Below are 53,389 nucleotides of genomic sequence, written 5' to 3'. Positions count from 1 at the left end.
GCGGGGGACGCGTCCCGCGCGGGAGGCTTCGGCGGCGCGGGCGCCATGGGTGCGGCCGGCTTCGGCGGCTTCGGTTCCGGCGGCGGACTCACCGCCGCCCAGCGCGAGTTGCTCGCCTACACCCGCGCACACCAGGGCCCGGCGTCGTACGTCTTCGCCACCACCGACTGGAGCGCCGCCTCCCCCTACATCCTCGCCACCGGCGCCCACGTCCTCCCGCTGGGCGGCTTCAGCGGCCGGGTCCCCTTCCCGACGGAGCCCGGATTCCGCCGGCTCGTCAGCTCGGGCAGCCTCCGCTACGTCCTGGTCGGCGCCGGCCGTGGCGCGGGCGGGGCGATGTTCGGCGGGGGAGAGACCGGAACGACGGACTCCGCGCGGATCACCGCCTGGGTGCGATCCTCCTGCGCCCCGGTCCCGCCCTCGGCCTACGGAGCGACGGGCACCGCCGAGACGCTGTACGACTGCGCGCCCATCCGCTGAGCCGCCGGTCCGAAGATCGGACAGGTGACAATGAACCTCCGTGCCGTCCAGTGAACGAGGTTCCTCTTGCTGAAGTCCCTGTCGCTGAAGTCCCTGTGGAAACGCAATGGCCTGTTATTCGGCACCGGAGCGGTCTGTGTCCTGGTCAACAGGCAAGGGCTGAGCCCGCTCTGGTACACCGGCGTCGCTCTGCTGCTGGTCGGCGCGGCGCTGCGGTGGAGCCTGTGGCGCAGCCAGCGGCCGTCCGGCGAGCGGGCTCCCGTCCCCGTCGGCCTGCCCGTCGCCGGGCGCTGGCGAGCGCTCAACGGGCCCGGCACGAAGGTGCCCAGCCACACCCACAGTTACGCGCAGACCTACGCCATCGACCTCGTCCACCACCCGCTGGAGAAGGACCCGCCCCCCGCCCGGCGGGTGTGGCCGGTCGGCCGCCGTCCGCAGCACTACCCGGCGTTCGGCAGCCCCGTCCTGGCTCCGGGGGCCGGGGTCGTCGTCGAGGCCGTCGACCGTCAGCGCGACCACCTCTCACGGACCTCCCTGCCCGGACTCGCCTACTTCTTCGCCGAGGGAGCCGTCCGCACCCTGGGGTGGCCTCGCCACCTCATGGGCAACCACGTGATCCTCGAACTGGAGGACGGCGTGTACGCGGTCTTCGCGCACCTGCGGAAGGGGTCCCTGAAGGTCGCGGCCGGCGACCGGGTCGTCAAGGGGCAGCAGCTCGCCGAGTGCGGCAACTCCGGCAACTCCTCCGAACCGCACGTGCACTTCCAGCTCATGGACGGCCCCGACCCCGAGACCGCCCGCGGCCTGCCCTTCACCTGGCACTACCGCGACGACGGGGGAGCCGGACACACCGGAGTGCCTGAGGACGGCACCTTCTTCACTGCCGCTTAAAGTCGGCGGCGAGCGCCGAACGCGGTCCGTTCAGTGGAACTCCGTGTGACGGACGGCCGTCGGTGGCGGGACCTTGGGGGCCGGAGCGGTTCGGTGCTCGTGCAGGTGCATCGGACCGGCTGCCGAGCATCCGGCTATCGAGAGGCACCCCGCGCGATGAGCAGATCGACGAACAGATCCATGAGCAGATCGGTGGGTACGAAGCTGGTGGGCGCCGCGACCGCCCTGACGACCGCCGCGGTCGTCGCACTCGCCGGTGCGGCGCCCGCGCGTGCGGACACGGTCTCGGACTTCACCGGCTATCTGGGCTATGTGAAACAGGCGTACGACGCCTACCAGAAGTTCTTCGGGCACCAGCTCACGCTCGACGAGGCGACGACGCGGATCGAGAACGCGATCAGCGCGGCGAAGACCGAGATACTCAACGAGGTCGACGCCGTGGCGACGGCGGACGTGCAGGCGTGCGCCAGGAGCGCCGTCATCGAGGTCGCGGACATCCGCCGGCTCTCCCCGGACAACCTCCAGGCGTTCGCCATGTCCGCCACGTCCTGCGCGACCCTGGCGCAGTCCGACATCAGCAACGTCTCGCAGCTCCCCGCCGTCAACCAGCTCGGGTTCGCCCTCAACACCGTCGGCCCGATCGCCCTGTTCGCCCGGACGTACGCGGGCCTGAGCACCGACCTGCTGAGGCAGACCCTCGTCTCCGCCAACCAGACGGTCGTCACGCGGCTGACCCCGCACTGTTTCGCGACCCCGCTGTGGGGAGACGCCGAACCCGGCGCCAGGTCCGTCGAGGCGCAGCTCCAGTGCACGGCGTTCAACGGCAACACCGGCCTCGACTGGGTCACCGTGACGGGGCTCAGGTACCGGCAGCCGCTGCCGCCGCTGCCCGCGTCCACCTACGCCTACGCCTCCACCCAGGCCGTACGGGCCACCAGCTACCTGTCCTCCGCCGCGGCCCTCCCGGAGCTGGCCGCCTGACGCGGCGCCCTCCCGTCCAGTCCCTCGCATCTCACCCAAGGAGTGAAACAGCGTGAGAAAAACCCTGACGACCCTTGCCCTCGCCCTCGCCGTGGGCGCCGCCCTGAGCACCGTCCCCGCCGCCACGGCGACCGCGGCGCAGACCTCGTCCACCGACCGCAACGTCCGCCGGATCCCCGCGCACCTCTCGCTGAAGGACGTCAAGTACAGCCCCGGCTGCTCGGGCACCACCCTGCCGATCGACTGCACCATCTACGAGCCGGTCGTGACCGAACCGTCGACGACCTACGCCTTCTCCTTCCTCCCCGGCGACCACGTCACGGTCGACGGGGGAGGCTGCGTGCAGACCGGCGGCCGGGGGCTCACCTGGAAGCGGTACGTCGACCCCGCCTCGGACAACGACCTGTACCACGGCCTCATCACCATCCCCGGCGCCACCGGCAGCCTGGAGCGCCTGCTGAACGTCGTCGGACGCCAGTACGTCGTCGGTGGCCGGGGCGGCAGCCTCGTCCTCGGCTACCAGGACGACGGCTACTCCGACAACGGCTACTACGCCCACGACAACGGCACCGGGAATCAGTGCCTGAACTCCGTGAACGCCTTCGTGCACATCGTCATCCGCTGACGCCTCGCTCTCAGCTCGGCCTTTGTCCTCCGGGTCGGATTCGTCGTTTCGTGGTCTTGTCCACGTCGTAGTGGGCGGCAGGACGGGAGTTGAGGGTTTTGGCGCGCGGGCCATGGGCGGGCGGAGGTTCCTGAACCCCTGGCGGACCTGGGCCGGGTGAGCCGGTCGGGGTCGGCCGGCTTCTCCCACGGTCGCCGCAGGTCGACGGCCGTCCGGCGGAGGAGGCGGAGCTGGGTGTGGGCGGCGATGACGGTCCAGATCCAGCGTTCGCCGGCTTCGGGGGGCGGAGTTTCGGGCGGGTCCGGCCCAGGGTCTGCTTCATGAGCCGGAAGGTGTGTTCCAGGTCGATGGCCGCAGGAAGGCCTGCCGGCGGCCATCGACGTCCTCGCCGCTGAGGCCGGTGGCCGACGACCACAGCCACAGCGGCAGCGGGTCGCCTCCGCCGGGCAGGCGGTCGAACTGGAGACGGATCGACGTCCCTTCGACGGCGGGGAGTTCGCCGGTGTGGCCGATCCATGCGGAGGGGTGGTCAGACGGGGGTGGAGGCGCACCGGTCGGTAACCTGCGTGGTCGCGGCATCGGGCTCACCCCAGGTCCCGGACTTGGCGGTTCGACGAGCGTCGCCTTCCAGGCGGGTGCCACCGTCGGCGCGTCCGTGACCGGTACGGGGAAGAGCGAGATCAACGGGCTGATCGCCAAAGCTGAGGCCAGTCTGTCCGTCACGCTCCACGGCTTCGACGACCCCGACCGGAACATTCCAGGTCAGCCCACACAGGATCGGACGGATACTCGATACCCTGGAAGAAGACCGAGATCGTCGCTCCCCGCAATGTCAAAACCATTGCTTCAGGTACCTTGATCGCCCCTCCTTCTCCATCCGTATCAAGTACTGGGAGAGCAGTTCATGAAGCGTACGCCTGCCGCGTGGGCCGCTCTGGTCGCCGCTGTGGCATTGGCGGGATGCAGCGGTCACCCGGCAGATAAAGCTCCCCCTGCCGCTCGCCCTTCCACGACGACCGACCCGGCCCACCAGGAAGTGGCTCTGCCCGTGACCGCCTCCGGGACGGGACTGCGCCTTGTCGCCGGGACCCCCGTCCACTTCGGTGCCGACAACACGCCGGGAGTGGCCGGGAACCTCACATTGACATGCCGGGGTGAAGGGCCGGTGCGTATCCAGCCCACCAAGGGGCAGGCCACAGAGATACTGTGCGACGGCTCTGTCGAATTGCAGACCGATCCCGGCACCACCATGTTCACGGCCTCCACTACGAGCAAGTCGGCAATGACGCTGGACTGGAAGCTCGATTCGATCAAGCGTTGATCGCTCGACGGCGAGGCCCCCGGGGGCGTTGCGTGATGGGGGTTCGTCCGGATCGCCGGGCCGGTCGGGAGTCGCGTCGGACGTCTCGGTTCGGGCAGGCGCGGCGCCAGTGATCATGTGAGTGTCGAAGTCCCACGAACACCTGGTGAGTCCGCTCCCGCATCTTCTCCCACGCGTCCCGCCCGCGGACGCGGTCGCTCTGTCAGGCCGGGCCTGGTACCCGATTCGAAAGGTGTCCACGGGCGCCGCTACCAACTGTCCGCCCCGGTCACCGCAGCCGCGGCAAGTGTGCCGGCCGGCGCCCGACTACTCACCGCGATCACCGACGCCCCTGTCCAGGCTTGCTGGGCCCCGGCTTCCCACTGGGCCCACCGACCGGCGCGGTGTCTGTCCCGCATCCCCATACCCTGCGCCGTCTCCTCGCTCAGTCGGACGGCGTCGCTCTCGACCAGGCAATTGGAGCCTTCCTCGCCTGCCCGCACCGCCCCAACTGGCTCCTGACCGCGAGCGATCGCCGTCGACGGCAAGGCGCTTCTGATGGGTGCGCTGCCCGGGAACATCCCCGCAGGCGCGGGGACCACGACGATCCGGTCGGCCTCGCGGTCGTAGGCGAGGGAACACCCCCGCAGGCGCGGGGACCACGGGGTGTCGACCGTGTTCAGCCCGCGCGGCGCGGGAACACCCCCGCAGGCGCGGGGACCACAACGCGGCGAACCCCACGGTCACGGTGAAGGTGGGAACACCCCCGCAGGCGCGGGGACCACACCCGCGTCCTCGGGGAGCGCCCGCACGCCCAGGGAACACCCCCGCAGGCGCGGGGACCACCCCGTTCTCAGCGCGACGTACGCGCTGATCGCGGGAACACCCCCGCAGGCGCGGGGACCACCGACCACCTGTTGATGTTCCGCTTCATGCCGCGGGAACACCCCCGCAGGCGCGGGGACCACGGAGTCGATGGGGACGACGTGCTGGAGGAGGGGGGAACACCCCCGCAGGCGCGGGGACCACACGAGGTCTACCACAATGCTGCGGGCACCGTGGGGAACACCCCCGCAGGCGCGGGGACCACAGGGCGGTGGCGCGGGCTGACGGGCGGTGGAGGGGAACACCCCCGCAGGCGCGGGGACCACCTCAGCCTGTTCGCCTGGGACTTCTCCCGCTGGGGAACACCCCCGCAGGCGCGGGGACCACATCCCCGCAGGCGAGACCCAGGTGTTCGGGCCGGGAACACCCCCGCAGGCGCGGGGACCACTCGGTCTGCGCGGCAATCGTCGGCGTCGCCGGGGGAACACCCCCGCAGGCGCGGGGACCACTCGTCGGGGACCGTGGGGAACGGCTCCTGCCAGGGAACACCCCCGCAGGCGCGGGGACCACAAAGCGTTCTTCCCCGCCACCAGGAAGGAGGCGGGAACACCCCCGCAGGCGCGGGGACCACAGCGAACCGATGCGCAGGGGGCCGCTCGTCGTGGGAACACCCCCGCAGGCGCGGGGACCACGATCTGGACGCTTCCTCGATTGCCTTTTCTTTGGGAACACCCCCGCAGGCGCGGGGACCACTCGCGCGGTTTCAAGTCCCCCTGGTGGAAGACGGAACACCCCCGCAGGCGCGGGGACCACCGCCTCGGGCGAGGCGGTGGACTCGAACCGCAGGGAACACCCCCGCAGGCGCGGGGACCACCACGGCGGCTCGATGGAGATCCCCGCCAGCGCGGGAACACCCCCGCAGGCGCGGGGACCACCGCCTCGACGATCTGCCGTTCGTCGCCGACTGGGGAACACCCCCGCAGGCGCGGGGACCACTTCGGTCACGTCCACGGGATTCCTTCCAGGGTGGGAACACCCCCGCAGGCGCGGGGACCACCGCCGCAACAACGAGATCGGCGCCCAGGTGCCGGGAACACCCCCGCAGGCGCGGGGACCACCCGCCGCTGAGCTTCTCCGCCCAGTAGTCCGGGGGAACACCCCCGCAGGCGCGGGGACCACTCCTCGCCCCGCACGTGCTCGACCACCTCGACGGGAACACCCCCGCAGGCGCGGGGACCACACGTGGGCGCCGGACCGGATGCCTGCCGACCCGGGAACACCCCCGCAGGCGCGGGGACCACAGCACGTGACCTGGGGGTTTATCCGCGAGGGAAATGGATTTTGCTTACTTCTTGAGAAACGGACATATTGCCTCTCGGGGTGGTGGCGTGCGGGCTTGTGGTTAGCGGTTTCCGAAGTTTCGTCTTTTGGCTGCCTTGCTCCAGCCCCGGAGGGGTGGATCGGGGGATGTGGGCCCGGTGGCGGGGGGTTGTTGGGTGGGGCGGTGGAGGAGGGTGAGGCCCTCGTGGTCGGTGGGGTGCCAGGTGTGTTCGTGGGTGGCGAAGGTGAAGCCTTGTTCGTTGTTGGTCTGGTAGGCGAGGAGGGCTCGGCCTTTGCCGCGGTATTGGCGGACCTCTTCCCAGAGGATGTCGCGGACGCGGGCCGTGGGGGCGCCCAGGAAGACGCCGGGGGAGATTTCCAGGAGCCAGCGGGTGAGGAAGCCGCGGAGGCCGGCGGGGCAGTTGGCGAGGACGATGACGGTCACCAGATGGGGTCCTCGCAGGTGGGGGCCTGTGGGGTGGTGTGCTCCCCCGGAGAGGCGTGGTTGTGGCCCGCCGGGAGGTGAACGTCGCCGTCCGACTGGAGAGTTACGCGGTCGGTGGTGTCGTCCGGTGGTGGGGCGGTGTGGTGGGGCAGGAGGAAGTTTTTGATGTCCTTCACGCAGCGGTCGAGGAGGCCGGTGGTGTTGATGCGGTCGCGGAGGGCGCGTCGGGTGCGGGTGGCGATGTCCTGGTCGCCCTGGGCGGCGGCGTCGAAGGCGGCGGGGATGCCGATGTCGGTCTTGTAGAGGTCGGCGATGTCCAGGACGAATGAACGCTCGTGCCCGGAGTGGACGAAGCCCAGGCCGGGAGAGCAGCCGAGTGCGGCGACGACGGAGTGCGCGATGCCGTACATGCACTGGGCGGCGGCGGTGATGGCCTGGTTGGGGGCGTCGCCGGCGGTGAAGTCGCCGTGGTGGTACTCGCGTCGGACCCATACGACCCCCGTACGCGCCGCCTCACGGTGGTAGCAGTCCCTGACCCGGTGGCCCTCCATGCTGAGGAGCTGCTGGCGGGTCTTGGTCGAGGGGTCTTCGTCGGGGAACCGCAGCCGGTACATGGCGCGGGCGACGTCGAGGCGGGTTCGGCGGTTGGCCCAGGCGGTGGCCTGCGCTTCGACGAGGTGGCTGGAGCGGGTGAGGGCGCGTCCGCCGGCGTAGTAGCGGACTCCTCGTTCACCGACCCAGGCGACGCCCGCGCCGCATTCGCCGAGGACGGACATGGCCTGGTGGGTGATGCGGGTGCCGGGGCCCAGCAGGAGGGTGCCGATGGTCGCGGAGGGGATGTGGGTGACGCCGTCCGCGTCGGTGGCGGTGATCGCGTTGTCGTCGCGGTGGACGGTGCAGCGTTCCAGGTAGATGAAGGAGACGCGGTCGCCGACTCGGGTGAGTTCGCGGGGAGTTGAGGTGGGGCGTCGTCCGACCGTGCTCATGAGGCGGGCGCGAGGGTCATGAGGCCGCAGCCGTACGCCTTGGCCTTGCCCAGCCCGTTGGTGAGGGTGCGGCGGAAGACGTCGGCGTCGGTGACGCGCAGGCGGCCGTCGAAGGTGACCCGGGTGAAACGGACCTCCGGGCGCCCGGTCGCCGTACCGGCCTTGTTGAACTGGAGGGGCATCCGGTCGTGGACGATCACCTCATGATGCCGGCCGTCCCCCGAGGGCGCCTCGACCACCTCGAAGCCCGCGTTCCGCTGCCGCTGGAGCAGCCAGCCGATCTGATGGCGCGGGGTGACGTGCGCGGCGCGCTTCGTCGGGGAGTCCCGGGAGTCGACGGCGCGGCGGATGCTGTGCACGGGGTTGGCGGTGAGCCGGAAGCTCCAGGTGGTGCCCGGGGTGAGGCGGTCGAGGAACTCGTCGTAGGCGAACGTCGTCCAGCCGGGTTCCGGCAGTCCGGGCCAGCCCGCTTCCTCGACGAGGTGGGTCAGGTCGGGGCGGTTCGGGCTGACGATGAACAGGTCGGCGCGGCCCGCCGGGGCCGGGTCGACCCGCCACAGGACGCGCGGCCCCGTACCGTCCCTCGGCGGCGGGTCGGGGAAGGCCATGTTCACGGCGCCGTGCATGAAGTTCGGTGAGCCGAGGAGGCGCCGGGCGCCGGAGCGTGCGGTGTTGATGCGGAAGCGGGTCAGGTACATCAGCTGGTCCTCGGGGCGGGCAGGGGGCGCAGGTTGGTGGTCGGGTCGTGGTCGGTCTGGGGGTCGGCGTGGCCGGTGACGACGCCGCGCAGCGCGTACTGCCGGTGCCGGGGGTCGAAGCTCACCGGGGTGTCCCGCAGGGACAGGTGCGGGACGTCGGCGGGCGGGCAGTCGAGCAGGAGGTCCAGCGGTCCCGGTTCGCGTCCGGCGCGTTTCCTGTGCCAGGGGGACGCCTGCCAGGGCGCGGCGCGCAGAGCCTCCTCCAGGTCCGTGTCCGGGAGCGGCGGGCCCAGGTCGAGAGGGAGGGAAGGGGGACAGGAGCGCCGTCCGAGGAAAGGGAGGAAGCGGGGTGCGCGTACGGCGTCGTAGAGGCGGCGCAGTAATTCCGGGTCGCCCTCGACTCCCGCCACGAACACGGCGTCCGCCAGGTAGAACCGCTCGGACAGCGGCATGGACTTCCCGGTGTCGGCGTGGTGCGCGGTGTGGAAGTCCCTTAGCCGGGCGCCGGGTTGGTCGATCCGGACGCCGAACCGCAGCGCGGTGAGGTCGGAGAGGTCCGCGCCTCGGGGGCGGCCCTCGGCGGAGGCGAGCAGGCCGAGTACCCCGCTCTTGGTGGGGGCGTTCTCGGTGCTGCGGCGGGCGAAACGGGCCGACGAACCCCAGGACTGCAAGGGACCGGCGAGCCGCAGCAGCAGCACCGCCGTACCGGCCGGGCGACTCGTCATGCTCCGGACCCCAGCCGCTGCGCCACCGCAGCGCGCACTTCCTCCAGCAGGGTCTTCAAGGAGACGGGCCTGCCGAGCGGGGCCAGTGCCTCGGTCTCGTTGCCGACGCGGAAGACCCAACTGTGGTCCGTGGCCGTCTCGATGCCGTACTGCTTCTCGAAGTTCGGTACGTACTCGGCGAGTTGCTGGCAGCTCTCCCGGAGATATCCACCCTTCGCCCCCTGCGGCACGGGCTCCTCGAAGGCGCTGACGAAGCTCACCGGACGCCGGTCGCGCAGCTTCACGACCACTGCGGAGGGGAGGGTGTGGTTGCCGAAGGAGTTGATCTTCCCGGTCGGCAGGGAGGTGATGAACGCCTCCAGGAATGCGGTGACTGCCTTCTCCGCAGGGGTACTTGGAGTTTCGCCCTCCTGGAGGCCGAGACCGAGGTTGCGGTGCAGCTCGTCGACGTCCACGGCCGCGTAGCGGTAGAGGGTCGCGGAGTTGAAGTCGACGGTCCCGATCATTCCTGCGCCGGGCTCGCTGTCAGCGCTGAGGTCGTCCACCGCCGTGTAGTAGTCCGACTCGATGTCCGACTTGTGCACGCTGATGGCGTGCGCCACCTGCGTCGCCGCCTCCACGTTCAGGTCGGAGGAGTCGGCGACCATCCGTCCGAAGAGCGCGATGTCCACCGAATGTCGGGCGTCCACGGCGCTCTTCGCCACGGCTTTGTTCTTCTTCAGCCAGTCCGTGAGGAGTTGGACGTCCCCCTCTGGACCGCTGTGCTCGATCGCGAGGTCGGCGAGAGCGTCCAGCTGACGGCTGCTCAGGAACATCAGGTACGACGAGACAGGCATTTTGCTCGCCTCTTCGTCGTCCTTCTTCCGCTTCGGGGGCTCGATCTTGGTGGATCCGGTCGCCGTCTTCAGTGTCTCGACGGCCAGGGAGAGGGCGACGGACTCGGCGAACTCGCTCTTGGCAACGATCCGTTCCGCCAGCGCTCCGGCCAACTTCTTGGAACGGACGCCGAGTTCGCCAGGAGGCAGCAGTTCGTTGAACGTCTCGCGGGTCGCGCGTTTCCACGCCTGGCTGGACACCCGCGCTCGCCGGACCCCGCCGTAGTAAGCGGACTTGGGCGTGCCCGTGTCGTCGCGGTTGAGGTTGCTGGGCGGGACCACCTGGAGGATGTGGACGTCGAGGATGGTGCGGGTCACCGTGATTCCGTTCTGCTCGGTCGGCTGGGGGTCATTCGCCCGCGTCGTCAGTCACGAAGTCGACGTCAGGGGTGGGCAGTTGTGGGGCCTCCTCGTCGTCCTCGGAGGCGGCCGTCCGATACACGCGGTGGAACTCGCGGCCCCAGGCGCGGCGGACGTCGGCCTGCCGTGCGTCGTCCTGCCAGCGGTCCAGTTCGTCGGCCAGCCGTCCGTAGTCCACGGGGATGCGGGCTTCGCGCAGCAGCAGCACGATCTCCCGCAGGCGGCGGCTCAGGACGTCGAAGTCGGAGGAGGTGCCCATGCGTACGAAGCGTTTGCGCAGGGTGGAATTGGCGTTCTCGACGGCTTCCTGCGCGTCGTCCCCCGCACCCTTCTCCTGGGCGAGCTGCCGCACAGCGCGGCCCAGCGACCAGCCTCGGACGTGCATCGCCTCGTCGCGCACCGACTGCTGGTGAAGTGCCCACAGGGTCACGGCCAAGTGCACCGCCCGGTCCTCGCGCTCCTCCTGCGCCTCACGCTCGCGGCGCTTGCGGGAGACGAACCAGTGCGCGGTGTCGTCGCTCTCCTCCCGCTGTTTCGCGCGGAGTTCGGTGAGGGCTTCGAGGTCGTCGAGTCCCCAGCTGGTGGGGGAGGCGTGGGGTTCGCGGCCCGCTTCACGGCGTAGCCGGGCGACGGCGGCCACGGCTGCCGCTTCGTCTCTGCGGTAGCCGCCCTGCAACCGCTCCACAGTGCTGCGGGCGGCTGCCTCGGCGAGGGACCGGGGCTCGTCCTTGGTCCTTGCCTTGGCCTTGGCTTCGGCCGCCTGGGTCGTCGTACTCATGAATCGCTCTCCGGACGTTTGGCTTCGACGGAAAGAGGGCCCAGGACCTTGAGGAGGCGCAGGCGGAAGAACTGGTCGGCGCGCGCGGCGTCCATCAGACGGACGCCGAGGCCAGGGACGTCGGTGAGGCGGCCCTCGTCGGCGGCGGGGCCGGCGGAGTCGAGGAGTTGCCGGCCGAGGCGCAGCATGTGGCGATGGACGGTGGTCTTCCACTCGCGGCGTGCCGTCTCCAGGTCGGGGAAGGCGAGCAGGTCCTTCAGCCAGGCCCGGTAGGGCCCGTCCAGGGTGCCGAAGCCCAGGTCACGGGCGCTCGCCTGGGGAGTCACCGGATCGGTGCCAGCGGCGCGCGCCAGGTTCGCCGCCAGATGCCCCAGGGCGACCACGGCCAGCTCCGCGTCGCTCACCGCGTCGACCGCCGCCGCGCCGTAGTACTGGTTCGTCTCGTGCAGGGTGACGACCGGCAGAACCACGGAGTCGTCCGTGATCTCGTCCACCACCGACTGCTGCGTCCCGTACACCGCACCCACCAGCCGCAGCCGCACCAGCGTGCCCGCCGGGATCTCGCTCGCGGTGATCACCCTCGTGAACCAGCGCGCCACCCCCGCCCGCACGACCCGCTCGGCCTCACCGCGCCGACCGTCGTCGCCGGCCTGACGGCGAGCCGGGAGCAGCGCCTCCAGACCCCGCCAGGCCGCCCGGCTCGGATCGTGCCGCAACGGCGTGTAGAACGGCGAACGGCCCTGCTTCTTCTCCTGCACCTCACTGCGCCGCCAGCTCGACATGGGCTCGCTCTTCCACGGCGCGGCGAGCACGAGGGGGTCGCCGTAGCCGAGGATCACCCCGGTCACGGCGCCGGCCTCGGCGTGCAGGCGGATGCGGCGGGACTGCCATGTGTAGAGGTCACGGAGACCGGTGGGAGCGGCTCGCTCGCGCTCGCCGGGGCCCGGCGGCTCCGGACGGCGCCAGACCGGCAGGTCCTTCACCGTCCGGTCGTCGAAACCGGCCTCCGGCTCCTCCAGGGCGATCAGGTTGAGCAGGAGCGTCTCGCGGAAGGTGGCTCCCTCGGCGAACACCCCGCCGAGATGGCCCAGCGAACCGACCCCGAGGGGGTAGACCTTGCCCGCCTTCCCCCTGTCGTCGCCGACCATCGCGGACTTGATGCCCGACGTGTCGAAGGCGTGCGTGTGCACCAGCCAGCGGGCGGCTTCCGCGTACGACAGCGCCTCGACACTCGGCCGGCGCATGGTGAAGAACTGCTCGCCGACCGGGACGTCCGCGACGATCCGGCTGAGCGGAGCGACTTCGTGCTTCGCGGTGTGCAGACCGGCGACCTGGTAGAAGGGGCGCTTGGGGTTGAACAGGTCGAAGAGGTCCTGGTGTTGGGTGAGATAGTCCGTGACGGTGGCGAACGGGTTCGCCGACAGCCAGAGGTCTTCCCAGTCCTCGATCTCCGCCGGGCCGTCCAACGCGTCATGCAGGACGGCGAGCAGGAGCCGCAGGAGGGCGATCTCCTGCGTCGGGACATCGCCCACCAACCGGCGTACGGAATCCGCCTGTTGGAAGAGTTTCAGGAGGGAGAGCTGCGCGGTTGTGCCGTCTGTGCGCTGGACCGGCAGCCACGGCTCGACGGCCAGGTTGAAGGAGGGCGGCCCCGGCGGATTCTCGCTCACCATTTTGCTCACCGTGACCCTCTCGGGTTTCTGGCTAAGCCGTCGGTCGTTCGGCAACTGCCCGTCGTCCCCACCTTCTTCCTCCCTTGTCCCCGCCTGTCCGTCCGCAGTGATCGCGTCGGCGGACGTCACCCGCAGGCCGTCCGCGCGGCTGTAGGTGAGAACGAAGCCTGCCAGAGAGGTCTGACAATCCGGGTCCAGAACGAGAATCAACTCCCCTGCCAGCCAAGGGCATTCCTTGACCTGCCAGGCAGGGACCAGGAAACGTTCAAGTTCCGCGATGGTTCGGTCAGCCATGTACGGCTTGCTGAAGCGGCCCGGCAGCGTGAGCGCGCTGGCCGCAACCGCCTTGCACGCGCGCGGACTTGGCATGAAGTCGACGGGCAGCTCCAGACCGCCCCGCTTTCCGTCCTCGTCGTCGGACAGCCACGGGACGGTCGTCAGCCGGCCGTCGGCCTGTCGCTGGACGACCAGGACCTCCAACGTCTCGTCGCTGTCCCGGACTTGGGCCCGGCCCTTGGGGCTGTCGTCCACGTCGCCGGCCGAGGCCGCCAGCCACCCGTACACCGGGCGGCCCGGCCGCCGCGCCGAGTCCAGCAGGAAGGCGCCTGCCTTCTCCCGCTTCTCGTCCAGCAGTTGCCGGTGAGCGCGGTAGGCGTCCGCCAGACGCTGCTGCTCTTCAGGAGAGGGCTCACGGTAGGCGGACTGCACCAACGGGCTGATTTCGGTGGGGAGGTCGAGTTTTTCGCCGTCGAGGAACGGGGCGAGTACCTCCAGTGAGCGCAACAGGATGTACTCGCTCTGGTAGACGGCGATCGTTCCCGCGTCCGGCTTCGCGGCTTTCCAGTCCACGCCGGTGATCAGACAGCGTGCCTGCGCCAGGCGGGGTGGCCGGTCGCGGGTGTGCCGGTGCAGGCGGCCCATCCGTTGCAACACCAGGTCCACCGGGGCCAGGTCGGTGACCAGCAGATCGAAGTCCACGTCGAGGGACTGCTCGGCCACCTGACTGGCCACTACCACATGCCGGTCGGGCCGTTGACTGTCGTCCGGGCCGAAGAGGCGCAGCAAGTCGGCGTCGTTGGCCGCGCGGTCCGCCGCGAGGAAACGGGAGTGGGCGACGGTGACCGCCTTGTCGCCCAGACGGGCGCGCAGGATGTCGGCGGTCTCCAGGACTCGGTCCACCGTGTTCCGTACGACCAACACACAGCCGCCGTAGGTGAGTTCGAGTTCCAGGCGGTCCGCCAGCCCCGAGGGGTCGTCGTCCGTGCGCTCCACGACGATGGTGGTTTTCCGTCCCGAGGCGGCGGCAGGGCGCGCGGTCAGTACCGGGTGGCCTGGGGACGCGGCCGTGATCAACGGGTAGGCGTCAGGGGCCGTCTCCACACCGTTGTCGTCGGGGGAACCCGTGTACGCGGCCACGAGTGCACGCCTGCGGTCCGACGGCAGCGTCGCCGACAGTACGACGACCGGCACCCGGTAGGCCGCCAGCCACTCCAGGACGCGGTCCAGATAACGGCTCATGTAGGCGTCGTACGCGTGCGCCTCGTCGATCACGACGACCTTGCCCGCCACCGCCAGGTGCCGGAGCACCAGGTGACGGCTCTTCAGGCCGGCGAACAGGACCTGGTCGATGGTTCCCACGACGAACGAGGCCAGCAGTTGCTTCTTGCGGCCTCGTAGCCACTGGTGGGCGTGGAATCCGGCCGGTTTGGTATGCCGGTCCTGGGGGGCGAGTTCCTCTTTCTCCTGGTAGTCCGGGTCGACTGCGACGATCGTTCGTCGGCCCTTGCGTAGGAGGCCCGCCCACACGTCGTTGAGCGCGGCCTTGGCGTGGGCGAGCGCGACCGAGTGCCCCGTCCTGTCGAGATCCGGGAGGTTCCCCAGCCATGCCAGCAGACGGGGGAACATCGCGTCCCCCGTCGCCCGCGTCGGCAGCGCCACGAGGACGCCGCCCGCACCCGATCGCGCGGCCAGGATCTCCGCCGCCGCGAGCGCCGCCTCCGTCTTCCCTTCCCCCATCGGCGCCTCGATCACCAGCATCCCCGGCGCGGGCATCTCCCTGGCCATCCGGACGGCCTCGGTCTGGACGGGCCGGACGGTCTTCCCCTTCAGCCGGGTGAACCGCTGTCCGAACAACTCGTCGGCCGGTTGGGCGGGGTCTTCCGGTGTCCACGCTGGAAGGAGGTCCAACCCTGCCCAGGCGGCGGCCAGTCGACGCTGCTCACCTGCCGGTCCCACCGGCGCCCATGTCTCAGGGTCGTAGGGGAACAACTCGGGCGAACTTGCGATCCAGTCCGCGAGGATCACCACCGCCGTAAGTACCACCTGCGCGGGCTGTGACAGCCGTACCTCTCCCCACGCCGGGAACCTGTCAGTCACACTTGCCGCAGCCGCACACGCGTCCATCAGTTCGAACTGGGCTCGCCGCCACACCTCTTCACTCTGTCCGGGGTGTCGGATCAGGTGGGGGCGGAGTTGGAGGTCGTGGATCTGCTCATGGTCGGGGAACGTGCCGTGGTGGCCGCCGATCACCACCGCGAACTGGCCGGACGTCCGTCCTCTCAGGCCGAAGCGCTCGGCCATCCACTCCTGGAGCAGCAGCTGCCCGGCTAGGCCGTGAGGCGCGATCCGGCGATCCAGCCCGAGATCCTTGGTCAGCGGCATCTCAAGCCGGGCGTCGCGCATCGCGTTGGCCAGCGCATCGACCTGGCAGGCGAAGGCGGGGGTGGATTTCCCCACGTCGTGAACACTGGCCAGGAACCGGACGAGCCGAGCCGCATCGTCCTCACCGCCGGGGAGTTCCTCTGCCACCAGTTCCTTGATCGAACGGGGTAGCCATTCCGTCCACAGACGGCTTGCGACTGCTCCGCTGTCGGCCATGTGTCGCCAAAGAGGCAGCCAGCCACCCGACTTGACCTCGGACTTCGCCCACGCCGACCGGGTGGCCGCAGACAAGTCCCCCCAGGGGAACAGGGCATCCGGAGAGTTTGGGTCCGCAGTTGCTTCAGGCATGGCTCCCATTTCCTGCACGCCGGAGTGGAGGTCCCCTCGGATGAAAGGGGACCTCCGAGGGGGTGGAGAGGCCGGTCCCATCGCGACTGAAAGGCCACCCCAAGGGGGTCTGGAATCAGCCGAGGTGCCGCTTCAACGACTTCGACCGGAGGGACAGGACCACGATGACCACGACGGTCACCCAGGTCCACGGGGCGTGCGTGGAGGGGGTTGTCGGGCAGGCGGCGATCACGGCTGCACCGAGACCGGCCACGACGGATAACGGGGCCTGGCCGGACGGTTCGATGGGTGTGTCGTTCGAGCTCATCGGTAGACTTCCCTTGTCTCGATTGCGATCAATTGAGGTGGGCCGGACCTGTGTTGAGCCTCTGGCGGGGTGCGCACAGGCCGGCCCTGCTTTTGTTGCGCCCCGACGCACCTGGGTGGTGTGGGGGCACGCTACATGCCTTAGAGCAGCGATGGTTCCTGTTCTCGGAAAGCAGTTCCGCAGGCTAAGTTCCCCAGTTCCCCTGATGCAGTGAAGCCTGGAGGGAAGTGACTTTCTCCAACCCCGCAGACGCGGGGACCACGTTCGCAGGGAAGTTCCCCAGGGGGCACCCCCGCGTGCGTGGGGACCACCGGCGTCCCCAACCTGCGGGCGGGGAAGTGCCGGGAACACCCCCGCATGCGCGGGGACCACAGTTCCGCAAGGGTGTCGCGGACGACATCCTCGGGAACACCCCCGCATGCGCGGAGACCACTCTTCCGTGGATCGTAGTCAGGACAAGGGACGGGGAACACCCCCGCATGCGCGGGGACCACAGGCTCCTCGGTCTCGTCGGGCTCGGGTTCGTGGGAACACCCCCGCATGCGCGGAGACCACACGAGGGGCGCCACGAAGGGCCTGCCGAGACGGGGAACACGCCCGCATGCGCGGGGACCACCCGACCGGGCGCGGCCCCGGCGACGTGGCCCGCGGAACACCCCCGCATGCGCGGGGACCACGCGTCGAAGAATGGCTCCACGAGGTCAGTCGCGGGAACACCCCGCATGCGCGGGGACCGCAAGGGCGCCTGCGGCGTCGCTTCGCGATGGGCTTCGCCCACCCTGGACAGGGAACACCCCCACATGCGCGGGGACCACGACGCCGCAACCCCGGAGGCGCACGCCCCCGGGAGAACACCCCCGCATGCGCGGGGACCACACGGCGACCGTCGCCGACTTGATCTGGTCCCAGGGAACACCCCCGCATGCGCGGGGACCACGCGGAAGTGGAGGCCCCGGTGTGGTGGGCCCGGGGAACACCCCCGCATGCGCGGGGACCACTGGACTCCGAATCGGCCCGCTACCCGGGCACCGGGAACACCCCTGCATGCGCGGGGACCACACGACCAGCGGGGCGAACGTCACGCGCAGCCAGGGAACACCTCCGCATGCGCGGGGACCACAGCTGCCCCGTGGTCACGACCTGCCTGCGAAGGGGAACACCCCCGCATGCGCGGGGACCACGCGAGGCCGCCGCGTACGGCGTTCGCGCCCTTCGGAACACCCCCGCATGCGCGGGGACCACCCCCCTACGGGAGTCCCCGTAGTACCGGCGTCGTGAAACACCCCCGCATGCGCGGGGACCACACCGTCCCGCCCGTACCGCGGCTGAGCGTGCAGGGAACACCCCCGCATGCGCGGGGACCACCGAAGATGCCGGGGCCGTCCCGCCGGACGGCCGGGAACACCCCCGCATGCGCGGGGACCACCCGAACGCCCCGCCCGAGCGCGCCTTCCCGTGGGGGAACACCCCCGCATGCGCGGGGACCACTGGTTCAACCAGATCGTCGCGGCGGAGGACGCGGGAACACCCCCGCATGCGCGGGGACCACCCCGTCGTCCGCTGTGGGAGGCCCAAGTACACGGGAACACCCCCGCATGCGCGGGGACCACGGTGCGTGAGCTGGGGCTTTATCTGGCCGCTGGGCCGGTTTTCGTTACTTCTAGAGAAATGGACGTTTCGGCCATTAGGGTGAAATCTGGCGAAATGGTGATTAAGGGGTGCTTGTGTCGGTGGTGCGGCGTCATGCACCGCGTTTCGGTGCGCCTATTGGGCAAGGGGATCGGGTGTATCGGTTTCGCGGCGTCAAGGTGTCCATCGTATCGATTGCCGTTGAGCCCCAAGGCCTGTCTCATGTGTGGCGGAGCGTCGGCGTAGAGGCTTGTCGGCGGGGCTCTTTGGACTGCCTGTCGGGCTTGTGGGGACGGGAGTCCTGCCCATCTGTCGGTCAGGGCCGGCGATTTGCTCGGCGAAGCTCAGGGTGCCCTTGATGCTCGTGACGTCCATCGGTGGGGAGCTTGCGAGACCCTCAGTTGCTACTGACAAGCTACGGTCCGGGGGCGGGCGTTGTCTGGCTTGCGGTCTGCGTCATGCGTTATTAGCGAGTGTGAACGTTATGTGGGGTGTGCCCGCTGATGGGCATGCCTTCAAGGTCGAGCTGGATCGAGTGGGTCGTAAGCGGGACGGAAACGGATACTTGCCCTAAGTCATTGGTGAAGTTGCAGATCAGCGCCCCGTCGGTCTCGGGGTTCAGGATCTCCGCCCCAGCTCGCCCTGCCGGGCCCGTGAGCCGAAACCGTCGCGGCTTGGCGCCGTCAGGCCGCTCGGCTCACAAGGAACCGACAGCCGTCCGCTACGACGTGGGCAGAACCGTCCGACGTCCGAAGATCCTGGTCGACCGCGATCACCCCGGACTGCAAGGCGGCAACCCCCGTGCCATCGGCCACGCCGGACAGAATGCGGTCCGTGAGTCTCCACTTCGAAGTCGTCTTCACGTGCTTCCTCCGGGACGACACCCCCGACACGGTGCTGGATGCCCTGCGCCGGCACCTCGGCCTGAGCGCCGAGCGCCGAGCGCCCGGCCGGGCTCGACCCTGCCGAGCACGCGTACCCGGTTCTGGCACCAGACCCGGACGGCTACCTGCCCGGACGGGACGTCGCGTCTCTGCGGCGTCAGTCCCGTGGTTTCGCGGTGGGGCGTGAGCTCTGGGCATGGGGCCTGTTCAGCCGTAATTACTGGCTCGACGACGAGCTGGGCGAGCTGGTCACCATCCTCGACCTGATCGCACCCCACGTCGAGGAACCCGGCCACGGCGGGTACTTCCGCGAGGAGTACGACGCCGAGCCGACCGTCTTCACCTTCCGGAACGGCACCTACGGGCCGAAGCTCTGACGCGGGTCGACCGCGGAGCGTCAGTCGCGGGCGGGCAGTGCGCCGGCGGCCGGGTCCTTGCCCAGGTGGTGCCGGAGCCGGTCGCGCAGGGCGGCGGCGTCCGGGTGGCCGAGTTCCTCGAAGAGGGCCAGGGAACGGGTCCAGGCGTTCTTCGTCGAGCCGGTGTCCCGGGCGGCGTGGAGGGTGTCGCCGAGGTGCGCGAGGATGTCCGCCTCGAAGTAGCGGTCGCCCAGCTCGTGGAAGAGCCGGGCGGCCCGCTCGTAACAGGCCGCCGCCTGCGCGTACTCGCCGAGATGGTGGTGGGCGTAGCCGAGGGTGTCCCAGGTGTGGGCCTCGCCGGAGGCATGGCCGGCTCCCTCCAGCAGGGCCAGCGCCTGCCGGCCGAGGTCGACGGCCTGCCGGTGCCGGCCGAGCATCGTGTGGTCCCAGCCGACGTTGTTGAGCGCCATGCCCTGCCACCCCCGTTCCCCCGCCACCCCGAACAGCTCCACCGCCCGCCGCGAGTGGACGAGCGCCTCGGTGCGGCGCTCCTGACGGGTCGACACCCTGCCGAGCGCCAGGTGCGTGTGGGCCTCGCCCGCCGGGTCGTCCAGCTCCCGGTACAGCCGCATCGCGCGGTCGAGGCGCGCTCGGGCGTCCACCTGATGCCCGAGCGACGACTCCGCGTTCGCGATGTTGCGCAGCGCGCACGCCTGCGCCGCCCGGTCGCCCAGCCGCTCGGCGGCGGCCAGCGCTGCGGTGTGGGCGGCGGCCCACTCGGCCCACATGACCGCGCGCTGGTGGTACGTGCTCAGCGCGGCGGCCAACTGCCAGACGTGGCCGTCGAATCCGTCCCGTGCGGCCTGCTGGAGAGCGGCGGACAGCACGGAGTGATCGGCGGTGAACCAGGCCATGGCGGCGTCCCGGCCGGCCGGCTCCTCGGGCCGGACACCGGGCCGGACGGGCGCGGGTTCGACGCGGTCGGCGGGCGGGCCCAGCAGGCGCTGCGCCCGCAGCGCGGTGTGCAGGTAGTGGTCCAGCACTCGGTGCGTCGCCTCCCGGCGGACGTCCTCGCCGTCCTCGGCACGGGCCAGCTCACCGGCGTAGGCGCGGAGCAGGTCGTGGAACGAGTAGCGGCCCGGGGCGGGCTCCGCCAGCAGATGGGCGGTCGTCAGTTCGGCTAGCAGCAGGCGGGTGGGCGCGGGGGGCTCACCCGCCAGGCTCGTCGCCGCCGCGGCGGAGATGTCCGGCCCGGGATGCAGGCCGAGCAGCCGGAACAGCCGGGCGGCGGCGGGGCTCAGGGCCCGGTAGGACCAGGAGAAGACGGCACGCACCCGAGTGGCGTGATCACCCGCGTCGAGCGCGTCGAGGCGGCTGTTCCCGTCGCGCAGTTCGCCCGCGAGGTCGGCCAGCGGCAGGTTCGGCCGGTCGGCGGCCCGAGCCGACACCACGGCCAGCGCCAGGGGCAGCCCGGCACACCGGGCCGTGATCTCGGCGACGGCCGCGGGATCGGTCGCCGTCCTCGGCCCGCCGAGCCGGTCGGCCAGCATGGACCGCGCCTCGGCGGGGGACAGCACGTCGATCGCGAACATGTGGGCGCCCTCCACCGCCGCCAGGCTGGTGAGCCGGTTGCGGCTGGTGACGAGGACGACGCAGCCGGGCGCCCCGGGCAGCAGCGGTCTGACCTGGTCGGCGTCCCGGGCGTTGTCCAGCACGACGAGCATCCGCCGGTCGGCGAGCAGACTCCGGTACAGGGCCGCCTGCGCGTCCACACCGGCCGGGATCCTGGCGGGGGGCACCTCCAGGGCGTCCAGGAAACCGCGCAGCGCCTCCGCCGGGTCCCGCGACGAGCCGGCCGGGTCGAACCCGCGCAGGTTCACGTACAACTGCCCGTCGGGGAACGACTTCCGCACCCGGTGCCCCCAGTGCACGGCCAGCGACGTCTTGCCCACCCCGGCCGTGCCGGACACCGCCGAGATCACCACGGGCGCGGACGACGCCGTCGTCAAGAACGCGTCCAGCCGCGCGAGTTCCTCCACCCGGCCGGTGAACCCCCGTACCGCGACCGGCAGTTGTGCGGGCACCAGGCGCTGAGGTGCCGGGGAACCGCTCGGCACGGGCAACCCGCCCCGCAGTACCGCCTGATGGGCCGCCCGCAGCGCCGGACCCGGCTCCGTGCCCAACTCCTCGGCCAGCCGACGCCGTACGGCGGCGTAGCACTCCAGGGCCTCGGCACCCCGCCCGGCCGCATACAGCGTCCGCATCAGCGTCTCCGCCAGCGGCTCCGTCAACGGATGCTCGTCCAGCAGCGCGGACAGCGGGCCGATCGCCGCGGCCGGGTCGTCCGGCAGTTGGAGCCGCGCCCACGCGACGGTCGCCTCCACGCGCTCCCGCCGCCACGCCTCGCGCGTCTGCACCGCCCACGGACCGTCCAGCCCGCTGAGCGGCTCACCCCGCCACAGCCCGAGCGCCTCGCCCAGCAGTCGCGCCCGCACGCCGTCCGGCAGCCCGGGATCCCGCGCCTCGCCCACCAGTCGGCGGAACCTGTGGACGTCGATCCGGTCCTTGTCCGCCTCCAGGACGTACCCCCCGGACCGGCGCGTCACCCTGATCCGGCCCGCGGTCCCCTCGCACAGCCTGCGCAGCCGGGCGACGTGCGCGTACACCGAACGCCGGGCCCCCTCGGGGGAGTTCGGGCCCCACACCCGCCGGATCACCATGTCGGGCGCCACCGGCCGTCCGACGTCCACCGCCAACACCGCGAGCACGGCACGCCGTTGCGGCGGTCCGACCTCGTCCGTCCCCTCCGGCGTGGCCAGTTCCACCGGTCCGAGCAAACGTAACTGAGGCATCGGCCCCCTCGATCTCTCCCCCGTGCACCGACCGGGACGGCCGCTGTGCCGGGGGCACGACAACCTATCGACAACATCTCGACCCACCCTCGTCCCCCAGCATGGCGGTGCCCCGGAGGTCCGACCACCGCCGGGCGCGCGGGAATCGGGGAGCAGGGGGAGCGATGAGCGGGAGCAGCGTATCCCTACGCGCCGGAATCGAACACGGTGCGAGAACACCGGCGGACGGCGCCGGGCGGGGCGTCCTGGAGGGCGCCTTCGCTCTGCTGGCGGCGGTGGAACGCGCACCGGGAGCCGGGCTGACCCGGCTGTCGGCCGAGAGCGGCCTGCCCAAGGCCACGGCCCACCGGCTGCTGGAACAACTGACGGCCCTGGGCGCCGTCGAACGTCACTCCGGGGGATACCGCCTCGGCTGGCGGATGTTCCAGCTCGGCCAGGACTGGCAGCCGCACCCCGGGCTGCGTGCGGCGGCGGCCGAACCCGCTTGCAGGCTGGCCGAGTTGACGGGCACCGTCGTGGGGACGGCGGTGCTGCGGCGGCACCAGACGCTGCTGATCGAGTGGTTCCCGGGGAACGGGAGGACGCCGACGGACCGCTCTCCTCGGCCCTGGTACACCGCCGCCGGGAAGGTGTGCGCCGCACACCCCGGCCACCCTTTCCCGCCCGGCCCGGTACCGGCCTCCTGGCCGCAGGAGGCGCGCGAGATCCGCGCACGCGGCTTCGCGCTCGACCGAGGCGTCCTCGCACCCGGCGCACACGGCGTCGCAGCACCCCTGTACTGCACGGGCGACACCCCCGTCGCGGCCCTCTTCGCCGTCGCCGGTCCCGCACATCGGCTGGAGCGGGTCGCCGACGCCGTCCGGCGGACGGGCGCGCACATCAGCGCACGCCTCAGGCGGGAGAGCGACTGACGAGGCTCACCCACGCCCCCGACGCGGCGGAGCGGCTCATCGCGTCGAGAGCGGTCGCGCTGTGCACGGCGTCCTCCAGCGTCGCCCCGTACGGCGTGCCCTCCTCGATGGAACGCAGGAACGCGTGCGCCTCGATCACCTTCAGGTCGTCGTACCCCATGCCGCCCGCCGCGCCCGGTTGGAACGCCGCGTAGTCGCCGTGCCCCGGGCCGACGTACACCGTGCTGACCGGCTGGTCCTGGTACGACGTGCCGACGCCGACGCCGAGTTCGTTCATCCGGCGGAAGTCCCAGAAGACGGCGCCCTGCGTGCCGTGCACCTCGAAGCCGTAGGTGTTCTGCTCGCCGACGGAGACCCGGCACGCCTCCAGGACGCCGCGCGCGCCGGAGGTGAACCGGAGCAGACAGCTGACGTAGTCCTCGTTCTCGACCGGCCCCGGCTCGCCGCCGGAGGCGAGGGTGTGGCCCGCCGTCGCGCCGGCGGGGCGGGCCCGCTCGGGGACGAAGACGGCCGTGTCGGCGGTCAGGGAGGCGATGTCGCCCAGCAGGAAGCGGGCCAGGTCGACGCCGTGCGAGGCGAGGTCCCCGAGGACCCCGCTGCCGCCCCGCTCCCGCTCGAACCGCCAGGTCAGAGCACCGTCCGGGTGGGCGGCGTAGTCGCTGAAGAGCCGCACGCGCGCGTGGGTGACGTGTCCGACGGCACCGGAGGCGATCAGCTCGCGGGCGTGGACGACGGCCGGCGCGTTGCGGTAGTTGAACCCGACCGTGCCCCGCACACCGGCCTCGGCGACGGCGCCGGCGACCGCACGGGCGTCCTCGGCACTCAGCCCCACCGGCTTCTCGATCCAGATGTGCTTGCCCGCCTTTGCCATCGCCACCCCGATCTCCCGGTGCAGGAAGTTCGGCGCGGTGATGCTGACGGCCGCCACGCGCGGGTCGGCCGCGATGTCCCGCCAGTCCCGGGTGGCGACCGCGAACCCGTACCGCTCCGCCGCCTCCTCGGCCCGCCCCGGCACCTCCTCGGCGACGGCGACGAGCTCGGGACGCAGGCCCAACTGGGGGAAGTGGTGGGGGAGTCGGGTGTACGCCTGGGTGTGCACCCGGCCCATCCAGCCGAACCCGACGACGGCGACACCGAGCGTACTCACCATGGGCCTGCCCCTCTTTGGACCGTTCCAGAACGTGCACGCTCACCCTGAGGAGCGGCACCCCTGATGTCAAGGGCCTTTACAACGAGAACCCGGCTGTGGAACGGTCCACGACATGAGGACTCCGACCATCCGTGACGTCGCCGCACGCGCGGGCGTGTCCAAGTCGCTCGTCTCGCTGGTCCTGCGCGGATCCGACGGGGTCCGCCCCGACAAACGGGACGCCGTCCTCGCCGCCGTCGACGAACTCGGCTACCGCCCCAACGCCGCCGCCCGCAGCCTCAGCGAACGCCGCACCCGCACCGTCGGCGTCCTCCTCGACGACCTGCGCAACCCCTGGTTCGTGGACCTCCTCGACGGCCTGAACTCCCGCCTCCACGACCACGGCCTGCGCATGCTCCTGGCGGACGCCCACCTCAACCGCCGCCTCGGCGAGGACCTCACCCGGACGTTCACCGAACTCCGCGTCGACGGCCTGATCGCGGTCGGCACCCTGCCCGACCCCGGCGTCCTGCGAGCCGCCGCGAGCACGGTCCCCACCGTCCTCGCCGGCACCCGCGAACCCGCCCTCCCCACCGTCGACGTCATCGCCGGCGACGACGAACACGGCGCCCGCCTCGCCACCGAACACCTCATCTCCCTCGGCCACCGCCACCTCGCGCACATCGCCGGGCGTGGCGTCATCGGCGAACTGCGCCGACGCGGCTTCGAGACGGCCGTCCGCAAGCACGGCCTCGACGCCACCGCCGTCGTCGAACAGGGCGACTTCACCGAGGAGGGCGGCTACCGGGCCACCGTCCGCCTCCTCCACCACCCCCTCCGCCCCACCGCCGTCTTCGCCGTCAACGACGTGACCTGCGTCGGCGCCCTCTCAGCCGCCGAGGAGAGCGGCCTGTCCGTCCCCGGGGACCTGTCCCTCGTCGGCTACGACAACACCTCCCTCTCCCAGCTCCGGCACCTGTGGCTCACGACCGTGGACAACTCCAGCCGGGAGGTGGGGCGCCGGGCCGCCCGGCATCTGCTGGAGCGGATCGAGGAACCGGGGCTGGCGGGGCGGGTGGAGCTGACGGTGCCGGTGTTGGAGGTGCGGGGGACGAGTGGGGTGCCTCGGGCGGGGTGAGGGGAAGGGGGTGGTGTATGACACCTCACACATCACATGGGAGAGGCCACGTATACGACACCTCACACCGCGTACATCACGCATCACACCCCCCACCCCGTCACCCCCACCACCTCCCCCGCGATCTCCGCCACCGACCGCCCGTCCGTCGCCACCCGGACCGTGTCCGCCGGGACCCCCTCCTCCAGCAGGCGGGCCTTGCGGCGGCTGTTGGTCCACTCGGATTCCAGTTCGGAGCCCTGTTCGCGGTGTTCGAGGCGGGAGCGGGTGGTGGGGTCGGTGGCGGTGAGGAGGACGCGGATGAGGCGGACGTCGGGGGCGAGGGCCTGTTCGAAGATGCCGGTGCTGGCCGGCATGACGCTCATCGTGTTGACGTAGATGAGGCGACGGTGGCCGAGGCGGCTGTAGTTGGTCCAGACGGCCTTGAGGTTGGCGGTCGTGATGTCCACGAGGTGGGGGTCGTCCGGTGGGGCGGGGTGCACCTGGCTCATGAAGTCGCCGTCGATGAGGGCGTGGGGGACCTCGGCGGAGCGCAGGAGGGCCGAGATCTCCCAGGAGACCGTCGTCTTGCCCACTCCCGCGCGTCCTCCGATGAGGAGTGCCTCTGCTTGATCCATTCCGTCACCGTAGCGTCCGGGCCTCCGTGAGGAAGGTGTCCAGGACTCCGTCCGCGACGCGCACCGGGCCCTGGGGGCGGGTCTCGCCAGGGATCGTCTGGATGGCGCCGGCGCGGGTGCTGAGGGAGGACGTCTCCGTGAACAGGCGTTGGGCGCCGGGCTCGTCGCCCGAGAGGCGGGCGGTGAGGGCGTCGAGGGTGCGTTCGAGGGCGGCGCTCCAGAGGGTGAGGGCGTCCAGCCAGGGGGTGCAGTCGGCGACGAAGGCCGGGTCGGTCACGCCGGTTCGGATACGGGCCGGGGTTGCGGACAGCAACTGGGCGTAGGGGCGCAGGGAGTTGAGGGCGGCGGCCTTCGACCCGGTGTTCCACGCCGTGCGGAACTCCGCGAAGCGCGCTGCGAGTTCGGGTGCCTGGGGCTGCCAGGGGGACGAACCGAACGTCGGCGCCAGGTGCTCGACGTCGAAGAACGCCAGCAGCGCCTCCACCGTCGAGGCGTCGCCGTCGGACAGATACCCGGCGGCTGCCCGCCACGCCCGCCGCGCGTCGTAACTCCCGTCGTTCCAGGCGAAGTCGGCGCCGCCGAAGAGGGCGACCTTGCTGGCGGCGGCCTGGTTCATGGGGTTGAGGACGAGGCCGGAGAGCTGGGCGTGCAGGCCGGACTCGCGGGCGGTGTAGGGGGCGAGGAGGAGCCGGCCCTCGGCCTGGCCGTAGTCGTTGACGGGGTAGTTGTCCCAGAGGAACACCTTGCGCCCCCAGACGGCCGCCGCGCGGGACGCGTCCTGGACGGTGATGCGGGGCGGCACGGTGTCGGTGCCGGTCCACATCACCTCGACACGGGAGTCGAGTTGCTCGCGGATCGTCCGTTTGTAGGGGGTCTCCGTGACGTCGCCGTACTCCGTCGGCACCATCTGGAGCGGATACGTCCCCGCGCGTGCCGCGAGGAACGTCCGCTGGAGCCGGTTCAGCAACTCCACCTGCGCCCGCGCCGCCGACGCCTGTGAGGGTGCCCCGTACGCGGTCCGGTCGGCCGTGCAGTTCCACCGCGTGTAACTGATGTCGTCCAGCGGGACCGAGAAGCTCCGCACCCCGAGGTCGTACACCGCCTGGAGTTTGGCCTCCAGGGCCGCGCGGTCGGCGGCGGAGCTGTAGCAGATGGAGACACCGGGGGAGAGCGCGAAGGTGAAACGGACGTGATGGTCGGCCGCCTGCCGGACCAACTCGCCGAGCTGGGCCAGGAGTTGAGCGGGGTAGGGATCCCGCCAGCGCTCACGGTGATAGGGGTCGTCCTTCGGCGCGTACAGATACGTGTTCATCTTCAGCGCGCCGTAGAAGGCGAGTTGGTCCATGCGTTCCGCGTGCGTCCACGGGCTGCCGTAGAACCCCTCGATCGCCCCGCGCAACGGCATCAGCGGATGGTCGACGACGCTGACGGCCGCCAGCGTCGTACCGGTGACGAGTTGGCGCAGCGTCTGGGCGGCGTAGTACGTGCCGCTCGCGTCGGCGCCCGCGAGGACCACCGAACCGCCGGCGCCGGGCGCGGCACGGGAGGCGAGCGCGTACCCCTCGGCGGGCAGCGGGGTGGAGGGCAGCCGACCGCCCGCCGCCCGCAACGCGTCGGTGACCCGCGAGTCCGTGACCCCGCCGATCACCACACTCAGGTCCCCGGCCTCGACTCCCGTCGCCGGAAGGGGACTTTCCTCGATCTCGGTCGCTCCCGCCGAACGCAGGACGGACACGACGAGGTCGCGGGTGGGCCGGTCCGGCTGCCCGGCGGTGAGGACACGGACCCGGGACGGGACGGTCAGCGGGTCACCGTTGGCCGCCAACTGCTGCGGACGAGGCGTGACTTCGGGCAGGGAGACCGCCGCCGAGGCCGGTGGGGGAGCGGTGAGCAGAAAGGGCAGGACGAGCGCGGCGAGAGCCAGCCGTGCGCTGTGTCTCCACTGCATGCCGTCCCCCTCACCAGGCCAGCTCGGTCGTCGCGGCCGGGCTGCGGCGCCCCGTCACGGACACCGCCTCCAGCTCCAGCCGCGTCGTCGCCCCGTCGCCCTCCCGGGCCAGCGGCGACACGCAGTACGCCCCGTCGTACGTCCGCCCCAGCCACCGCCGCCCCGACGCGGTGCGCCGGAAAATGTCGTACCGGGCCACCTCGTCCGGCGCGAAATCCCAGGTCAGATAGACACTCGCGGTGTCCCCGGCCCGCACCGCCCGCTCGACGGCGAACCCGCCGGGCCGCCCCGGCACCGGATCCGCACCGGCGTCCGCGATCCGCAGCTCCCCGAGATGGACGGCGATCCCGGCGGCCCCACCGCTCCCGGCCAGCAGGGAGACGTGGACGGCGACGACGGTCCGCCCCGCCCACGCGGCGAGGTCGGCCGTCCAGCGGGACCAACTCGCGCCCACGGGACCGGCGTCGAGCCACACCGTGTCGGCGGGCGCGTCCTGGAGGACGAGCCCGAGCCGAAGCGCCGCCGTCCCGGTCGAACCCCGGTGCACCAGCGAGGCGGTCGACGCCGGGGTGAGGGGCAGGCGGGTCTTGTAGAGGCGCACGACAGCCGACGCGGACGCGCCCAGAGTGCCGGACAGGCGCAGGGAGTTGCCGGCGTCGTACGCGGTGGTGTGGTCGTAGTCCGCGCGGATCGCGGTGCTCGGGGCGTTCGCCGCGTCGCGGATCCACCACTGCCAGGTCGGCAGGAGATCCTGGCTGCCGATGTCGAACCAGGGGCGGTCGCCGGTCTGGACGCCGTCGGTGAAGAACCGTTCGCCGGTGCCCGTGCAGAAGCGTGTGACGAAGGGCAGGCGGCCGATGGCGGACTTCTCGACGATGTGGTGGGCGGTGCCGTCCCAGCCCGCCGGGTCGAGGGGACGGCCGCTGTCGGGCTGGCGGGTGCGGCCGGTGCGGGAGGGGTCCTCGGCGGGCCCGGACCAGAGCTGACGCTCGCGGGCGTACACGGGGGCCTGGTTCGCGAGGGTCGTCTTGTCGCCGTCGACCGTGTACCAGACCATCTCCGAGCCGAGGAACGCCCAACTGGTGCGCGGTTCACCGCCCTCGGGGAAGATCGCGCGCGGGTCGTAGGGCTGGGCGAAGCGGTACATGCCGATCTCGCTGCCCGCGTACACGACCTCGAACGGGTCCAGGCCGAGCGAGAGGGCGTGGCTGCGGGACGCCTGGATCCGGGCCGAACTCCACCAGTAGTTGAGGAACACGCTGCTGTTGACGCGCTGTCCGCCGTTCACGATCCAGGGCGAGTTCACCGAGTTGAACTCGTTCTGGTAGGAGATCCGGCCGTCGACCGTGAGGGAGTCGTACCACTGGACGTGGAAGCCGGGCGGCGCCTTGCGCGCGAGATAGCCGAGCATCTCCATCAGCAGCCGCGCCTGGGCGGCCGTGATGGTGGCCTCCTGGTTGACGAAGTAGCCGTCGAAGCCGAAGTAGCGGGCCATCGCGATGAGTTGGTCCGCGAGGGGGAAGGTGCCCTGCGGGGTCTTCTCGACGATGTCGGCGAAGTTCTCGGGGCGCGGCCAGAACCAACAGCCCAGGCTGAGCACGCCGTTGCGGTGCGCGGCGTCCGTGTAGCCGGGGTTCGGGAGGTTCAACAGGCCGTAGGGCGGGTTCGGTTCGGTGTGGCGGCCGTCCAGCGGCAGGCCGTGCCAGGACGCGTACAGGTCGGGGTACTGCCAAAAACGCAGGGCGTACGCCTCGGCGACCGGGCCGTACGGATAGCCCTCGGTCTCCCAGCTCGGCTGGACGTAGTCGTTGGCGAGGACCGCGAGCCGGGGCCGGGGGTCGAGGCCCCGGCGGGACTGGGTCGGCTCGAAGGCGCCGATCCGGGGTGCGAGCGGGACGCGGGAGCGCAGATACCGGGCGTGCCGGTCGGTGTCCGGGTTCCACGCCTTGATCTGCGGCCCGGAGTAGCCGTGCATCAGTGGAGGTTCGGGTCCGAAGCCCGCCGCCGCGAGGGACTGCGCCTGCGCGGCTGTCGCGGGGAGGGCGGCGGCGCTTGCCAGCAGTCCGGCGCCGGCGGCTTGGAGGAAGCTGCGGCGCCGCAGGGGTCTTTCGAGCGGGCCTGACGCGTCGACGGGCATGTGGGGGTCCCCTCTCCTCGGTGAGGCGAGAGCCGACACTAAAGCGCTAAAGTTGGCCCCGCAAGAGGGAGTTGACGCCGCATCAGGATCCGATCACCGGGGTTCCCATGAGTGCCGAGGGCCGCCGTCCCACCCTCCGTGACATCGCCGAGCGGTGCGGGATCTCCGAGGCCGCCGCCTCCTTCGCGCTGAACGGCAGGCCCGGTGTCTCGGAGGCCACGCGCAGGCGGGTCCTGGAGGTCGTCGAGGAGCTGGACTGGTCCCCGCACCCGGCCGCCCGCGCGCTGAGCGGGGCAGGCTCGTCCACCGTCGGGTTCGTCGTCGCGCGCGACCCTCGCGACGTCGGCACCGAACTCTTCTTCCACCGCCTGATGACCGGCATGCAGACCGTGCTGAGCGCCCGCCACCACGGCCTGCTGTTCCAGGTCGTGGCCTCGGTCGAGGAGGAGATCGCGACCTGTCGCCGCTGGCGCGACGAGAGGAGAGTCGACGGCGTCGTCCTCGTCGACCTCCGGCGAGACGACCCGCGCCCGGCCGCCGTCGCCGCGCTCGGCCTGCCCGGCATCGTCGCGGGCGGCCCCGACCCCGGCGGCCACCTGCCCTCCGTGCCCGTCGACGACGCCGCCGCGATGCGCACCGTCATGGACCACCTGCGCGCACGCGGCCACGACCGCGTCGCCTACCTGTCCGGCACGCCCGGCATGCTGCACGTGCACCGGCGCATCGAATCCTTCGAACGTACCGGCCGTGACCTGGGCTTCCAGCACTGCCGCACCCTCTCCACCGACTTCTCGGCGGCGGCCGGCGAACGGGCCACCGAGACCGCGCTCACCACCGCACCCCGCCCCACGGTGCTGATCTACGACAACGAGGTCCTCGCCGTCGCCGGACTCGACGCCGTCCGCCGCCACGCCCTGCGCATCCCCGAAGACATCGCGGTCGTCGTCTGGGAGGACACCCCGGTCTGCACGGCCCTGCGCCCCCAGCTCACCGCACTGCGCCGCGACGCCGTCGGCTTCGGCGCGGACGTCGCCCGGCGTCTGCTGTGCCTCCTGGACGGGCGGCCGATGCAGGCCCCCGCCGACCTGGTGCCCGTCCTCGTCGCCCGCGCCAGCACGCTCGGCGTCAACTCCCGCCAAGATCAAGCAGACTGACGCAGCATCAGCAACGCCCGCCCCACCCGTTGACACCCTCAACTTAAGCGCCTTAGTGTCGGCTCTCGCCATCCCCCGCCTGACGCTGCGAACAGCCCCGCCCGGGACGGCGATCGCACACGAACTCGCCGAACCGACCGACCGACGCGAGGGAGTTCACGATGAGACGTCTGTGGGCAGCAGGGGCGATCCTGATGCTGGCCGGGTGCGGAGTGGGAGGCGGTGACGACTCCGGGGGCGGCACCGACGGCCCCGTGAACGGCAAGGCCACCGGTTCGATCACCTTCCAGACCTGGAACCTCAAGGGCAACTACGCCGCCTACTTCACCGGCCTCGTCGCCGCCTTCGAGAAGGAACACCCCGGCGCGAAGGTGAAGTGGATCGACCAGCCCGCCGACGGCTACTCCCAGAAACTCTCCGCCGACGCCGCCGCGGGCACCCTCCCCGACGTCATGGACCTCGGCCCCGAGGCCGGCTACACCCTGGCCGGCGCCGGCATGCTCCTCGACATCGCCAAGGCCGACCCCGCGGCGAAGGCCGACTTCCTGCCCGCCGCCTGGAACGCCATGACCTGGCCCGGCATCGACGGCGGCACCTACGGCTACCCCTTCTACCTCAACACCGGCCCCTCCTTCTTCAACACGAAGCTGATGGCGAAGGCGGGCCTCGACCCGAAGAACCTCCCGAAGACCTACGACCAGCTCTTCACCCAGGCCGGCAAGATGGCGGCGTCCGCGAAGGGCGCCTACTCGATGCTCGGCCGCACCCCGGTGATCGAGACCTTCGGCACCTACGGCGTCCAGTTGATGAACAAGGACGCCACCGCGTTCACCTTCAACAGCGCCAAAGGCGTCGAACTCCTCACCCGCTACAAGGAGATGTACGACTCCGGCGCCCTCACCGAGGACATCCTCAACGAGAAGCAGGTCGGCGAGGTCGACAAGTTCAAGGCGGGACAGCTCGGCTGGCTCCCCGGCAGCGCCTACAACCTCGCCGACTTCAAGAAGAACGCCCCCGACATCTACCGGAGCGTCGCCGTCGGACCCATCGTCGCGAACGCCGCCCCGAACATGTACATCGAGTCCCTCGCGGTGAGTTCGAAGACCCGCGACGCCGCCACCGCCGTCGCCTTCGCCAAGTTCGCGACGGACAGGGCCAACCAACTCGCCTTCGCCCACCAGGCGGCCGTCTTCCCCGCGACCGTGCACACCCTGGACGACCCGTACTTCACGAAGGACGACGGCACCGACGAGGGCCGCGTCCGCGTCGAGGCCGCCGCGCAGGTCGGCAGGGCCGTCGTGCACTGGCCGCCCGCCTTCTCCCAGGCGATGGTCGACGAACTCCGCGAACAGGTCGCCCTCGCCCTCAAGGGCGACAAGTCACCGAAGAAGGCCCTCGACGACACGGTCGCGTTCTGCGACGAGAAGCTGCGACGGGCGTGACGGCACCCGTCATGACGGAGGCCGCAACCCCGGTCAGCGGCAAGCCGGTTGGCGCGACCGGGGTGGCCGGCCGCACTCACCGTCGCCGGTCCGCCCCCTGGGCCTTCCTCGCCCTCGGCCTCACCGTCACCGCCGTCTTCGTCCTCTTTCCCTTCCTCAACACCGTCGTCCTGTCCTTCACCGACGCGACGATGGTGCGCGGCGGACGGTTCACCGGCCTCGACAACTACCGCCGCCTGAGCGACGATCCACGCTTCTGGACGGCGCTGCTCAACTCGACCCTGTACGTCGTCTGCGTCGTCCCGTTCATGGTCGTGCTCCCGCTGCTCCTCGCGGCCCTCGTGAGCCGTCCGGGCCGGCTGATCGGCGTGTTCCGCAGCGCCTTCTACACCCCGGTCGTCATGTCGGCCGTCGCCGTAGGACTGATCTGGACGAACCTGCTCGACAGCCGGGGACTCGTCAACGAGGCGCTGTCCTGGGCCCGGTTGGTCTCCGAGCCGGTGCCGTTCGTCGCGGACCGCTGGCTGCTGCTGGTGAGCGCGATGTTCGTGACCGTGTGGACGGGGGTGGGGTACTACATGGTGATCTACCTGGCCGCCCTCGCCCACATCCCGCCGGCCCTGTACGACGCCGCGTCCGTCGACGGGGCCGGCGCCGCGCGGAGGTTCCTGTCGGTGACGGTCCCCGGGGTGCGGTCCACGATGGCGCTGGTCGGGGTGCTGTCGTCGGTGGCCGCGTTCCGCGTGTTCAGCGAGGTGTACGTGCTGTCCGGGAACACCGGCGGGACGGGCGGCAAGGACATCACGATGACCATGCTGATCCAGCGGGAGGGGACGGGGCTCTCGGCGGACACCGGGTACGCGACGGCGATCAGCGTCGTCATGTTCGTCATCACGCTCACGCTGCTGCTCGTGCAGTTGCGTATGCAGCGCCGGGACGGGGACGCGGAGTGAGGCGGGGCGCCCGGTACGCCGTCCTCGTACTGGTCCTCGTGATCCTCGTCGGCCCGTTCCTGTGGCAGCTCTCGCTGTCCTTCAAAGGCGCGGGCGACGACCTGTACGCGCGTCCGCCCAGGCTCCTGCCCAGCGATCCGACGTTCGGGAACTACCGGGAGGTCGTGCGCCGGGTCCCGGTACCGGACTACCTGCTCAACTCCGTGACCGTGGCGCTGATCTCCGTCGCCGCGAACGTCGTCGGGGCGACCTGCGCCGGGTTCGCGCTGGCGAGGCTGCGGTTCCGGGGGCGGGGCGCCGCGCTGTCGGTGTTCGTCGCCGCGCTGCTCGTCCCCGGGGAGACGGTCATCGTCGCGCAGTTCCTGCTGATGCGCTCCCTGGGGCTGAACAACACACTGCTGGGGGTGGCCCTGCCGACGGCGGTCGCGGCACTGAACGTGCTGCTCATGCGCAACGCGTTCCTCGCGCTGCCGCTCGCGCTGGAGGAGGCGGCCGTCATCGACGGGGCCAACGTGTGGAAACGGTTCCTGCTGATCTGCGTGCCCCAGGTGAAGGGCGCCATGGCCGTCGTCGCGATCTTCGCGTTCGTCGGGTCGTGGAACGACTTCCTGTGGCCGCTGATCGTCCTGTCCGACCAGGACAAGTACACGCTGACCGTCGGCCTGAACGCGCTGCGGGGCACCTTCTTCGACAACCCCCGGGTGGTGGCCGCCGGGACGATCGTCGCGGTGGCGCCGGTCCTGGTGTTCTTCTTCGGGCTCCAGCGGTTCTTCTTCCGGGGAGTCGAGGAAGGGGGAGTCAAGGGGTGAGCACCTGCACGTGCACGCTCGCCGCCACCGGTCAGAGATAGTCCTCCAGCCGGGCCACCGTGTACCCCTGCTCCTCGATGTGCCGGAGCATGTTCACGGTCATCTGCGTGATCGTCCGCCCCTTCAGCTCGGACGGACCCCGGAAGTGGGCGAGGATGATCTCGCCGGGCCGCAGCTTCTTGCCCGGCAGCTGGTACTGCATGTTCTGGATCTGCATCGACTCGCGCCACAGGACGATCGCCTGGAGCCCGCAGGACGCGGCGGCCGTGCGGGTGGCCTCGTTCCAGTTGCCGTAGGGCGGGCGGAACAGGCGCGGCGCGGTGCCGTAGTGCTCCTTGAGCTTCGTCTGCTGGCCGCAGATCTCCTGCTGCTGGGCGACGCCGCTCAGCGTGGGCAGGTTCGGGTGGGTCAGCGTGTGGTTCTCGACGGGGTTGCCGAGCGCCTGGAGCTTCTGGAAGTACCCGTAGTCGTTCCGGATCGCCGCGTTCGTCAGGAACATCGTGATCGGGAGCTTCAACTCCTGGACCATCTTGACGAATTGGGGGTCCTGCTCGGTGCCGTCGTCGAACGTCAGGAAGACGATCTTCTCCTTGGTGGGTATCTCGCTGAGCACCGGTATCCGCCCGCCGGCCTTCAGCTCGACCGGCTTCGTCGCGGGCGGCGCGGGCGCCTCGGCGAGCGGCTTGAGCCCCCACTTCCGGTAGGCGGCCTCCACGGCCGCCCGGGGGTTCGCGGCGCGGGCCGCACCCGACGCGGAACCGGAACCGGACGGCGACGCCGTGGGCCGGGAGGTCGCCGAGGACTCCGACGTGCACCCCGTCGCCAGCCCCGCGACGAGAAGCGCACACGCCGCCGCCACTCCCTTGATCCGCCAGTGCATCGCGCCGCTCCCGTGTTCCGTACACCGTCCCCGTTCACCTGTAGTGATGTCGAACAGGGGTGCGGGGTTCCGTGAGGACACGATGACACAGCCGGGGGACAGGTGCTGACCAGGGGTGTTCGCCGACGGGGGAGAGCGGGACAAGAGGGCGTCCGGCCGCCTCACCCGGCCTCGCGCCCTCGTCACCCCAGTCCCCTCACCCGATCCGCCGCACCCCTGCGGCCGTGGGCGCCGACGGCCCCGTCAGCCCCTTGTCCGACGACGACGCGGGCGCGTCGACGCCCACCGGAGTCGTCGTCATCGGCCGAGCCGCCATGCACCGCTGCTTCTCGGCGCCGGTCATCGGCCCCGTCCGCTGGAGGAGGCGGTCCGGGACGGCGCGGGAGGGGCCGTCGACGACGGCGTGGAGGCGGTAGTCGTCCTTCCGGCTGACGAACCACCCCTCCACCCGCTCCCGCGTCGGCTGCAACTCCACCCAACTGACCTCGCCGGGCTGGATCTGCTCGACGACCGTGCGCTGATCGCTGCTGAACCACTGCCACGGCCGCTGCCACGCCTTCTCGTAGGCGAGCGCGAACTGGGCTGCCATCGGACGGGACTTGAGACGTTTCTCGTCCTCCGTCCGGTCCCCGGAGGTGGGCAGCCGGGCGACCTCCTCCAGCGACTGCCCGGCGTCCGCGTACGTCTGCGCGACGCTGTCGTGGCTGCGCTCGGCGAAGCTCAACACCCGGGTGTGCTGAAGGGTGTTGCGGGTGCAGTTGACGAACGCCTCCCCGATCACCCGGGCCTGGCCGTAGTACCGGAACGACGTGCGCCGGTCGGGCCGGAACTCGCACGCGTTCTCCCCGTTGCACGCGGCGAGCGCGTTGTGCAGCCACTTCTCCTTGTCGTTGCCCTTGAACGCCTCCGAGGTGCCGAGGGATGTGCGGTCGACGGTCTGGTCCACGGCCGGCGGCACCTCGACGGCCCGCACGCGGGCGACCATCGGCGAACACGTGATGTGCGCCTTGGAGTTGGTGACCTTGGACGTGAAGGTGAGCAGCGGCTCGTTCTCGGACGCCGTGAAGCTGTACGACCGCTGGGTCCAACGCCCGCCCCCGGGCGTCCCCTTGACGCGGCCGGGGTCCTTCGCCGTCGTGACGTCCGTGACGGCACCGCCAGTCGCCTCGACGGTGTACGGCTGCCCGTCCGCGACGTCCGCCGGGAGGCACTCCTTGGACACGGCGGGACTGTCCTCGTACGACACGGTGACCCGCGCCCCCGCCCGCACGCCGCGCAGCCGCTGCTGGAGCGTGTTGCCGTCCTTCTGGAGGGCGACGCCGTGGGAGTTGTCGGTGCGGCCGGACGCGGTGGGGGAGTAACGCTGGTTCGCGCCGGTCCAGTTGTCGATGCCGACGGTCGTCGGACCGTCCCCCTTCATCGCGGGTTCGGCGAAGTCGCCGTTGAGGACGGGGACGGGCTGTTCGGCGGGGGCCGCGAACGCGGGGGCCGCCAGGACGAGGGACGCGAGTGCGGGGGCGATGAGGAAACGCATGGCAGAACTCCTCGCTCAGGGTTGGACGTTGTTGCCGCCGGGCGCCGAGTTCCCGGTGGGCCGGGTGCCCTGGCACACGTTCGCCGGTGCGGCGTAGGTCTGCGCGACGAAGGAACTCGTGTTGACCATCGAGGGGCTGTCGACGGAGATGCCGAGGATCTTGCTGCCGAGGTCGGTGATCAGGTTCCCGGTCACCCGGCGCATCGCGGCGCTCGCGCCGAACACCAGGACGTCGTGCGGCTTCACGGTCGTCCTGTACGTCGTCTGCTCGGTGGCGTCCACCGTCCACGACTTGGAGTAGGTCGCCTTGAACGCGGCCTCGAACGCGAGCTTCGCGCTCGTCGAGGCCGTGAGTTTCGCGCCGCCGGCGACGGTGGTCTTCGTGCCGGTCTCGGAGGTCGGACCCTCCTTGAGGTTCGGCGTCTTGTGGTTGCTGGTGATGTCGTTGGACAGGTTGGTGGTGACCTCGCCGGACGCGGAGACGGTGCCCTCGGCGGTGACCTTCCCCGAGATCTCGCCGCCGATGTTGTCGGTGCTGCTGGTGCGCAGGGTCACCACGCGGTCGACGTTCATGTCGCTCTGCGTGCAGTTGACCACCGAGTTCCCGAGCGACCGCACGGCCGTGGCGAACTCCCGGTCCAGCAGGCGGTTGATCTTGAAGGAGCAGGCGGACTTTTTCGTCTCGCAGTACTTGAGGACGTCCTCCACCTTCGCGGGCTTCCCGTCCGGCCCCACAGCACGCGCGGCCGGCGGCGGACCGGGGTCCTCCTCCGGGAGCGGCGCGGCGGAGGCCGGCACGGCGAGCGCGAGGGAGGTCAGCAGAGCGGGGACGAGCAGAGCGGTACGGCGCACGGCACTCTCCTTGACAGCACGGAACAGGGTGGGGTTCAGGAACCGAGCAGTGAGCACAACTGGCCTGCGGGGAACGGGGATTGCTCGGGATCGGCGGAGGCGGGGAGAGTCGCCGCGAAGTCGGAGCAGACCGTCGACGACGTCGACGACGCGTTGTTCCCGGGCTCGGTCTTGAAGCCGGAGATCGTGTCCTTCATGTCCGCGACCCCCTGCTTCTCGGCGGCGCCGGACCCGGAGAGCTTCTCCATGCACTCCGAGGAGCCGGGCTTGCACGCGTCGAGCTGCTTGCCGACGGCGTCGATCTGCTTCTGCGCGTTCGCCGCGTCGGCCTCGGTCTTCTTCTGCTGGTCCTCGATCTTCTGGGCCGACGCCTCGTCGTCGTTGCACTGCTCGTCGTCGGGAGCGCACTCGGAGGCGGCGGCGACCGGGACGGCGTACGCGGGGGACATGTGAGCGCCGGTGCAGACGGCGAGCGCGAGGGCGCAGGCGCAGAGGAAACGGTGTGCGGGCATGACGGCTCCCGGGGACGAGGAGGGGGATTCGAACAAGCGGGTCAGACGCTAATCGGACAAGCGCACGGAGAACCGGCGGAACACACGCCCTGATCCGGGTTCACCGCATTGGCTCACCTGCTGTTTCGCGCGCCGTCCGGAATTCGCACACGGAGCAACTCGAACGGATGACCGTCATTCAGGTGTTTCGAACATTTCGAATCGCGGCGTTGATCGTTTCCGGTCAGGCTGCTGTGGAGCCCACCTCCCGAAGCGAAGGAGAGCAGAGCCATGTCCCCACGCAGGTCCCTCAAGGTGTGCGCGGCCCTCGCCGCGTCCGCCGCCGTCCTGGCCCTCGCGCCCGCCGCCGGAGCCAACGAGGGCAACCCGACCGTCCTGAGCTGGGGGGCGGGCCGCACCGGCCAGCTCGGCAACGGCACCCTCGCCGACAGCCTCTCCCCGGCCTCCGTGACCAGCCTCTTCCGGGGCGACGTCGACCAGATGTCGGCCGGCGGCACCTCCTCCGCCGACTCCTTCGCCCTCGCCCGCACCGACACCACCGTCAAGGCATGGGGCCACAACTCCTCCGGGCAGCTCGGCAACGGCGGCAACACCAACCAGACCGTCCCGACGACCGTCCCGCGCCTGGCGAACATCAAGGACATCGCGGCGGGCGGCAAGCACGCCCTCGCCCTCGACACGTCCGGCCAGGTCTACTCCTGGGGCGACAACTCCTACGGGCAGCTCGGCAACAACCGCACTGGGGACAGCCGTACCGTCCCCGACCGGGTCCAGGGCATGCCCAAGGTCAAGCAGATCTCCGCCGGCTGCGACTTCAGCCTCGCCCTCCTGGAGAACGGCAAGGTCTACGCATGGGGCCGGGGCATCCACGGCCAGCTCGGCACCGGCAACCGGGCCACCAGCGCCGTTCCCCGCCAGGTCAAGGGCCTCACGGACATCGTCAAGATCGACGCCGGCTGCTATCACGCCCTCGCGATCACCGCCGACAACACCGTCAAGTCCTGGGGCTACAACCTCTACGGCCAGCTCGGCAACTCCTCCACGAAGTCCGCCGTCGAGCCCGTCGACGTCGACTGGCTGGAGGACGTCTCCGACATCGAGGCCGGCGCCTTCCACAACTACGCGATGACCAGCGACAGTCACGTCTGGGGCTGGGGCAACAACCAGTACGGCCAGCTCCTGGAGGGCGACCAGGCCGACGGCGACAACATCTCCCGCACGAACCGCACGGCGCCCGTCGAGATCCCCCGCCTGGAGGGCGTCCAGCACCTTGCCGCGGGCGCCCGGCACGGGGTCGCCGTCACCGCCGACGACGTCTTCACCTGGGGCAACAACAGCGAGGGCCAGCTCGGGAACGGGACGACCGTCTCCCGCTACGACTCCGTGAAGATCCTCAAGGAGGGCTCCGCGATCAAGAACGTGGCGGTGTCGCTCGGGGGGAACACGACGTATGCGTACTGAGGTCGCCGCGCTGGCGGCGGGGCTGGTCCTCCTCGCGGGAGGCGCCGCGCAGGCCGAGCCGAGCGACCCGTGGGTGCGGACGTGGGGGCCGGGCAGCGGCTCGACGGTCGTCCGGCAGACCCCGGCGGACGTCCCCGGGCTGCGCCGCGCCGACGTACGGGAACTGGGCGCGGGTGGCGGCGGCGACACGTCGTACGCGGTGGCTCTCCTGACCGACGGAACGGTCCGCGCCTGGGGTGCCAACGCCACCGGTCAGCTCGGCGACGGGACGACGACGCCGAGGCCGTACGCGGCGGCCGTGGCCGGCGTCGACCGGGCTTCGCGGGTCGCCGCCGGATCCGGGTTCGCCCTCGCGGTCCGCGCCGGCAGACTGCTGGCCTGGGGGAGCGACACCTATGGGCAGCTCGGCGACGGCTCGATCGGCGGCACGAACCCCCTGCCCGCTCCCGTCCAGAGCCTGAACCGGGTCAAGGGGGTCGAGGCCGGCTGCGGCCATGTCCTGGCCCTGCGCGAGGACGGCACCGTGTGGAGCTGGGGCCGCAACCACGCGGGCCAGCTCGGCGACGGCACCCTCACCGACCGGGCCACCCCACGCCGGGTCCCGGACCTGAGCGGCGTCACAGCCATCGCCGCCGGCTGCCACCACAGCCTCGCGCTCACGGCCGACGGCAGGGCCAAGGCGTGGGGCTACAACACCAACGGCCAGCTCGGCAACGACTCCACCCAGCTGAGCAGCACCCCGGTGGACGTCAGGCTCCCGGACGGCGTGGCCGCACTCCACTCCGGCGCCTACCACAGCTTCGCCGTCCTCGACGACGGCACCGTCCGCGCCTGGGGCTGGAACGGCCGGGGCCAGCTCGGCGACGGGTCGACCGTCAGCCGGACCACCCCGGTACCGGTACCCGGCCTGACCGGCGTGACCTCCATGGCGGGCGGTTACGGCCACACCGTCGCAGCCCTCGACGACGGCACCGTCCGCGCCTGGGGCGACAACGACAAGGGCCAGCTCGGCGACGGCACCGCCACGGCTTCCCCGACCCCCGTCACCACCCTGCCGGCGGGCAGCGGTACGACCCGGGTGGCGGCCGACACCTCACACACCAGCTATGCCTACTGAACAGAAAGGCAGCACCGTGCGACCCCTCCTCCTCGCGGCCCTCGCCGCGACCGCAGCCCTCACCGCCGCCCCCGCCCACGCCGCCGGCCCCGCCGACCCCTGGGTCCGCGCCTGGGGCGACAACGCGCAGGGCCAGCTCGGCAACGGCAGTGTCCTCGCCCAGCAGACCCCCACCGCCGTCGGCGGGATCGCCCGCGACGACGTCCGCAAGGTCTCCGGCGGAGGCGGCGCCACCAAGGACGCCTTCACGGTCGCGCTCCTCAACGACGGCACGGTCAAGAGCTGGGGTGCCAACGACAAGGGGCAGCTCGGCAACGGCTCGACGACGGCCCAGTCGTTCCCGGGAACGGTCGCGGGGCTGTCCGGCGTCAGCGACGTCTCGGCGGGCTCGAACCACGTCCTCGCCGTCAAGGGCGGCCGGGTCCTCGGCTGGGGCAACAACGACAAGAAACAGCTCGGCACCGGCCAGGACGCCACCACCCCGTACAAGACGCCGGCCACCGTGCAGAGCCTCGACCAGGTCAAGGACGTCGGCGCGGGCTGCGACTTCAGCGTGGCCCTGCGCCAGGACGGCACGGTGTGGACCTGGGGCGCGGGGACCAACGGCCGGCTCGGCACCGGCGCCAACACCGACCGCCTCACCCCGCTCCAGGTCCCCGACCTCACCGACGTCCAGTCCATCGCCGTCGGCTGCGACCACGTCCTCGCGCTCACCGCCGACGGCGTCGTCAAGGCGTGGGGGAAGGGCACGGACGGCCAGTTGGGCGACGACCTGAAGGCCGACAGCAACAAGCCGGTGACCGTCGCCTACCTGGACCGGGTCGCCAGGATCTTCGCCACGCACTCCTCGTCGTTCGCGGTCCTCGACGACGGCAGCGTCGCCGCCTGGGGCAAGAACGACGCGAGGCAACTGGCCGACGGCACCACCGCCAACCGCACCTCACCCGTCCCCGTCGACATGCTCAAGGGCGTCCAGGAGATCGCCGGCGGCCCCGACTTCACCCTCGCGGCGATCGACGACGGCTCCGTCATCGGCTGGGGCAAGAACGACGCCGCCCAACTCGGCGACGGCACCCTCGTGAACCCGCCGGCCACGACCACGGCGCTCCCGCCGGGCAGCGGCATCACGCACGTCACGGCGGCGAAGGCCGGCAAGTCGGGCTTCGCGTACTGAACACGGCGGAGGCGGGGCCGGATCACCCGGCCCCGCCTCACGACGTCCCTATGCCGTACGGCGGTTCACGCCTTGCGGCCGACCGCCCCGTACGCGTCCACGTACACCTGCCGCGTGTCCTCGGTGGGCCGCCACTCGGTGACCTGCACGACACCCGGCTCCAGCAGTTCGAGCCCGTCGAAGAACCCGCCGATCTCCTCGACGCTGCGCACGTAGTAGGGGACGGCGCCGCTCTCGTTGTACGCGTTCGACGCGGCGATCATGCCCTCGCTGGTGGCCGTCGAGTCGCTGATGACGAGGTGGCTCCCGGACGGCAGCCCGGCCATCAGCTGGGCGACCAGGTCACGCGCCTGCTTGTACTCGCCGACGTGACCGAGGGTGTTGAGGATCATCAGCGCGACCGGCTGCGAGAGGTCGAGCGTGCCGGACGCCTTCTCCAGGATCGCCGCCGGGTCGTACATGTCGGCGTCCAGGTAGGCCGTCTTGCCTTCCTTCGTGCTGGTCAGCAGCGCGTTGGCGTGGGCGAGGACGATCGGGTCGTTGTCGACGTACACGATCTTCGTCTCGGGGGCGGCGCGCTGCGCGACCTCGTGCGTGTTGTCGGCGGTCGGCAGACCGGTGCCGATGTCGAGGAACTGGCGGATGCCGACCTCGGTGACGAGGTGCGTGACCGCGCGGCCCAGGAAGTGCCGGCTCGTCACCGCGACGTCCACCAGTCCGGGGAAGATCTCCTTGATGTGGTCACCGATCTGCCGGTCGACCTCGTAGTTGTCCTTGCCGCCGACGAAGTAGTTCCAGAACCGCGCGGAGTGAGGCGTGGACGTGTCGATCCGCGCACGCGCCTCCTGGGCCTGAGTTGCGGGGGAGTGGGTGTCCTGGGTGTCCGACACGGCAAAGCCTCCTGCGGATGGTGAACAACGCTGATCAGAACGCCACCCTAGGCGAACACGCTTTGGCCGAAAGCCAGTTGGCTCCGCCGGTGAACACGGAACGCAAGGTTTTGGCCAATGAAGGTGAGTCTGTGGCTGGTCGCCCGCGGAACATAGTTGCGCGTTTAACCAGTTCAGGGCGCCCTCACGGCTCCTTCACGCGGCAATCGCAATGCGGCCGGTACTAGCCCCTGCGATACCGCCGCGCGGGCGCGAGCAACCACTACGGCGTCGCACTCCGTCTCGCCCACCCCTCCACCGAGACCGCGAACACAGCCAGCACCACCAACGCCCCCGCAGGCCCCACCACAGTCCACGGCGCCAACTCCAGATACGCCTGGTTCTCCGACAGCAACCTCCCCCACTCCGGCGTGGGCGGCTGCTCCCCGAGCCCCAGAAACCCGAGCGACGCCAGCACCAGCACGGTCGTCGGCAGCCTCAGCACCGCATGCCGCACCACCCCCGGCACCACAGCCGGCAGATGATGCCGCCACACCAGATGCCCCGCCCCCGCCCCCAACGACCGCGCCGCCACCACATGCCCCGCGGCCCGTGCCTCCGCGAACAGCGCCGAAGCCTGCGCGGCGTACGGCGCCCACCCCACCAGACACACCGCGAGCCCCGCCCCCCACACCGACGGCCCGGTCACGGCCGTCGTCAGCAGCCCGGCGAGCACGGCGGGCAACGTCGACGCGACCTCCGTCACCCCCGCCCCCACTCGCCCCGCAACCCCCAGCACCAGCCCCACCAGCACACTCACCGCCGTCACGACGCCGGCCACCGAAGCCGTCCGCACCGCCCCGTGCCCGAGCCGCGCCAGCATGTCCCGCCCCAACGAGTCGGTCCCCAGGGGATGGTCGAGAGACGGCGCCAACAACCGCGCAGCGGTGTCCACGTGAGCGGGATCCCGTGACAGCCCGGCGACGACGATCGCCACCAGCACCACCGCACACCCCACCGCGAGCCCCCTGAGGGGCCGCACCTCCACCACCGGCAGCGCGGGCAGCGCCCCGTCCCGCAGCGCGGGCCCGAGCAGCACCCGGCACACCCCCCGGATCACCAGCCCGGCCCCGACCCCCAGCAGGACCAGCACCAGCGTCACCGCCTGGAGCGGCGGCAGATCCTGTGCCAGCGCCGTGTCCAGCGCGAGCCGCCCGAGCCCGGGGATGTTGAAGGTCTTCTCGACGGCGACGGACCCGCCCACCAGCCCCACGACGGTCGGCAGCAGCCCCGGCAGCACCCCGGGCAACGCCCGCCGCAGCGCGTTCCGTACGAGGTACCCCCGCGGCATCCCGAACGCGCGGGCGGTCCGCGCCCACGGCTCCCGCAACGCCCCCGGCAACGCCTGCTGGAGCAGCCCCCCGATCATCGCCCCCGACGGCACCCCGAGCGCCAGCGCGGGCAGCACCATCGACTTCGGCCCCTCCCACCCGCTGGACGGGAACCACCCGAGCCACACCCCGCCGGCCAGCGCCAGCAGCGAGGCCAGCAGGAACTTCGGCAGCGCGGCGAACGCGGCGGCGGTCACCCCGCCCACCGCGCGCCCCCGGTACAGGACCGGCCCGCACACCAGCGCCGCCACCAGCACGGTCACGACGAGCGCGCCCAGCATCATCGTCGCCGACACCGCGAACGCGTCCGAGACCTGCGGCCACACCGCCTCCCCGGACACCCACGACGTCCCCGCGTCCCCGCCGAGCCACCGCACGAGATGCGCGAACGGCCCCTCGTCAAGACCGAGTTGTTCCCGGACGGCGGCCAACTGCCCCGGCGTCGGGTCCTGGTCGCCCGAGCGTGCGCGAAGGACCGTCAGCGCGGGGTCGGTTCCGGAGAGCCAGGGCAGCGAGGTGACGGCGGCGAGGAGGGCGGCGCCGGCCAGGAGACGGCCGAACGCCGTGCGGGACAGCCTCACTTCAGGTGCGTACCGACGTCGACGAGAGACCGCTCACGCGGGTCGAGCGCCACGCCCTCGACGTTCGCCGCGATCCCCTGGACGACCTTCTCGTGCACCAGCGGCAGCACGGCGTCCGTCCGCAGGATCTCCGCCTCCGCCTGCATGATCTTCTTGTGCCGCGCGTCCGTGTTCCCTTCCGCGGCGGCGGACTTGATGGCCTGGTCGACCTTCGCGTCCTTCAGCCCGGCGATGTTGTACACGCCGTCGCTCGTGAAGTCGCTCGCGAGGTAGGCGACCGCGTCCCCGGTGTCGAGGAGCGTCACCCGGGAGAACACGAGCGCGTCGTACTTCCCGGCGAGCAGGTCGGCCTCCATCTGCGTGTACTCGCGGACGTCCTGCTCGACCGTGAACCCGGCCTTCTCCAACTGCTGTTGGAGCACGGTCGCGGCCTCGGGCAGCTCGGCCCGGTTGGTGTAGGTGGCGAGCCGGACGGTCGTCCCCTTCGTGACCTTCGCGGCGGCCGGCCGGCCCGTCACGGCGACCCGGTCGGCCTTCGCCCACGGCACAGCGGGCCCGAACAGGCCCTGCGCGGCGTCCGCGTACCCGCCGAACACCGAGCCGACGAGCGCGGAACCGTCCACGGCCGCACGGGCGGCGGCGCGCAGACCGGCGTTGGCGAACGTGCCGCTGCGGGTGTTGAGGACGAGGCTGTCGGTGCGCACCGACGGCACCTCGTGCCGGGTCTTCGCGTCGAGGAGCTTCGCCTGCGCGGTCGGGATCCACTCCGCGATGTCGACGTCCTTGCTCCGCAGGGCGTTCGCGCGGGCGGTGCCGTCGGCGATCCAGGTGACGTCGATGCCGGGGGCCTTCGCCCTGCCGCCCCAGTAGCCGTCGTAGCGGTCGAGGGTGGCGCTCGTCTTGCCGGTCAGCTTCGTGATCGCGAAGGGGCCGGTGCCGGTGCCGACCGGGGTGACCGAGCCGTTCGCGCCGTACGCCTTCGCGGAGAGGATGCCGAGGGCGGGGCTCGCCAGGCGCAGGGGGAGGACCGGGTCGGGGGTCTTCGTGGTGAGGGTGACGGTGTCGGCGTCGTCCGCCTTCGCCGTCAGGGTGACGTCGCTGAGGACACGCGGCTTCTTCGCGGCGGAGCTCGCGTGGCCGATGGCGTTCACGACCGACTCGGCGGTGACCGGGGTGCCGTCCTGGAAGGTCGCCTTGCGCAGCTCGAACGTCCAGGTCGTCGGGTTCGCCTGCTTCCAGGACGTGGCCAGCGCGGGTGCGGCGGCGCCGTTCTTGTCGAGGGAGGTGAGGCCCTCGGTCACGGAGAGCTTGCTCAGGACCGTCGCGTCGTTGCTGTACGGCGACAGCGCCTGCACCGGGGGGACCGCGAGGGCGACGCGCAGCCGGCCGTCTCCGGAGGACCCTTGCGCGGACTGCGGACCGCCCGAGGAGAAACAGCCGGCCAGCAGCGGGGTCAGGGCGAGCGCCGCGAGCAGACCGCAGGAGGTGGTGCGCATGGGTGTCCTGTCGTACGGGGAACGAACGCGCCCCGGCGCACGGACAGGTGCCTGCACGGCCACCGGGACGATCACACCTTATAAGGCAAGCCTTACCAATCCCACAGTCGGGGTGCGGGAAACCGTCCCCCGCGCGGAACTCGGTCGTTGGTCACAGCGACCCGACCCCCTGCGCAGGAAGGAAACCGCCGTGGACGAGACCGTCACCGTCGAGATGCCGGGAGAGTGGCTGCCCAGAGAGGAGTGGGTGAAGACCCAGCCGCAGGCCCTGATGGCGTCCTGCGTCCTCCTCCTGGACGGCGAGGGCCGCGTCCTCCTCCTGCGCTACGCGCCCGGCCAGCCCGCCGCCGGGGACTGGTGGCTCCCCGGCGGCATGCTCGACCACGGCGAGGACCCCTGGACGGCGGCCCGCCGCGAACTGCGCGAGGAGGCGGGCCTCGCCCTCCCCGGCGGACCGCGCCTGATCGGCATCGACCACCGCGCGGACGTCCAGGGCACCGGCCCCGTCCTGGACTGCTACTTCCACGGCGGGACGCTGGCCCCGGGCGCGGCCGTCCGCCTCAGCGAGGAGCACGACCGGTACGCCTTCCACCACCTCGCCGACCTCGACGGCCTGCTCACCCCGTCCCACCTGCGGACCCTGCGGGCGCTGTACGAGGCGGCGGCGACCGGCGCGACCCTGTGCCTGCGGGAAGGGGCCCCGGTCTAGAGCGCCGTCGCCGGGAACGTCGGGTACTCCACCCCGGAGACGTGCTGGACGACCCGCACGACCTGGCAGGAGTACCCGAACTCGTTGTCGTACCAGAGGTAGAGGATCGCGTTGTCGCCCTCCACCTTCAGCGCGCCCGCGTCGACGATCGAGGCGTGCCGGGAGCCGATGAAGTCGCTGGAGACGGCGTCCGGCGCGGTCGTGAAGTCGATCTGGCGGCGCAGCGGGGAGGTCAGGGACACCTCGCGGAGGTAGTCGTGGACCTCCTCGCGGGTCGTCTCGCGGGCCAGCTGGAGGTTGAGGATCGCGATGGAGACGTCCGGGACGGGCACCCGGATCGAGCTGCCGGTGATCCTCGCCTTCAGGTCGGGCAGCGCCTTCGCGACGGCGGACGCGGCGCCCGTCTCGGTGATGACCATGTTGAGCGGCGCGGAGCGGCCCCGGCGCTCGGACTTGTGGAAGTTGTCCAGCAGGTTCTGGTCGTTGGTGAAGGAGTGGACCGTCTCGACGTGCCCGCGCTCCACCCCGAACGCGTCGTCCATCGCCTTCAGCGGCGGCACGATCGCGTTCGTCGTGCAGGACGCGCAGGACAGGATCCGCTCGTCCGGCTTGATCGTGTGGTGGTTGACGCCGTGCACGATGTTCGGGACGTCGCCCTTGCCGGGCGCGGTCAGCAGCACCTTGTCGATGCCGGGCCGCAGGTGTTCGCTCAGGCCCTCGCGGTCGCGCCACTTGCCGGTGTTGTCGATGAGGATCGCGTTCGAGATGCCGTACGCGGTGTAGTCGATCTCGGACGGGTCGTTCGCGTAGACGACCTTGATCTCGTTGCCGTTGGCGGTGATCGTGCCGGCCGCCTCGTCGACGGTGATCGTGCCGTGGAACTGGCCGTGGATCGAGTCCCGGCGCAGCAGCGAGGCCCGCTTGACGAGGTCGCCGTCGCCGCCGCCGCGCACGACGATCGCGCGGAGCCTGAGGCCGTTGCCGGAGCCGGACTTCTCGATCAGGAGCCGGGCGACGAGGCGTCCGATGCGGCCGAAGCCGTACAGGACGACGTCCCGGCCGACGCCGCGCTCGATCTTGTTGGCGCCGGTCGCCCCGGCCACCGCGTCGGCCGTGAACTCCTCGACGCTCAGGCCGCGTCCGTCGGTGCGGTAGGTCTCCGCCAGCAGTCCGAGGTCGATCTGCGAGGGGCCGAGGTCGAGCGTGGTGAGCGCCTGGAGGAACGGCATGGTCTCGGTGACCGACAGCTCCTCGCCCGCGATCTGCCGGGCGAACCGGTGGGTCTTCAGGATGCTGACGACCGACTTGTTCACCAGGGAGCGGCTGTGCACGAGGACGGTCACGTCCCGCTCACGGTGCAGCTTCCCGATGACCGGGATCATCGACTCCGCGGTCTCCTCGCGGTTCATCCAGTTGGTGAACGAGTCCTCGTTGACAGTCACAGGGCTCTCTTTCGAGCTAGACGGCGCTCATCTGCGGTGCTCATATGGTAACCCGGTGTTCATATGAGCAGAACGTGGGGTCCATGGCTTCCGGCGCCGGGGTCACGGCTTCCGGTTCCTGGGAATCCCGAGCGCGCAGACCGCCCCCGCGAACACCACCGCGACCCCCACCCACACCGCCGGCCTCAGCCCGTCCACGAACCCCCGCGCACTCCCGGTGTCCCCGTACGCCACGAACACCGTGCCGAGGACGGCGATCCCGAGCGCGCCCCCCACCTCCCGGACCGTGCTGTTGGCCCCCGACGCCTTCCCCGCGAACTCCTTCTCCACCGACCCCAGTACCACGGCCGCCGTCGGCGCGAACACCAGCCCCATCCCCGTCCCGGCCACCACCATCGGCCCCACGAGCGCCGAGTACGGTGTGTCCGTCCCGGCGACGAGGTCGATCCAGCCGAGCCCCACCCCTTGCAGGAACAGCCCGAGCGCCATCAGCCGCCCGCCGCCGACCCGGTCGGTGAGCAGCCCCGCGACCGGCGCCACCACCATCGGCATCAGCGTCCACGGCAGCGTCCGCACCCCCGCCTCCAGCGGCGTGCGCGGCGGCGCGATCTGGAGATACTGCGCGAGCAGGAAGAGCGAGCCGAACACCCCGAAGTACATCGCCGCCGAGACGACGTTGGTCAGCGTGAACGCCCGCACCCGGTAGAACGACAGCGGCAGCATCGGCTGCGGCGCCCGCGCCTCCCAGGCGACGAACGCCGCCAGCAGGACGGCACCCGCCGCGAACGCCCCCAGCACCGTCACCGACGTCCAGCCGTCCGGCTCCCCGTGCACGATCCCCCACACCAGCGCGCACAGCCCGGCCGCCGCGAGCACCATCCCGCCCAGGTCGAGCCGGGTCCCCGGCAGCCTGCTCTCACGCAGCGCCGCGTACACCAGCGGGATCGCGACGACGCACACCGGCACGTTGACCCAGAAGATCCACCGCCAGTCCAGCCCCTCGACGACGGCCCCGCCGACGACCGGCCCCATCGCGACGGCGAGCCCGCTCACCCCGGACCACACCCCGAGCGCCGGCCCCCGCAGCCGGTCCGGCACCGCCTGCGCCAGCAGGGTCAGCGACAACGGCATCACCGCCGCCGCCCCGAACCCCTGGACGGCCCGGAACGCGATCAACTGCCCGCTGCCGCCCGCGAGTCCGCACCCCACCGAGGCCAGCGTGAACAGCGCGATCCCGGCGACGAACACCCGCCGCCGCCCGAACCGGTCGCCCAGCGCGGCGCCGGTCATCAGCAGGCAGGCGAAACCGAGGACGTACGCGTTGACGAACCACTGGAGCTCCTGCGTGCTCGCCTTGAGGTCGACGGCGAGGGTGTGCAGGGCCGTGGAGACGACCAGGTTGTCCAGGGCGACCATGAACATCGGCACGCTCGCCGCGACGATCGCCAGCCACAGGGGGACGCGGCGGCCTTCCGTGCGGGGTGCCTCGGTGGTGGCGGTGAGCGTCACGACGCGTCCTCCCTCTGCTTCTCGGCGATCCGGTGCTCGGCGTCCGCCCGGTCCAGGGCCGGAGAGGCCGTCCAGTGGACGAACGTGGCCGACTTCATCGTCGGCCGCAGTGCGGTCATCACCGACCGGTGCGGTTCGGCGCGCGCGTACGCGTGGAGCGCCTTTTCGCTCTCCCAGGACGACAGGGTCCAGAAGGTGCGCTTGAGGGGGTCGGCTATCAGGGAGGCGCCGTACGCGCCGGGGGCGTTCTTGACGTGCTTCCAGATCGCGGGGGTCCTGAGCAGGAAGCGGAGGGCGTCGGTGAGGGTGCGGACCTCGAAGCGGGAGGCCATGAGGTGGGCCTCGGTGTCGGGCGGGGCGGGGGCGGACCAGTGGAGAGGGGGCAGGGGCACGGCGGACTCCTCGAAATTAGATACCTGCACTATCTATGTTAGACAGTAGAGGTATCTAATGGTGAAAGGCAAGGGAGCCCCGGACCGATGCGCATGTCCGAGCTGAGCCGCCGCAGCGGCGTCTCCGTCACGACGATCAAGTACTACCTGCGCGAGGGCCTCCTCCCGCCCGGCCGCCAGACCTCCGCGACCCAGGCCGAGTACGACGAGACGCACCTGCGCCGGCTCCGCCTGATCCGCGCCCTCACCGGCGTGCGCGGCCTGCCCGTCAGCACCGCACGCCAGGTCATCGACGCCGTCGGCGAGCACGCCGGCGAACCGCACGTCCTGCTCGGCCTCGCCCTCGGCGCGATCAGCCTCACCGGGGAACCCGAGCAGCAGGCCGAGCCCGAGGGGGCCGCCGAAGTCGACGCCCTCATCGCCGAACTCGGCTGGGACGTGCACGCGGGCGCCCCCGCGCGCGCCACCCTCGCCGAGACCCTCGTCTCGCTGCGCTCTCTCGGCGCCCCCGTCGACCACGGCGCCCTCCTGTCCTACGCCCGCCTCGCGGAGCGCACCGCGGTCGTGGACATGGACCAGCTCGACGGCCTGGACGACCCGCTGGAGACCGCTGAACGCGCCCTCCTGCTCGCCTTCCTCCTCGAACCCGCCCTCCTCTCCCTCAGGCGCCTCGCCCAGCAGAACGAGTCGGCCCGCCGGAACACCTGAGCCGCACCGGTCGCACCCCGGAGCGAGAGCGTCGCTCTCCGTCTTGGTCACCGCTTCGGGCCCTGGCAGACTGCTCGGTATGGACGTCATCCAAGGAGCCAAGGAGCGAGCCCGCGCGGAGGTCGCCCGGACCATCAAGGAGCAGGCCCGCGAGCACCTCGCCACCGAAGGCCCCGGCCGCCTCTCCCTGCGCGCCGTCGCCCGCGACCTGGGGATGGTCTCCTCGGCCCTCTACCGCTACTACCCCAGCCGGGACGACCTGCTGACGGCGCTCATCGTCGACGCCTACGACGCGATCGGCCGGGCCGCCGAGTCGGCGTACGAGGCGGCCGGTGACGCGCCCGCGTGGCAGGTCTGGCTGTCCACCTGCGAGGCGGTCCGCGCCTGGGCCCTGGCCCACCCCCACGAGTACGCCCTGATCTACGGCTCCCCCGTCCCCGGCTACGACGCCCCCCGCGACACCGTCGCCCCCGCCTCCCGCGTCGCCCTGGTCCTCCTCGACATTCTCGACAGGGCGCACCGCGCGGGCACCCTGACCGTCACACCCGCCGAGAGCGACGCCGCCGTCCTCAGCCCCGACGTCCACGCCGTCCTCGCCGGCCGCACCCTCCCCGCCTCCGCCGTCACCGCCGCCGCGGCGGCCTGGGCCCAGCTCTTCGGCCTCGTCAGCTTCGAGGTCCTCGGTCAGTTCAACCGGGTGATCGACGACCGCGAGGCACTCTTCGCCCAGGGCGCGCGGGCCCTGGCACGCCAGGTGGGGCTGTCGCCCGAGGAGCAGCGGCGCCGGTGAATCCGGAACGCGCGTTCTTCCGGAGAGGGGAAAAGAAATCCGGGGTCACGGGCGCAGATGTCCCGACTCGCGCCTGAAGGCGCCCGGAGTCATATTCACGCGGCGCACGAAAAACTTGCCGAAGTTGGTCACCTCGGAGAATCCCAGCTGCCGTGCGATCGCGCCGACCGGAAGATCGGTGTGGACCAGCAGCCTGCGCGCCTCCAGGGCGACCCGGGCGTCGATCACGTCCTTCGTCGTCGTCCCCGCGACCGCGCGGCACGCCCGCGACAACGCGCGCGTGGAGCAGTTCAGCGCCTGCGCGTAGTCCTCCACCAGCCGGGTCGCCCGGTACGAGCGGTCCAGCTCCTGCCGGAAGCGCAGGAACAGTTCGCCGTTCTCACCGCTGACAGCGACGGATTCCTTGTGGCGCAGCCGGCACATCTGGTCGATGTGCAGCAGGACGACGGCCAGCAGGTGCTGGAGCAGTTCCTCGCCGTTGCCCTGGTTAGGGCGCTGGAACTCCTCCTCCAGAACGCCCAGCACCCGGCGGAATGCGGCGAGTTCGGTGTCCCGCAACCGCCAGTGCGAAGGCCTCAGGACGTCGTCGAGCATGCCCATCCGCGCGCTCATCTGGAGCGGGAACGACTCCGTGAACATGATGATCGTCGCGTCCATGTCGGGCCCCGGGCTGTAGTGGATCACCTGGTTGGGGCGCGTCCACAGCAGTGTTCCCGGGCCGACCGTGAACCGGTCGGAGTCGATCGAATAGTGCCCCGTGCCTTCCGTGACCAGCAGGATCTTGTGGAAGTCCAGCCGGTGCGCGGAGGCGAAGAACTCGGGCGACCCCAACGTGCGCAACACGCTCAGCGAGGTGAGCGCCAGACCGAGTCCGGGCCGACAGGTACCCACGAAAGGGACGACGGGGATCGCTAGCGATGCGAAATCGACCATGGGCGTTCCGGAATCGACCTTTCTCCTTGCGCTTGAGGGTTCAATCATAGACGTGGTCGTCCGACGTCGGAATGTCGCTTCCGGTTCCCCGCATGCATCGCCCTGAACACCCTTGTCGTGAAGGTGAAAGGAAATCTGAACGGGATGACCACTCCCCATTCCTCCCCGGAGCGTTCGGTCGTCGACAGGGCGCTGAGCGTTCTCGCCGCCTTCGACACGGACAACCGTTCGCTGTCCCTCAGCGACATCAGCCGCCGCTGCGGGCTGCCCGTCGCCACGGCTTTCCGGATCGTGCACAAACTCCACGCCTGGGGCGCCCTGGAACGCTCCGCAGACGGCGGCTACAGCATCGGCCTGCGCCTGTGGGAGACCGCCTCCCTCGCCCCGCGCGCCTCCCACTTCGCCGAGGCCGCCCAGCCCCACCTGGCCGCGCTCCACCGGCGGACCTCGACCTGCGCCACGATCGCCGTCCGCGACGGCCGCGAGAGCGTCTGCCTGGTCTTCGCCGGCGGCGAGAACCACCCCGCGGCCCACGGCAGCGGCGAACGCCGCCGGCTGCCGCTGCACGCCACCGCCGTCGGCCTGGTCCTGCTCGCCCACGCGGGCGAGACCGCCCTCCAAGAGGCCCTGGCGCCACCCCTGCGCGCGTACACCCCGGCCACCGTCACCGACATCGGCGAGCTGCACGGCAGCCTCGTGAAGGTGCGCAGGGAAGGGCAGGCGATCCTGCACGGCACGTTCGTGGCGGGCCGCAGCAGCCACGCCGCGCCCGTCCGCGACGCGCGCGGGAGCGTCGTCGCCG

At 71.3% G+C, this 53,389-nt stretch carries 43 protein-coding genes, 1 pseudogene and 2 CRISPR repeat arrays; of the genes and pseudogenes, 19 read left to right on the top strand and 25 right to left on the bottom strand.

Annotated features, from left to right (window positions below):
* The 4 genes from ACVNF4_RS02660 to ACVNF4_RS02645 all read left to right on the top strand — a co-directional run.
* Positions 1-480: mannosyltransferase YkcB-related protein (locus ACVNF4_RS02660; RefSeq protein WP_461800992.1), on the top strand; the 480-nt coding region annotated here is incomplete at its 5' end.
* A 66-nt stretch (positions 481-546) separates the two neighbouring features.
* Positions 547-1,371 (top strand): M23 family metallopeptidase, encoded by an 825-nt coding sequence (locus ACVNF4_RS02655; protein WP_461800991.1) that lies wholly within the window; start codon positions 547-549, stop codon positions 1,369-1,371.
* Positions 1,372-1,551: 180 nt separating this feature from the next.
* The gene (locus ACVNF4_RS02650; RefSeq protein WP_461800990.1) at positions 1,552-2,352 is read left to right on the top strand and encodes a hypothetical protein; all 801 of its coding nucleotides are present in this window, start codon (positions 1,552-1,554) and stop codon (positions 2,350-2,352) included.
* Positions 2,353-2,404: 52 nt separating this feature from the next.
* On the top strand, positions 2,405-2,977 hold the full coding sequence (locus tag ACVNF4_RS02645; RefSeq protein ID WP_461800989.1) for a hypothetical protein: 573 nt from the start codon (positions 2,405-2,407) through the stop codon (positions 2,975-2,977).
* 10 nt (positions 2,978-2,987) lie between these two features.
* Here the strand turns inward: ACVNF4_RS02645 and ACVNF4_RS02640 are convergent.
* A pseudogene (locus tag ACVNF4_RS02640) lies at positions 2,988-3,602 on the bottom strand (NF041680 family putative transposase); the annotation flags it as partial.
* A gap of 279 nt (positions 3,603-3,881) precedes the next feature.
* Here ACVNF4_RS02640 and ACVNF4_RS02635 point away from each other — a divergent pair.
* Complete coding sequence (locus ACVNF4_RS02635) at positions 3,882-4,298, top strand: hypothetical protein (protein ID WP_461800988.1); 417 nt, start codon at positions 3,882-3,884, stop codon at positions 4,296-4,298.
* 552 nt (positions 4,299-4,850) lie between these two features.
* Positions 4,851-6,403: direct repeats of the CRISPR family, unit length 29 nt; unit sequence GGGAACACCCCCGCAGGCGCGGGGACCAC.
* A gap of 101 nt (positions 6,404-6,504) precedes the next feature.
* Here the strand turns inward: ACVNF4_RS02635 and cas2e are convergent.
* The 8 genes from cas2e to ACVNF4_RS02595 all read right to left on the bottom strand — a co-directional run bounded on the left by cas2e (position 6,505) and on the right by ACVNF4_RS02595 (position 16,278).
* On the bottom strand, positions 6,505-6,867 hold the full coding sequence (gene cas2e, locus ACVNF4_RS02630; RefSeq protein ID WP_461800987.1) for a type I-E CRISPR-associated endoribonuclease Cas2e: 363 nt from the start codon (positions 6,865-6,867) through the stop codon (positions 6,505-6,507).
* Positions 6,864-7,853 carry a type I-E CRISPR-associated endonuclease Cas1e gene (gene cas1e, locus ACVNF4_RS02625; RefSeq protein ID WP_461800986.1) on the bottom strand — a complete coding sequence of 330 codons (990 nt, stop codon included), beginning with the start codon at positions 7,851-7,853 and terminating at the stop codon, positions 6,864-6,866. Before cas1e ends, cas2e begins: the two co-directional genes overlap by 4 nt.
* The gene (gene cas6e, locus ACVNF4_RS02620; RefSeq protein ID WP_461800985.1) at positions 7,850-8,551 is read right to left on the bottom strand and encodes a type I-E CRISPR-associated protein Cas6/Cse3/CasE; all 702 of its coding nucleotides are present in this window, start codon (positions 8,549-8,551) and stop codon (positions 7,850-7,852) included. The genes cas1e and cas6e overlap by 4 nt, the downstream gene beginning before the upstream one ends.
* Positions 8,551-9,276, bottom strand: coding sequence for a type I-E CRISPR-associated protein Cas5/CasD (gene cas5e, locus ACVNF4_RS02615; RefSeq protein ID WP_461800984.1), 726 nt, complete (start codon positions 9,274-9,276; stop codon positions 8,551-8,553). Before cas5e ends, cas6e begins: the two co-directional genes overlap by 1 nt.
* Entirely contained in the window at positions 9,273-10,469 is a 1,197-nt protein-coding gene (gene cas7e / locus ACVNF4_RS02610; protein WP_461800983.1) for a type I-E CRISPR-associated protein Cas7/Cse4/CasC, read from the bottom strand. Before cas7e ends, cas5e begins: the two co-directional genes overlap by 4 nt.
* Positions 10,470-10,500: 31 nt before the next feature.
* Positions 10,501-11,289, bottom strand: coding sequence for a type I-E CRISPR-associated protein Cse2/CasB (gene casB / locus ACVNF4_RS02605; protein WP_461800982.1), 789 nt, complete (start codon positions 11,287-11,289; stop codon positions 10,501-10,503).
* Complete coding sequence (casA, locus tag ACVNF4_RS02600; protein ID WP_461800981.1) at positions 11,286-15,971, bottom strand: type I-E CRISPR-associated protein Cse1/CasA; 4,686 nt, start codon at positions 15,969-15,971, stop codon at positions 11,286-11,288. Before casA ends, casB begins: the two co-directional genes overlap by 4 nt.
* A gap of 115 nt (positions 15,972-16,086) precedes the next feature.
* Positions 16,087-16,278 carry a hypothetical protein gene (locus tag ACVNF4_RS02595; protein WP_461800980.1) on the bottom strand — a complete coding sequence of 64 codons (192 nt, stop codon included), beginning with the start codon at positions 16,276-16,278 and terminating at the stop codon, positions 16,087-16,089.
* Positions 16,279-17,063: 785 nt separating this feature from the next.
* Positions 17,064-17,888: direct repeats of the CRISPR family, unit length 29 nt; unit sequence GGGAACACCCCCGCATGCGCGGGGACCAC.
* A gap of 1,079 nt (positions 17,889-18,967) precedes the next feature.
* On the opposite strand from ACVNF4_RS02595, the gene ACVNF4_RS02590 reads away from it, so the two are divergent.
* Complete coding sequence (locus ACVNF4_RS02590; protein WP_461800979.1) at positions 18,968-19,168, top strand: hypothetical protein; 201 nt, start codon at positions 18,968-18,970, stop codon at positions 19,166-19,168.
* A 20-nt stretch (positions 19,169-19,188) separates the two neighbouring features.
* Here ACVNF4_RS02590 and ACVNF4_RS02585 read toward each other — a convergent pair whose 3' ends face one another.
* Positions 19,189-21,999, bottom strand: a complete 2,811-nt coding sequence (locus tag ACVNF4_RS02585) for an AfsR/SARP family transcriptional regulator (protein WP_461800978.1) — start codon at positions 21,997-21,999, stop codon at positions 19,189-19,191.
* A gap of 164 nt (positions 22,000-22,163) precedes the next feature.
* Between ACVNF4_RS02585 and ACVNF4_RS02580 the strand changes: the two genes are divergently transcribed.
* Positions 22,164-22,910, top strand: a complete 747-nt coding sequence (locus ACVNF4_RS02580) for an IclR family transcriptional regulator (RefSeq protein ID WP_461800977.1) — start codon at positions 22,164-22,166, stop codon at positions 22,908-22,910.
* On the opposite strand, the gene ACVNF4_RS02575 is transcribed toward ACVNF4_RS02580, so the two are convergent.
* Complete coding sequence (locus tag ACVNF4_RS02575; protein WP_461800976.1) at positions 22,891-24,060, bottom strand: Gfo/Idh/MocA family protein; 1,170 nt, start codon at positions 24,058-24,060, stop codon at positions 22,891-22,893. The genes ACVNF4_RS02580 and ACVNF4_RS02575 overlap by 20 nt on opposite strands.
* Positions 24,061-24,172: 112 nt before the next feature.
* On the opposite strand from ACVNF4_RS02575, the gene ACVNF4_RS02570 reads away from it, so the two are divergent.
* A complete protein-coding gene (locus ACVNF4_RS02570) occupies positions 24,173-25,177 on the top strand; it encodes a LacI family DNA-binding transcriptional regulator (protein WP_461800975.1) in 1,005 nt (334 codons plus the stop codon).
* A gap of 83 nt (positions 25,178-25,260) precedes the next feature.
* Here the strand turns inward: ACVNF4_RS02570 and ACVNF4_RS02565 are convergent, their stop codons facing one another.
* Genes ACVNF4_RS02565 through ACVNF4_RS02555 form a run of 3 tightly spaced genes read right to left on the bottom strand, consistent with a single transcriptional unit; the run spans position 25,261 to position 29,879 of the window.
* Positions 25,261-25,794 (bottom strand): hypothetical protein, encoded by a 534-nt coding sequence (locus tag ACVNF4_RS02565; protein ID WP_461800974.1) that lies wholly within the window; start codon positions 25,792-25,794, stop codon positions 25,261-25,263.
* Between the two features lie 4 nt (positions 25,795-25,798).
* The gene (locus tag ACVNF4_RS02560) at positions 25,799-27,742 is read right to left on the bottom strand and encodes a beta-N-acetylhexosaminidase family protein (RefSeq protein ID WP_461800973.1); all 1,944 of its coding nucleotides are present in this window, start codon (positions 27,740-27,742) and stop codon (positions 25,799-25,801) included.
* Between the two features lie 10 nt (positions 27,743-27,752).
* A complete protein-coding gene (locus ACVNF4_RS02555; protein ID WP_461800972.1) occupies positions 27,753-29,879 on the bottom strand; it encodes an endo-beta-N-acetylglucosaminidase in 2,127 nt (708 codons plus the stop codon).
* A 107-nt stretch (positions 29,880-29,986) separates the two neighbouring features.
* Between ACVNF4_RS02555 and ACVNF4_RS02550 the strand changes: the two genes are divergently transcribed.
* The 4 genes from ACVNF4_RS02550 (at position 29,987) to ACVNF4_RS02535 (ending at position 34,237) form a co-directional block, all read left to right on the top strand.
* A complete protein-coding gene (locus tag ACVNF4_RS02550) occupies positions 29,987-31,033 on the top strand; it encodes a LacI family DNA-binding transcriptional regulator (protein WP_461800971.1) in 1,047 nt (348 codons plus the stop codon).
* Between the two features lie 161 nt (positions 31,034-31,194).
* A complete protein-coding gene (locus ACVNF4_RS02545) occupies positions 31,195-32,475 on the top strand; it encodes an ABC transporter substrate-binding protein (RefSeq protein ID WP_461800970.1) in 1,281 nt (426 codons plus the stop codon).
* 11 nt (positions 32,476-32,486) lie between these two features.
* The gene (locus ACVNF4_RS02540) at positions 32,487-33,428 is read left to right on the top strand and encodes a carbohydrate ABC transporter permease (protein WP_461800969.1); all 942 of its coding nucleotides are present in this window, start codon (positions 32,487-32,489) and stop codon (positions 33,426-33,428) included.
* Positions 33,425-34,237, top strand: a complete 813-nt coding sequence (locus ACVNF4_RS02535; RefSeq protein ID WP_461800968.1) for a carbohydrate ABC transporter permease — start codon at positions 33,425-33,427, stop codon at positions 34,235-34,237. The genes ACVNF4_RS02540 and ACVNF4_RS02535 overlap by 4 nt, the downstream gene beginning before the upstream one ends.
* 31 nt (positions 34,238-34,268) lie before the next feature.
* Here ACVNF4_RS02535 and ACVNF4_RS02530 read toward each other — a convergent pair whose 3' ends face one another.
* From ACVNF4_RS02530 to ACVNF4_RS02515, 4 genes are all read right to left on the bottom strand, one after another.
* A complete protein-coding gene (locus ACVNF4_RS02530; protein WP_461800967.1) occupies positions 34,269-35,117 on the bottom strand; it encodes a polysaccharide deacetylase family protein in 849 nt (282 codons plus the stop codon).
* A 196-nt stretch (positions 35,118-35,313) separates the two neighbouring features.
* Positions 35,314-36,651 carry a carbohydrate binding domain-containing protein gene (locus tag ACVNF4_RS02525; protein WP_461800966.1) on the bottom strand — a complete coding sequence of 446 codons (1,338 nt, stop codon included), beginning with the start codon at positions 36,649-36,651 and terminating at the stop codon, positions 35,314-35,316.
* Positions 36,652-36,666: 15 nt separating this feature from the next.
* The gene (locus ACVNF4_RS02520) at positions 36,667-37,503 is read right to left on the bottom strand and encodes a hypothetical protein (RefSeq protein WP_461800965.1); all 837 of its coding nucleotides are present in this window, start codon (positions 37,501-37,503) and stop codon (positions 36,667-36,669) included.
* Positions 37,504-37,538: 35 nt separating this feature from the next.
* Complete coding sequence (locus ACVNF4_RS02515; RefSeq protein WP_461800964.1) at positions 37,539-38,015, bottom strand: hypothetical protein; 477 nt, start codon at positions 38,013-38,015, stop codon at positions 37,539-37,541.
* Positions 38,016-38,285: 270 nt separating this feature from the next.
* Here ACVNF4_RS02515 and ACVNF4_RS02510 point away from each other — a divergent pair, with 270 nt between their 5' ends.
* Genes ACVNF4_RS02510 through ACVNF4_RS02500 form a run of 3 tightly spaced genes read left to right on the top strand, consistent with a single transcriptional unit; the run spans position 38,286 to position 41,767 of the window.
* Positions 38,286-39,476 carry an RCC1-like domain-containing protein gene (locus tag ACVNF4_RS02510; protein WP_461800963.1) on the top strand — a complete coding sequence of 397 codons (1,191 nt, stop codon included), beginning with the start codon at positions 38,286-38,288 and terminating at the stop codon, positions 39,474-39,476.
* Positions 39,466-40,593 (top strand): RCC1 domain-containing protein, encoded by a 1,128-nt coding sequence (locus ACVNF4_RS02505; protein WP_461800962.1) that lies wholly within the window; start codon positions 39,466-39,468, stop codon positions 40,591-40,593. The genes ACVNF4_RS02510 and ACVNF4_RS02505 overlap by 11 nt, the downstream gene beginning before the upstream one ends.
* Positions 40,583-41,767, top strand: a complete 1,185-nt coding sequence (locus ACVNF4_RS02500) for an RCC1 domain-containing protein (RefSeq protein ID WP_461800961.1) — start codon at positions 40,583-40,585, stop codon at positions 41,765-41,767. The genes ACVNF4_RS02505 and ACVNF4_RS02500 overlap by 11 nt, the downstream gene beginning before the upstream one ends.
* A 65-nt stretch (positions 41,768-41,832) precedes the next feature.
* Here the strand turns inward: ACVNF4_RS02500 and ACVNF4_RS02495 are convergent, their stop codons facing one another.
* The 3 genes from ACVNF4_RS02495 to ACVNF4_RS02485 all read right to left on the bottom strand — a co-directional run bounded on the left by ACVNF4_RS02495 (position 41,833) and on the right by ACVNF4_RS02485 (position 46,104).
* Positions 41,833-42,657 carry an SAM-dependent methyltransferase gene (locus ACVNF4_RS02495; RefSeq protein WP_461800960.1) on the bottom strand — a complete coding sequence of 275 codons (825 nt, stop codon included), beginning with the start codon at positions 42,655-42,657 and terminating at the stop codon, positions 41,833-41,835.
* A gap of 262 nt (positions 42,658-42,919) precedes the next feature.
* Positions 42,920-44,608, bottom strand: coding sequence for an ABC transporter permease subunit (locus ACVNF4_RS02490; protein WP_461800959.1), 1,689 nt, complete (start codon positions 44,606-44,608; stop codon positions 42,920-42,922).
* Positions 44,605-46,104 carry an ABC transporter substrate-binding protein gene (locus ACVNF4_RS02485; protein WP_461800958.1) on the bottom strand — a complete coding sequence of 500 codons (1,500 nt, stop codon included), beginning with the start codon at positions 46,102-46,104 and terminating at the stop codon, positions 44,605-44,607. The genes ACVNF4_RS02490 and ACVNF4_RS02485 overlap by 4 nt, the downstream gene beginning before the upstream one ends.
* 190 nt (positions 46,105-46,294) lie before the next feature.
* On the opposite strand from ACVNF4_RS02485, the gene ACVNF4_RS02480 reads away from it, so the two are divergent.
* Entirely contained in the window at positions 46,295-46,813 is a 519-nt protein-coding gene (locus tag ACVNF4_RS02480; RefSeq protein ID WP_461800957.1) for an NUDIX hydrolase, read from the top strand.
* Here ACVNF4_RS02480 and ACVNF4_RS02475 read toward each other — a convergent pair.
* From ACVNF4_RS02475 to ACVNF4_RS02465, 3 genes are all read right to left on the bottom strand, one after another.
* Positions 46,810-48,255: a glyceraldehyde-3-phosphate dehydrogenase gene (locus ACVNF4_RS02475; RefSeq protein WP_461800956.1), complete on the bottom strand. Its 1,446-nt coding sequence runs from the start codon at positions 48,253-48,255 to the stop codon at positions 46,810-46,812. The two genes, ACVNF4_RS02480 and ACVNF4_RS02475, sit on opposite strands and share 4 nt — an antisense overlap.
* Before the next feature lie 102 nt (positions 48,256-48,357).
* Positions 48,358-49,764, bottom strand: coding sequence for an MFS transporter (locus ACVNF4_RS02470; RefSeq protein WP_461800955.1), 1,407 nt, complete (start codon positions 49,762-49,764; stop codon positions 48,358-48,360).
* A complete protein-coding gene (locus ACVNF4_RS02465) occupies positions 49,761-50,156 on the bottom strand; it encodes a DUF3291 domain-containing protein (protein ID WP_461800954.1) in 396 nt (131 codons plus the stop codon). Before ACVNF4_RS02465 ends, ACVNF4_RS02470 begins: the two co-directional genes overlap by 4 nt.
* An 87-nt stretch (positions 50,157-50,243) precedes the next feature.
* On the opposite strand from ACVNF4_RS02465, the gene ACVNF4_RS02460 reads away from it, so the two are divergent.
* Positions 50,244-50,864 carry a MerR family transcriptional regulator gene (locus tag ACVNF4_RS02460; protein WP_461800953.1) on the top strand — a complete coding sequence of 207 codons (621 nt, stop codon included), beginning with the start codon at positions 50,244-50,246 and terminating at the stop codon, positions 50,862-50,864.
* 79 nt (positions 50,865-50,943) lie between these two features.
* Positions 50,944-51,654: a TetR/AcrR family transcriptional regulator gene (locus ACVNF4_RS02455; RefSeq protein WP_461800952.1), complete on the top strand. Its 711-nt coding sequence runs from the start codon at positions 50,944-50,946 to the stop codon at positions 51,652-51,654.
* A gap of 45 nt (positions 51,655-51,699) precedes the next feature.
* On the opposite strand, the gene ACVNF4_RS02450 is transcribed toward ACVNF4_RS02455, so the two are convergent.
* Positions 51,700-52,545 carry a helix-turn-helix transcriptional regulator gene (locus ACVNF4_RS02450; RefSeq protein ID WP_461800951.1) on the bottom strand — a complete coding sequence of 282 codons (846 nt, stop codon included), beginning with the start codon at positions 52,543-52,545 and terminating at the stop codon, positions 51,700-51,702.
* A 186-nt stretch (positions 52,546-52,731) separates the two neighbouring features.
* On the opposite strand from ACVNF4_RS02450, the gene ACVNF4_RS02445 reads away from it, so the two are divergent.
* A partial coding sequence (locus ACVNF4_RS02445) for an IclR family transcriptional regulator (protein WP_461800950.1) occupies positions 52,732-53,389 on the top strand: 658 nt, incomplete at its 3' end.

It is taken from the genome of Streptomyces sp. S6, assembly GCF_054880855.1.
Note: the sequence above shows the minus strand (reverse complement) of the source record. Positions and strands in the feature narration are given on the sequence as shown.

Coding starts and splice junctions, on each gene's coding strand:
- ACVNF4_RS02650 (WP_461800990.1), top strand. CDS start 1,552: ATGAGCAGATCGGTGGGTACGAAGCTGGTGGGCGCCGCGACCGCCCTG.
- ACVNF4_RS02635 (WP_461800988.1), top strand. CDS start 3,882: ATGAAGCGTACGCCTGCCGCGTGGGCCGCTCTGGTCGCCGCTGTGGCA.
- cas1e (WP_461800986.1), bottom strand. CDS start 7,853: ATGAGCACGGTCGGACGACGCCCCACCTCAACTCCCCGCGAACTCACC.
- cas6e (WP_461800985.1), bottom strand. CDS start 8,551: ATGTACCTGACCCGCTTCCGCATCAACACCGCACGCTCCGGCGCCCGG.
- cas5e (WP_461800984.1), bottom strand. CDS start 9,276: ATGACGAGTCGCCCGGCCGGTACGGCGGTGCTGCTGCTGCGGCTCGCC.
- casB (WP_461800982.1), bottom strand. CDS start 11,289: ATGAGTACGACGACCCAGGCGGCCGAAGCCAAGGCCAAGGCAAGGACC.
- casA (WP_461800981.1), bottom strand. CDS start 15,971: ATGCCTGAAGCAACTGCGGACCCAAACTCTCCGGATGCCCTGTTCCCC.
- ACVNF4_RS02595 (WP_461800980.1), bottom strand. CDS start 16,278: ATGAGCTCGAACGACACACCCATCGAACCGTCCGGCCAGGCCCCGTTA.
- ACVNF4_RS02585 (WP_461800978.1), bottom strand. CDS start 21,999: ATGCCTCAGTTACGTTTGCTCGGACCGGTGGAACTGGCCACGCCGGAG.
- ACVNF4_RS02580 (WP_461800977.1), top strand. CDS start 22,164: ATGAGCGGGAGCAGCGTATCCCTACGCGCCGGAATCGAACACGGTGCG.
- ACVNF4_RS02575 (WP_461800976.1), bottom strand. CDS start 24,060: ATGGTGAGTACGCTCGGTGTCGCCGTCGTCGGGTTCGGCTGGATGGGC.
- ACVNF4_RS02570 (WP_461800975.1), top strand. CDS start 24,173: ATGAGGACTCCGACCATCCGTGACGTCGCCGCACGCGCGGGCGTGTCC.
- ACVNF4_RS02565 (WP_461800974.1), bottom strand. CDS start 25,794: ATGGATCAAGCAGAGGCACTCCTCATCGGAGGACGCGCGGGAGTGGGC.
- ACVNF4_RS02560 (WP_461800973.1), bottom strand. CDS start 27,742: ATGCAGTGGAGACACAGCGCACGGCTGGCTCTCGCCGCGCTCGTCCTG.
- ACVNF4_RS02555 (WP_461800972.1), bottom strand. CDS start 29,879: ATGCCCGTCGACGCGTCAGGCCCGCTCGAAAGACCCCTGCGGCGCCGC.
- ACVNF4_RS02550 (WP_461800971.1), top strand. CDS start 29,987: ATGAGTGCCGAGGGCCGCCGTCCCACCCTCCGTGACATCGCCGAGCGG.
- ACVNF4_RS02545 (WP_461800970.1), top strand. CDS start 31,195: ATGAGACGTCTGTGGGCAGCAGGGGCGATCCTGATGCTGGCCGGGTGC.
- ACVNF4_RS02540 (WP_461800969.1), top strand. CDS start 32,487: ATGACGGAGGCCGCAACCCCGGTCAGCGGCAAGCCGGTTGGCGCGACC.
- ACVNF4_RS02530 (WP_461800967.1), bottom strand. CDS start 35,117: ATGCACTGGCGGATCAAGGGAGTGGCGGCGGCGTGTGCGCTTCTCGTC.
- ACVNF4_RS02525 (WP_461800966.1), bottom strand. CDS start 36,651: ATGCGTTTCCTCATCGCCCCCGCACTCGCGTCCCTCGTCCTGGCGGCC.
- ACVNF4_RS02515 (WP_461800964.1), bottom strand. CDS start 38,015: ATGCCCGCACACCGTTTCCTCTGCGCCTGCGCCCTCGCGCTCGCCGTC.
- ACVNF4_RS02510 (WP_461800963.1), top strand. CDS start 38,286: ATGTCCCCACGCAGGTCCCTCAAGGTGTGCGCGGCCCTCGCCGCGTCC.
- ACVNF4_RS02505 (WP_461800962.1), top strand. CDS start 39,466: ATGCGTACTGAGGTCGCCGCGCTGGCGGCGGGGCTGGTCCTCCTCGCG.
- ACVNF4_RS02500 (WP_461800961.1), top strand. CDS start 40,583: ATGCCTACTGAACAGAAAGGCAGCACCGTGCGACCCCTCCTCCTCGCG.
- ACVNF4_RS02485 (WP_461800958.1), bottom strand. CDS start 46,104: ATGCGCACCACCTCCTGCGGTCTGCTCGCGGCGCTCGCCCTGACCCCG.
- ACVNF4_RS02460 (WP_461800953.1), top strand. CDS start 50,244: ATGCGCATGTCCGAGCTGAGCCGCCGCAGCGGCGTCTCCGTCACGACG.
- ACVNF4_RS02455 (WP_461800952.1), top strand. CDS start 50,944: ATGGACGTCATCCAAGGAGCCAAGGAGCGAGCCCGCGCGGAGGTCGCC.